We start from the raw sequence: 56586 nt of genomic DNA, 5'->3' as shown, positions 1-56586 counted from the left end.
GCCGGGCGCGCATGAAGACGATCTGCGCGTGCTGCGCGAGGAGATCGAGGCGAGTCTCGATGATCCGTTGTTCGTCGGCATCGGCGAAATCGGGCTCGACTATTTCGTTCCGACGCTCGACGATGCGCGCCAGCAATTCTTCTACAACGAACAGTTGAAGCTCGCGCGCGAGTTCGGCCTGCCGGTGATTTGCCATGTGCGCAAGTCGCAGGACAAGGTGCTGAAAGGCTTGCGCGTGCACGATATTCATCGGGGCATCGCGCACGCGTTCAACGGTAGTTTCCAGCAGGCCGAGGCGTTCATCGCGCACGGCATGCATCTCGGATTCGGCGGCAATCTCACGTTCGAACGCGCGCTGCAGATCCGGCGGCTCGCGGCCGAGCTTCCGCTTGAGGCGATCGTGCTCGAAACCGATGCGCCCGATATCGCGCCTTCGTGGCGCTACAAGCAACGCAACACGCCCGATCAGGTCGCGCGCATCGCAACGGTGCTCGCGCAGTTGCGCGGCATCGACGAAAACACGCTTGCCCTAGGCACAACGGCTAACGCTCACGCAGCGCTCCCACGGCTCGCGCCCGCCTCTTCATAATCGTTTCGATCGACGTCCGTCTCTGCGAGCGCGCGTCTGCGGCAACGAAAACGAAGAGGAAGAAGTGCGGGCGATTCTGCTGGGATTTGCGCTGGGCGTCTGGGGATTGCAACAGCAGGCTCGCTTGCCGGACGCAATCGTGTGGTTCGCGGGCTGCGCGGCGTTCATCGTGGCGATGACGCTCGGCGCGATGAAGCCGCGCGTGCGCATCGCGAGCTTCGCGCTCGGCGCCTGCGCGCTCGGCTTCGCCTATGCCGCGGTGCGCGCTGAAGTCCGGCTGCGCGAGCAGTTGCCCGCCGCGTACGAGCAACGCGACATCGAGCTGACGGGCTTCGTGCGCGGGCTTTCCGAGCAACGGGCGGACGGCGCGCGCCTGCTCTTCGAAGTCGAAGCGAACGGCGCGGGTCTGCGCGACTTTCCGCGCATCGTGCGATTGTTGTGGATGTCGCCGGATCGAACGCCACTCCGCGCTGGCGAACGATGGACGCTGAGCGCGCGTTTGAAGCGCGCGCATGCCGATGCGAACTTCGGCCTGCGCGATGGCGAAGCGAGCCTGCTCGAACGCGGCATTCGCGCGACGGGCACTGTGTCGGCTGCGCGCACGCCGCGGCGCGTGAGTCCCGATGCGACGGGCCCGCGTCTGATGATCGACCGTCTGCGTGCCCGCGCGCGCGATCGCATCGAATCGGTGCTGGGGCACGCGCCGCATCGCGGGATCATCGTCGCGCTCGCGGTGGGCGCGCAGGAGGCGGTCAGCGATGCCGACTGGGCCCTCATGCGCGCGACCGGCACGAGTCATCTCGTCGCGATATCGGGGTTGCACATCGGCTTCGTCGCGGGACTGGCGGCGTTGATCTTCGGCTTCGTGTGGAAGCGGCTCAGGTTGCGCGGCGTGCCCGCGCCATTGATCGTGGCCGCGCCGAAAGTGGCGGCGGCCGGTGCGGCCGTGTTCGCCGCCTGCTACGCCGCGCTCGCCGGATTCAACGTGCCGGCGCAACGCACGGTTTGGATGCTGCTGATCGTCGCCATCGCGTTTCTGTGCGGAAGGCGGCCCGCGTCGTCGCTCGTGCTCTTGTGGGCGCTCGTGCTCGTGCTGGTCGCCGATCCGTGGGCGGTGACATCGCCGGGATTCTGGCTGTCGTTCTGCGCGGTGGCGGCGATATTGCACGCGATCGCGGCGGCGGGGCGAGTCGAGTCACGCGCGCAGGCTCAAGAGCACGACGAAATCGAACAGTGGGATCGCGTCGATCCGAGTGAAGTCGGACAGCGGCCGGCGCACGCGACCGGGCCGAGACTGCTTCCTCTCATCACGCGGTTCGGCGGCCGTGCACGGCGTCACGCCACGTCGAGCGCGCGCGTGCAGTACGCGATAACCATCGCGCTCGCGCCGCTCACCGTGTATTGGTTCTCACAGATTCCGTTGCTCGGTCCGCTCGCGAACGCGTTCGCGATACCGTGGATCAGCGTGCTCGTGACACCCGCGACGCTCGCGGGCCTGATGCTTCCCGCGCCGCTCGATGCGCCGATGCTCCACGCCGCGCACGCCGCTCTCTCGGTGCTTTGCGACTTACTCGCGCGCCTCGCCGACGCCGTGCCATCGCCCCTCTGGTTTCTCCCGAAGCCTGATGCGTTTGCGCTCGCGGCATCGTGCATCGGTGTCGCGTGGGCGCTCGCGCCACGAGGCTGGCCGCTGCGCTTCGCCGCGCCGCTCACCTGGCTGCCGCTTCTCGCTCCCGCGACGCATCCCGCGCCCGAAGGCGCGTTTCGCGTCACCGCGCTCGATGTCGGGCAGGGCTCGGCACTCGTCGTCGAGACGGCGCGGCATGCGTTGCTCTTCGACGCCGGGCCCGGTCCCGAATCGACGCACGCGGGCGAGCGCATCGTCGCGCCGTATCTCCAGGCCGCGGGCGTTCGCATGCTCGATACGCTCGTCATCAGCCATTCCGATTCGGATCACGCAGGCGGCGCGCCCGCCGTATTGCAATCGATCGAAGTGCGCCAGTTGCTGGCGTCGCTGCCCGCGACGGACGCGTTGTGGCCGAACGCGCGCGCACGCGGCGCGCAAACGCTGCGCTGTACGGCGGGACAGCGCTGGACGTGGGACGGTGTGGAATTCCGCGTGCTGTGGCCCGAGCCGGGGCGGCTCTCGGGAAAGCCGAATCATCAGTCGTGCGTGCTGAAGGTGACGAGCGCGGCGGGGCGCGCGGCGCTGTTCGCGGCCGATATCGAAGCGGACGTCGAACGCGCGCTGATCGCTCGCGACCGCGCCGCCTTGCATGCCGACGTGCTGATCGCGCCGCATCACGGCAGCCGGACGTCGTCGACCGAGCCTTTCCTCGATTCTGTCGGGCCGTTGGCGGCGATATTTCAGGTAGGCTATCGCAACCGCTTTCACCATCCGCACCCGACCGTGTTCGCGCGCTACGGGTTGCGCGAGATCGCGCTTTCGCGCAGCGACGACGACGGCGCGGCGCGCATCGACATCGGCGGGCAGATCGTGCTCGAGCGCTACCGGCAGACGCACGCGCGCTACTGGATGGGGCGTTGAAACCAGAACAAGAACGGAGACGAATCCCGCTTGAAAGACATCATCCATTTCTCACACGCGAACGGCTTTCCGGCATCGGTCTATCGCACGATTTTTGCGGAGCTTTCCGACGATTACGACGTTCGCAGCATCGAGTGCATCGGGCATGATGCGCGCTTTCCGGTGACGCGCGACTGGCCGTATCTCGTCGATCAGCTCATCGACGACATGAGCCGCTATCGGCGGGAAGCGGACAGCGCGCATCCGAAGGTGTGGCTCGTCGGGCATTCGCTGGGCGGCTATCTGTCGCTGATGGCGGCGCTCAAGCGCCCGCAATGGGTGAAAGGCGTGGTGATGCTCGATTCCCCCGTGATTGCCGGCTGGAGAAGCAGCCTTCTGCGCGTTACGCAATGGACCGGACTGGATGAGCGGCTGTCGCCCGCCGCCGCGACCAGGAAGCGCCGCACGCAGTGGGCGAGCCGCGACGAGGCATGGCGGCATTTTCTGTCGAAGCCCGCGTTCGCGCGCTGGGACGAGCGCATGCTCTCCGACTACATCGACTTCGGCATTCCGCAGACTCATGCGAACGGCGCGCGCTCGCTCGCATTCGATCGTCACATCGAATATCTGATCTATCGCACGCTGCCGCATACGCTCGGCGCGCGACTCGCGCACGGCGTGCCGGTGCCGGTCGGGTTCATCGCGGGGACGCGTTCGCGCGAGGTGCGGCAAGTGGGACTCGGCATGACGCGGCGCATCGCCGGCGCGCGGATCGAATGGATGGAAGGCAGCCATCTCTTTCCGATGGAGCGCCCGATCGACACCGCGCGCGCAGTGCAGCGCCTGCTTAAAGCGATGCAGTCATCGCAATGACGAAGCGGCCAAAAGGGCACGAGCACGCACGCGGGACTTGACGAACGGCCCGTGCGATGTTCCGCAAAAATGACGCGGAAATGCGCAGATTCGTAGCCAATCCCGACGTCTGGCGCGCTTCGTGGGAATCTGCCTTTACGGTATAATCCGTTTTTCCCGCGAGCATCTAGCGATGACCAAATATGTATTCGTCACCGGCGGCGTAGTTTCGTCCCTTGGCAAGGGTATTGCCGCCGCCTCTCTCGCCGCGATCCTCGAATCGCGCGGTCTCAAAGTCACTCTCCTCAAGCTCGATCCCTACATCAACGTCGACCCCGGCACGATGAGCCCGTTTCAGCACGGCGAAGTGTTCGTGACGGAAGACGGCGCGGAGACCGACCTCGACCTCGGCCACTACGAGCGCTTCATCAGCACGAAGATGCGCAAGGCCAATAACTTCACCACCGGCCAGATTTACGAATCGGTGATCCGCAAGGAACGCCGCGGCGAATATCTGGGCAAGACGGTGCAGGTCATTCCGCACATCACCAACGAAATCCAGGCTTTCGTCGAGCGTGGCGCCGCAGCGGCGACGTGCGGTCAGCCGGATGTGGCGATCGTGGAAGTCGGCGGCACGGTGGGCGACATCGAGTCGCTGCCGTTCCTCGAAGCCGCGCGTCAGATGAGCCTGCGCATGGGCCGCAACAGCGCGTGCTTCGTGCACCTCACGCTAGTGCCGTTCATCGCGACCGCGGGCGAGCTGAAGACGAAGCCCACGCAGCACAGCGTGCAGAAGCTGCGCGAAATCGGTATCTATCCGAACGTGCTGCTGTGCCGCGCGGACCGTCCGATTCCCGATGACGAGCGCGCCAAGATCTCGATGTTTTCGAACGTGCCTGAAGACGCCGTGATCTCCGTGTGGGACGCGGACAGCATCTACAAGATTCCGCAGATGCTCAACGACCAGCACCTCGACGACATCATCTGCGAAGAGCTCAAGCTCTCGCCGCCGCCGGCCGATCTGAGGATGTGGTCGAACCTCGTCGAGAAGCTCGAGAACCCGAAGCATGAAGTGACCATCGGCATGGTCGGCAAGTATGTCGAGCTGACGGAGTCGTACAAGTCGCTGATCGAAGCGCTGCGTCATGCCGCCATCCATACGTCGACGAAGGTCAACATCGAGTACATCGATTCCGAGCAGATCGACGCCGAAGGCACCGATGCGCTCAAGCATCTCGACGCGGTGCTCGTTCCGGGCGGTTTCGGCCGTCGCGGCACGGAAGGCAAGATCAAGGCCATCCGTTATGCGCGCGAATCGAAGACGCCTTATCTCGGCATCTGCCTCGGCATGCAGCTCGCGGTGATCGAATTCGCGCGCGACGTCGCCGGTCTCGCCGATGCGAACAGCACCGAGTTCGATCAGGACACGCAGAACCCGGTCGTTGCGCTCATCACCGAGTGGTACGACCGCGCGGGCCGCATCGAGAAGCGCAGCGAGGAGTCGGATCTCGGCGGCACCATGCGTCTCGGATCGCAAAAGTGCCCGATCAAGCCTGGCACGATGGCCGAGCGCATCTACGGCAGCGATGTGAACGAGCGTCATCGTCACCGTTATGAAGTCAATAACCGTTTCGTGCCCCAGCTCGAAGCCGGCGGGCTTATCATCAGCGCCCGTACCCCGAGCGAGGACCTGCCCGAGATGATGGAGTTGCCGCAGTCGCTGCACCCGTGGTTCGTCGGCGTGCAGTTCCACCCCGAATTCACGTCGACGCCGCGCGACGGGCATCCGCTCTTCAAGGCGTTCGTCGATGCGGCGCGCGTTCATGCCGAATCCGCCGACGCGAAGGCGCCGGCCCGGGCTGCGGCGACCGCGGGAGCGCAAGCATGAAGCTGTGTCACTTCGAGGCCGGCCTCGACAAGCCGTTTTTTCTGATCGCGGGCACGTGTGTCGTCGAATCGGAGCAAATGACGATCGACGTCGCCGGGCGCCTCAAGGAGATGACCGAGAAGCTCGGCGTGCCGTTCATCTACAAGTCGTCCTACGACAAGGCGAACCGCAGCTCGGGCAAGTCGTTCCGTGGCCTCGGCATGGACGAAGGGCTGCGCATTCTCGGCGAAGTGAAGAAGCAGCTCGGCGTGCCGGTTCTCACGGACGTCCACGCCGAGCACGAGATCGAAGCGGTCGCATCGGTCGTGGACGTGCTGCAGACGCCCGCGTTTCTGTGCCGCCAGACCGATTTCATCCACGCATGCGCGCGTTCGGGCAAGCCGGTGAACATCAAGAAGGGTCAGTTTCTCGCGCCGCACGACATGAAGAACGTGATCGACAAGGCGCGCGATGCCGCGCGTGAAGCGGGTCTGTCGGAAGACCGCTTCATGGCGTGTGAGCGCGGTGTGTCGTTCGGCTATAACAACCTCGTGTCCGACATGCGCTCGCTTGCGATCATGCGTGAAACCAATGCGCCGGTCGTGTTCGACGCGACGCACTCGGTGCAGTTGCCGGGCGGGCAGGGCACGAGCTCGGGCGGTCAGCGCGAATTCGTTCCGGTGCTGGCGCGCGCGGCGGTCGCCGCGGGCGTCGCGGGCCTCTTCATGGAGACGCATCCGGACCCGGCCTGTGCGAAGTCGGACGGCCCGAACGCGGTGCCGCTGCAGCACATGGAGGCGCTGCTCTCCACGCTCATCACCATCGATCGCGCGGTGAAGAGCGGCTCGTTCCTCGAGAACGATTTCAACTGAGTATCTGCGGCAAAAGGAAGTGGGGCGCGGGCGTCATCATCGGCGGGCGTGTCACGAAAAAACAGGTCGCCTGGCGTGACCGGAGCAACGGAGGAGCGTGCAGCGCGTGAGGGCGGTACCCGCGTACCCGCGCCGATCAGCGGGGCCAACGCCCGCTCCCACGAAAGCGATGCGGATCGAGTCGCTATCCCGAAACGACCGCTCTTTGCGCCGGCGCTGAACCGGTGGTCATCGAAAGGGTCTGAGCGAAGCAGTGAAGCGCGTGCCGCCGCGTGTATCGAAGTGTAAAAACAGGCGGCGCGCTTCGTTGCGACTGACAGAATTCATCGTCATTTCTTGAGGAAACCATGAGTGCTATCGTAGATATCATCGGCCGCGAGATTCTCGATTCGCGAGGCAATCCGACCGTCGAATGCGACGTGTTGCTCGAATCGGGCACGATGGGCCGCGCGGCGGTTCCGTCGGGTGCGTCCACCGGTTCGCGCGAAGCCATCGAACTGCGCGACGACGAAGCCGGCCGCTACAACGGCAAGGGCGTGCTGAAGGCCGTCGAACACATCAACACCGAGATTTCCGAAGCCATCATGGGCCTCGACGCCTCGGAACAGGCTTTCCTCGACAAGACCCTGCTCGAGCTCGACGGCACCGACAACAAGTCGCGCCTCGGCGCGAACGCGATGCTCGCCGTCTCCATGGCGGTCGCGAAGGCCGCGGCCGAGGAAGCCGGCCTGCCGCTGTACCGCTACTTCGGCGGCTCGGGTGCGATGCAACTGCCGGTGCCGATGATGAACATCGTCAACGGCGGCGCGCACGCGAACAACAGCCTGGACATTCAGGAATTCATGATCGTCCCGGTCAGCCAGCCGACTTTCCGCGAAGCGCTTCGCTGCGGCGCGGAAGTGTTCCACGCGCTCAAGAAGATCCTGGCCGAGCGCGGCATGAGCACCGCCGTGGGCGACGAAGGCGGCTTCGCACCGAACTTCGGTAGCAACGACGAGTGCCTGTCGACGATTCTGCAGGCTATCGAGAAGGCCGGTTATCGCGCCGGTGAAGACGTGCTGCTCGCGCTCGACTGCGCGGCGAGCGAGTTTTACCACGACGGCAAGTACCAGCTCGCGGGCGAAGGCCTGCAATTGTCGTCGAACGAATTCGCCGATTACCTCGCGACGCTCGCAGACAAATTTCCGATCGTCTCGATCGAAGACGGCATGCACGAGTCCGACTGGGAAGGCTGGAAGATCCTGACCGACAAGCTTGGCAAGAAGATCCAGCTCGTCGGCGACGATCTGTTCGTGACGAACACGCGCATCCTGAAGGAAGGCATCGAGAAGGGCATCGCCAACTCGATCCTCATCAAGATCAACCAGATCGGCACGCTGACGGAAACCTTCGCGGCAATCGAAATGGCCAAGCGCGCAGGCTACACGGCCGTGATCTCGCACCGCTCGGGCGAAACGGAGGACTCGACGATCGCCGATATCGCCGTCGGCCTCAACGCCGGGCAGATCAAGACCGGCTCGCTGTCGCGTAGCGACCGCATCTCGAAGTACAACCAGCTGCTGCGCATCGAGGAAGACCTCGGCGATATCGCGAGCTACCCGGGCAAGTCGGCGTTCTACAACTTGCGCTAAAGCTTTTGCCGCTTTAGTCGATAAAGACGCTTAGTCGTCTTTAAAGCGTCATCTTTTGAAGCCCGCCGCCCACGGCATTCTTGCCGCCGGGCGGCGCTTATTTCGGCTACGTGAATGCGGCTCGTAACTGTCGTTCTGATTCTGCTGCTGGTGCTGATCCAATACCCGCTCTGGTGGGGCCACGGCGGCTGGCTGCGCGTGCATGAATTGCAGCAGCAGCTCGCGCAGCAGACGGAGAAGAACACGAACCTGAGGTTGCGCAACGAGCGCGTTCAGGGCGAAGTGCAGGATCTGCAAAACGGCACTGCCGCCGTGGAAGAGCGTGCGCGCTACGAAATGGGCATGGTGAAGGACAGCGAGGTATTCGTTCAGTTCGTCGCGCCGAATTCGAATGCGCCCGTCAACTCCGCCAACGTGCCGGGCATGAACGGTTCGACGCGCGGTCAGGTCTCGGCGGCGCCGCTGCGCGTGGTGCCGAATCCGGTGTCGCGTTCGAAGCAGGAATTGCGCGATCTGGACAAGAAGGCGCAGAAGGAAAAAGCAGCCGAAGCGAAGAAGAAACAGCCGGCAGGCACGGCGCAGTAGCGTGGCGGCTCCCCGGTCGGAACAAAAAAGCGCGGTCATCGACCGCGCTTTTTTTCTGCCGAGCCTGTTGCCGGATCGATTACCACCAGGTGCCGAATCCGACGCCAGTGCCCCAATACGGACCGCCCCAGCCGCCGCTCGAATAGCCTCCGTACACCGAGACCGGCATGGGTGCGTAGAACTGCGACATCGTCTTCGCCGCATTGCCCGCGGCGGCAGCTTGCTGCGATTCGTTTAGCGCCTGCTTGTCGATGGCGTTGTACCGTTCCATCTGCTGCTGTGGCGTCAGCGTCTCTTGGGGCGCCGACGGCGTATCGGGCAAGCGGCTATAGATCGGCGAAGGACCGGGCGGATCCATCATGCAGCCGGCGAAGAGTGCGACGCCGGCAAGGCATGGCAGCAGTTTCCAGTTGAAAGGTGTGGTTTTCATTTACGACCTCCAGCGGGCCGGACATCTGTACAGGAGCCCCAATCATAGCTTGCGGAGTCTGTCGTGAGTCTAGGCCGTAAGCGGGTGCGCCGAACGGTCACCGGGCCTCCGAAGCCCTTGGCGCATGCGGCGCAACCTCCCGCTGGACAAGGCTTTCGCGGTGTTTCAGTGGCGCCGGTCCGACGCCGGACTCACGCCTTGTGAGAGTTCTTTTGCGACAAAAAGTTGCGCAACGTCGACGGTGTCGAAGTCATAGCGCTGATTGCAGAACTCGCAATGCACTTCGACGTTACCGCGCTCTGCGATCACGCCGTCGACTTCCTCGCGGCCGAGCATCTTGAGCATGCCGCCGACTTTTTCACGCGAGCACGTGCACTGAAAACGCGCCGGCGCGGGATCGAAGTGCTGCACGTTCTCCTGCCAGAACAGGCGCTTGAAGACCGTGTCCGGTTCTTCTTTCAGCAATTCTTCCGTCGAAAGCGTGCTGCCGAGATGGCAGACGCGCTGCCAGGTGTCCGCGTCGTGTTCGCCCGGGTGCGGAACGATGCCGCCATCGCCCGGCAGCTTCTGCAAAAGCATGCCGACGGCGCGATCGGTGTCGGCGGCGAGCCATAGGCGCGTGTCGAGCTGTTCGGAGTGGTGCATGTAGTGCTCAAGCACCTCGGCCATCGACGAGAGCGGGCCGTGTTCGCCCGACAGCGGCACGATACCCTGATACGGTTGCTGTCCCGGCTTCTTGTCGGCCGGATCGAGCGTGATGACGCAGCGCCCGCGTCCGTGACGGTTCAATAGCTCGGCGAGCGACATTTCGTTCTCGAGCTCGCGCTCGGTCCCTTCGGCGAGCTTCGCAGTGGCGCGCAGCGCGAGGTTGGAATTGCATTGCACGACCAGCATCTTCACCGGTCCGTCGCCGTAGATTTGCATGACGAGCGTGCCGTCGAACTTGAGGTTCGCGGATAAAAGCGCACATGCGGCCATCATCTCGCCGAGCACGTTGCGCACTGCCGCAGGGTACGAGCGGCGCGCGAGCACTTCCTGCCACGTATGGCGCAATGAGACGATCTCGCCGCGCACGGGCGCCGCGTTGAACATGAATTTCTGCAACTGGTCGTTCACAACTCTTCCTTGGGTGTTGAGGCTCGCCCGGTCTTCCGGGTCTCAGCCGATGCGCACGAGCTGCGCCTTGTAATATTCGCGCCGGTCGGCGTAACTTGCCGTGGCCGCGCGCATGCGTGCGATATCCGCCTCGCCGATTTCCCGCACCGCCTTCGCGGGCGCGCCGAGAATCAGCGTGTTGTCCGGGAATACCTTGCCTTCGGTGACGACGGCGCCCGCGCCAACCAGACAGTTGCGGCCGATCACCGCACCATTCAAGACCACGGCCTGGATCCCGATCAGCGAGCCTTCCTTGATCGTGCAGCCGTGCAGCATCGCCTGATGACCGACGGTGACATCGTTTTCGATCGTCAGAGGAAAGCCGGGGTCGGCGTGCAGCACCGCGCCTTCCTGCACGTTGCTGCCACGCCCGACGACGATCGGCTCGTTGTCGCCGCGCAGCGAGGCGCCGGGCCACACGCTCGTGTTTTCCTCGAGCGTCACGCGCCCGATGATGGTCGCGGTGTCCGCGAGGAACACGCTTTCATGGATGGTCGGGGCGTCGTCGCCGAGTTTGTAGATGGCCACATTGTCTCCTGGGGCGTGGTGTCGTAAGGGCGGGGCGCTGGTGGCGCTAAAATGCGCGCCTGCCGGTGCGGCTTGGCGGTCACGGCCGTCCCGGTCGCACCGATCGTTGCGCGGATTGTTACGCGGATTGTTACGCGATGTGCGGCGTCCGCCGGGATTACCATTTTAGCTGTTTGCCATAAGCGTCCGCTGGACCGCGCGGTTCGAGGCCTGTTTTCGAGATCGTTCGATGCACCACCCTGTGATTCCCACCAAAGACGACGCCGACGCGTGCGCGCGCCGCGCGGCGCTCGCCATCCTGCGCGAGCGCGACCCCGCGACGAAAGCGGCGCGCGCCGGCGCGCTGTTCGAGGCGGCGCGCGCGCAGCCATCCCGAATCGATCGGCAAGCCACGTTCGATGAACCCGGTGATCTGCCCGGCCGGCCCGGACGTCCGGAACTCGTCGAGCCGTCGTCGCTGAAGCGTCGCAGCATGCAGTCGGAGGCGGGCCGCGCCGTATTGCTGCATGCGCTCGCGCACATCGAATTCAATGCCATCAATCTCGCGCTCGACGCCGTCTGGCGATTTCCGTCGATGCCGCAGGATTTTTATCTCGACTGGTTGAAAGTCGCGGCTGAGGAAGCGCATCACTTTTCGCTGCTGAGCGCGCGGCTGGCCGATTTCGGCCATGCCTACGGCGATTTCCCGGCGCACGACGGCCTGTGGGAGATTGCGCAGCGCACGCGCGGCGACGTGCTCGCCCGCATGGCCCTCGTGCCGCGCACGCTGGAGGCTCGCGGGCTCGACGCGTCGCCGCCGATCCGCAAGCGCCTCGCGCAGGCGGGCGATCACGCGTCCGCGGCGGTTCTCGATGTCATCCTGCGCGACGAAATCGGCCACGTGCTGATCGGCAATCGCTGGTTCCGTTTCCTGTGCGACGGCCTGGGTCTCGATCCGCACGCGACCTATGAACGCCTCGCCGAGCAGTACCACGCGCCGAAGCTGCGCGGCCCGTTCAACTTCGAGGCGCGCCGCGACGCGGGTTTTGACGAAGCCGAACTGCGCGCGCTCGCCGGCCTGGACGACGCGAAATAGGCTGCGGCCATCGCCGCTATAATCGAACGATCATCCTTTATTCGAGGCGGCACCATGAAAGAATCGCGCTCCGAATTCGTCGATGCGCGCGGTGTGCGTCTGCATGTGCGCCGCTGGGGTTCGCCCGACGCCCCGATGCTCTTCATGCTGCACGGCTGGATGGATATGAGCGCGTCGTTCCAGTTCGTCGTCGATGCGCTCGCCGGCGACTGGCAGGTCCTCGCGCCCGACGCGCGCGGCTTCGGCCTGTCGGACTGGCCGGTCGCTCAAAAGGGCGGCGGGCATTACTACTTTCCGGACTACCTCGCCGATCTCGACGTGCTGCTCGATCAGTTCGCGCGGGGCGTGCAGGTGAATCTCGTCGGTCACAGCATGGGCGCGAACGTCGCGCTGCTTTATGCAGGCGTGCGGCCCGAGCGCGTGCGCCGCGTGGTCGATCTGGAAGGCTTCGGTCTGCCGGCGGCGCGCGCATCGCAATCGCCCGGGCGCATCGCGCAATGGCTCGACGATCTGCGCGCGCCGCCGGCGCTGCGCAGCTATGCGGGCCTCGATGAAGTCGCCGATCGGCTGATCCGCACGAATCCGCGTCTGCCGCTCGCGCGTGCGCGCTATCTCGCGCAGCACTGGTCGCGCGAGCAAAGCGACGGACGCTTCCATCTGCTGGCCGACCCGGCGCACAAGTTGCGCGGACCGACGCTGTATCGGCTGGACGAGGTCACCGCCGCGTGGGCGCGGGTCACGGCGCCGGTCCTGCACGTCGAGGCGAAGGACTCGCTGACGCTCGCCGCCCTCGCGGGACAGACGCCCGTCGCCGAGTTCAAGACGCGCTTCGCCGCTCTTGCCGACTGGCGCGAGGAAATCGTCGACGGCGCCGGGCACACGATCCATCACGACCAGCCGGCGCGCGTCGCGTCGCTGATTGACGCGTTCTGCGCATGAGCGGCGCGCCGGTAAGAAGGGGCCTGCATAACCGGCGTGTCATGCCATTGCAGTTAGAATGTCAGTGAAACCCCAGAGCCGAAAATGAACGCCGATCTGCATTGCCACTCCACCGTGTCCGACGGCCAGTTCGCGCCCGCCGAAGTTGCGCAGCGCGCGCATGCGAACGGCGTGACGCTGTGGTCGCTCACGGATCACGATCAGCTCGGCGGGCAGGAGGAAGCGCGCAAGGCCGCCGAGGCGCTCGGGATGGGCTACCTGCCCGGCGTCGAGATCTCGGTGACGTGGGCGTCGCGCACGGTGCACATCGTCGGCATGAACGTCGATCCGGACAACGAGGCGCTGCTTGCCGGACTCGAATGCACGCGCAACGGGCGCGCGGCGCGCGGTGTGGCGATCGGCGAGGCGCTCGCGGCGATCGGCATTCCGGATTGCTACAAGGGCGCGCTGCGCTTCACCGACGATCCCGACATGATTTCGCGCACGCACTTCGCGCGGTATCTGGTGGAGGCGGGTTACGCGCAGTCCACCGCGGACGTGTTCACGCGCTATCTCGGCGACGGCAAGCCGGGCTTCGTCGGGCATCGCTGGGCGAAGCTCGCGGATGCCGTCAAATGGATCAGGGATGCGGGCGGTGAGCCGATCATCGCGCATCCGGGGCGTTACGATTACACGCCGGTCGAATTCGCGGCGCTCTTCGACGAATTCATCCAGCTCGGCGGCCATGCGATCGAGGTGGTGACGGGCAGCCACACGCCCGACCAGTACCGCGAATACGCCGACGTTGCGCGCCGCTACGGCTTTGAGGCGTCGCGCGGCTCGGACTTTCACGGCGCGGGCGAAGGGCGCGTCGATCTCGGCCGCCTTCCGCCGCTGCCTGACGATCTCACGCCCGTCTGGGAACGCTGGCTCTAGCGTTTCCCTGGCGCGCGTCGTTCCGGCCCTGCGCGCACGGTCTTTGCATCAACGGTAATTTTCCGCACGCACATCGCGTCAGGCGCGCTCGCGCGTGATCCGCGCCGCGCCTGGGCATTCGCGATAACGATCGAAACAATAAGGCGTCGCCATGTCTCAATTCTTTCGCATTCATCCGGACAACCCGCAGCCGCGGCTCATCAATCAGGCCGTGCAGATCATCAAGGACGGCGGCGTCGTCGCGTTGCCAACGGATTCGAGCTACGCGCTCGGATGCCATCTCGACGACAAGGACGCCGTCGAGCGATTGCGACGCATTCGCGGCATCGACGACAAGCAGTTGCTGTCGCTGCTCGTGCGCGATCTTTCCGAGCTCTCGAACTTCGCGATGGTCGACAACCAGCAGTACCGCCTCATCAAGTCGGTGACGCCAGGGCCTTACGTGTTCGTACTGCAGGCGACCAAGGAAGTGCCGCGCCGGCTGTCGCACCCGTCACGCAAGACGATCGGGCTGCGCGTGCCGGACCACGCGATCACGCTCGCGCTGCTGGAGGCGCTCGGCGAGCCGCTTCTCGCCTCGACGCTGATCCTGCCGCCCGACACCGAGCCGCTCAACGACGCGGAGGAAATTCGCGAGCGCCTGGAAAAGCAGGTCGAGCTCGTGATCGATGCCGGTGCGTGTCCAGCGGAGCCGTCGACGGTGATCGACCTTTCATCGGGGGAGCCAGTGCTCGTGCGCGCGGGGAGAGGCAGTCTCGAACCGTTCGGGCTCACGGCGTAAGCGCCGCGCAGTAGCGCACACGGGCCTACGACCCGATCAAGCGTTTTCGCACATCATGGGCGAAATAGTGCGCGCCCGGCGCCGTCGTGCGCGTCGGATCGGACCTGCCCGCTTGATACAATAGCGCCCCATGGACCCTTCCCTGATACAGACCATCGCGGTTTACGCGCTCCCCGTGATCTTCGCAATCACGCTGCACGAGGCCGCGCATGGCTATGCCGCGCGCTTGCTCGGCGACAACACGGCCTACGTTCTGGGCCGCGTTTCCATGAACCCGATGCGCCATATCGATCCGATCGGCACGATCCTGATTCCGATCGTCCTGTACTTCGTGACGAGCGGCGCGTTCATGTTCGGCTACGCGAAGCCTGTGCCGGTCGCGTTCGGCAACCTGCGCAATCCGCGCTGGGGCAGCCTGTGGGTCGCCGCGGCCGGCCCGGGCAGCAACTTCGTGCAGGCGCTCATTTGGGGCGTGATCGCGGTAATGCTCGCGGCTTTTCACGTCGACGAACTGTTCTTCACGCGCATGGCGGCCGCGGGCGTCGGCGTGAATCTCGTGCTCGGCGTCCTGAATCTTTTCCCGTTGCCGCCGCTCGACGGCGGCCGCGTCGTCATGGCGCTCCTGCCGGTGCGCGCGTCGATCGCGTTCTCGAAGCTCGAGCCGTACGGCTTCTTCATCGTGATGGCGCTTGTCGTGACCGGCGTGCTGACGCGCTACTGGCTCGGGCCGCTCGTGAACGTCGGTTACACGGCGGTGTCGGCTATTCTGAATCCCCTTGCTTCACTATTCCCATAACATCATGTTCCCAGACCGTATCTTCTCCGGCATGCGGCCCACCGGGTCGCTGCACCTCGGCCACTATCACGGCGTGCTGAAAAACTGGGTGCGGCTGCAGTCCGAGTACCCGTGCTTCTTCGCGGTGGTCGACTGGCACGCGCTCACGACGCACTACGAGACGCCCGAGGTCATCGAGAAAAACGTGTGGGAGGTGCTCATCGACTGGCTGGCATCAGGCATCGATCCGGCGCAGGCGACGCTTTTCATCCAGAGCCGTGTGCCCGAGCATGCCGAACTGTCGCTGCTGCTCGGCATGGGCACGCCGCTCGGCTGGCTCGAACGCGTGCCGACCTATAAGGAGCAGATCGAGAAGCTGCGCGAGAAGGATCTGTCGACCTACGGCTTCCTCGGCTATCCGGTGCTGATGGCGGCGGACATCCTCCTGTATCGCGCGTCGCTCGTCCCGGTCGGTGAGGATCAGGTGCCGCACGTCGAGATGACGCGCGAGATCGCGCGCCGCTTCAACTACCTGTACGGCCGCGAGCCGGGCTTCGAGGAAAAGGCGATGGAAGCCGCGAAGAAGCTCGGCGGCAAGCGCGCGAAGCTCTATCACGAGTTGCGCGTCGCGTATCAGCAGGAAGGCGACGACGAAGCGCTCGAGCAAGCGCGCGCGATGCTGCAGGAATCGCAGAGTCTGTCGATGAGCGACCGCGAGCGGCTGTTCGGTTATCTGGAAGGTTCGCGCAAGATCATTCTCGTCGAGCCGCAGGTGCTGCTGACCGAAGCGTCCCGCATGCCGGGGCTCGACGGGCAGAAGATGTCGAAATCCTATGGCAATACCATCGGTTTGCGCGAGGATGCCGCGACCATCGAGCAGAAGGTCCGCAGGATGCCGACCGACCCGGCGCGCGTGCGGCGCACCGATCCGGGCGATCCCGACAAGTGCCCGGTGTGGCAGCTGCATCAGGTCTATACGGACGAAAAGACGCACGAATGGGTGCAGAAGGGCTGCCGTAGCGCAGGCATTGGCTGCCTGGAATGCAAGCAGCCGGTGATCGAAGGCATTCTGCGCGAGCAGCAGCCGATGCTCGAGCGCGCGCAAAAGTACATGGACGACCCGTCGCTGTTGCGCGCGATCGTCGCGGACGGCTGCGACAAGGCGCGCAAGTTCGCCACGGAGACGATGCGCGACGTGCGCGAGGCGATGGGCCTGTCCTACAGCTGATGGAAGGCGTGCCGAGTCCGTGGGTCGTGCGCTGGGCGCATCTCGTCGCGCCCGCCGGCGCGGTGCTCGACGTCGCTGCGGGCAGCGGCCGACACACGCGCTGGTTCGCGGCGCGCGGCTTTTCGGTTCTGGCCATCGACCGCGATGCCGACGCGCTCGTTTCGATGTCCGCCATACCGCGCATCGAGACGCTTACGGCCGACATCGAAAATGCGCGCTGGCCGCTGCCGGACGACCGAACGTTTGACGCAATCGTGGTCACGAATTACCTGCATCGCCCGCTGTTCGGGCACTTCATCGATGCGCTCGCACCCGGCGGCGTGCTGATCTACGAGACCTTCGCGGCCGGCAATGGCAGTATCGGCAAGCCGTCGAATCCCGCGTTTCTGCTCGAACCCGGCGAATTGCTCGAAGTAGTGAGAGGGCGTCTGCGCGTGATCGCCTACGAGGACGGATTCACCGACGTCCCGCGTCCTGCCTATGTGCAGCGAATTTGCGCGGTTCGTGAAGCGCAGTCAGCGAAAGGGTGGGCGGAAAACGCGCTCACGATTGGTAACACACCCTCGGGTCCGCCGCGTTACGCGCTCGGCGGCTAATCCGCTACAATCGCGTAATATCGCTTTTTGCGATTAAATTCACGATTAAATTCATAGAGTTTCATGACAAACGGAACACACGGCGGCATCCAGATCCGCGGCAGCATCCCTGCCATCGTCACACCGATGCACGAGGACGGTAGTCTTGATCTGCCGGCGTTTCGAAAACTGATCGACTGGCACGTCGAGCAAGGCTCGAACGGTCTCGTCGTGGTCGGCACCAGCGGCGAATCGGCCACCTTGTCGGTCGAAGAGCACATTCTGATGATCCAGACGGCCGTCGAGCACACGGCGAAGCGTTTCCCGATCATCGCGGGCGCGGGCGGCAATTCGACGGCCGAGGCCATCGAACTCTCGAAGCACGCGAAGAAAGTCGGCGCCGACGCCACGCTGCAAGTCGTGCCGTATTACAACAAGCCGACGCAGGAAGGCATGTACCGCCATTTCCGCACCATCGCGGAAGCGGTCGATCTGCCGGTGCTCCTCTACAACGTGCCGGGCCGCACCGTTGCCGACATGAGCAACGAGACGATCCTGCGCCTCGCCGAAGTGCCAGGCATCATCGGCGTGAAGGAAGCGACGGGCAATATCGATCGCGCGGCGCATCTGATCAAGCACGCGCCGGCGAACTTCTCGATTTTCAGCGGCGACGATCCCACGGCCATCGCGCTGATGCTTCTGGGCGGCCACGGCAATATCTCGGTGACGGCCAATGTCGCGCCGAAGGAAATGAGCCAGCTCTGCCGCGCCGCGATCGAAGGCGATGCGATCACCGCGCGCCGCATCCATCTGAAGCTGCTGTCGCTGCACAAGCAACTCTTCTGCGAATCGAATCCGATTCCGGCCAAGTGGGCGCTGCAAGCGCTCGGCCGCATGGAAGGCGGCATCCGTCTGCCGCTCACGCCGCTCGACGCGCGTTATCACGACGTGGTGCGTGACGCGTTGCGCGACGCCGGGCTTCTTGCCTGATCACACGTGGCGGCGCGCCAAGTCACAAAGAATCGAAAGGCCGCGCCGCCGCAGGTGATCGAAATGAACCACACCTTCAGTCATCAACCGCCGCTCATTGGCCTCGACATTGGCTTCGCTGAGCCGCTCGGCTAGACCGGGTTCGGCGCGAGGCAATGCGTCATCAGCAGCAAAGAAGGACCTCATGAAATTTTCCGCTCTTCTTACTCATGCCAAACGTGTGAGCGTGCTGTCGCTCGGCGCCGGCGCGCTCTTCTCGCTTGCGGGTTGCGACACGCTCAACGACTGGCTCGCGCCGGATCGCGTCAACTACAAGGCTGCCGAAACCGCGCCGTCGCTCACGGTTCCGTCCGACCTGACCACGGCCGACATCAGCCAGCGCTATGCCGCGCCGCCGAAGATCAACTCGCTCGGCGGCGCCGCCGAGCGTTCGGTCACGCCGGCCGGCAACCCGACGCTCGGCGTGCCGAACGCGCAGGATCCGTTCGGCATGCACATCGAGAGCGACGGCGATCGCCGCTGGCTCATCGTCGATGGCCGCTCGCCCGATCAGATCTGGGGACCGCTGAAGGAGTTCTGGGAAGAGAACGGCTTCACGCTCAAGACCGATGCGCCGCAGACCGGCATCATGGCGACCGATTGGGCGGAGAACCGCGCGAACATTCCGAACGACTGGTTCAGAAACAGCGTGGGCAAGCTGCTCGATTTCGCGTACTCGTCCGGGACGCGCGACATGTTCCGCACACAAGTCGACCGCGCGTCCGACGGCTCGACGGATATCTCCATCACGCACAGCGCGATGGAAGAAGTGCTGACGGGCCAGGACAAGACCTCATCGCGCTGGGAGGCGCGTCCGCGCAATCCGGCGCTCGAAGCCGCGGTGCTCACGAAGCTGATGCAGAAATTCGGCCTGACCGAAGCGCAGTCGCAAAAGCTGATGGCACAGGCGCGTCCGTCGGGGGCGAAGGTGGCCGTGGATCAAAGCGCGGGCGGTTCCACGCTCGACCTCGCCGAGCCGTTCGATCGCGCATGGCTGCGCGTGGGCCTCGCGCTCGATCGCACGAACTTCACGGTCGACAATCGCGATCGCGACAAGGGCATCTACTACGTCCATTTTTCGGACTCCATGGCGGAGCTGAAGAAGGACGGTCTCTTCGGCAAGTTCTTTTCGGGCAACACGCCAAAGCCGACGCGACAGTTCCTCGTCAACGTGAGGCCGAAGGCAGAGTCGGTCACGCAAGTCGGCGTCGTCGATGCGAATGGCCAGCCGGACACGTCGTCCGATGCGCAGCGTATCGTGTCGTTGCTGCATGCTCAGTTGAACTAGACGAACGCGTTAGTCAGTCGATGATGAGTTCATTGTGAGATTCGCCAGTCTCGGCAGCGGCAGCGAGGGCAATGCATTGCTCGTCGAGGCGTCGAGCGGCGCGACCACGACGCGCGTGCTGCTCGATTGCGGATTCTCCGGCAAGGAAGTCGAGCGCCGCCTCGCGCGCCTGAACTGCCGCGCCGAGGATCTGGACGCCATCGTCATCACGCACGAGCACACGGATCATATCGGCAGCGCGTTGACGCTCGCGCGCCGGTGGTCCATTCCGCTGCACATGAGCTGGGGCACGGCGCGCGCGATCGGCGCCGACGAAGCCAACGTCGAATTGAACGTGCTCTGGGGCGATGAAAGCGTCGCGATCGGCGATCTGAACGTGATGCCGTACACCGTGCCTCACGATGCCCGCGAGCCGCTGCAATATGTCTTCTCCGACGGCGCTTGCCGTCTCGGCGTGCTGACGGATGTCGGCGTCTCCACGCCGCATATCACGAACGTGCTGAGCGGCTGTGACGCGCTCGTGCTCGAATCGAATCACGATGTCGAGATGCTCGCCGCGAGCCGCTATCCGCCTTCGCTGAAGGCGCGCATCGGCGGGACGCACGGGCACCTGAACAATGAAGCGGCGGCGGCCATTCTCGCATCGCTCGACCGTTCAAGGCTGCGTCATCTCGTGGCCGCTCACCTTAGCCAGCAAAATAATCTGCCGCATCTTGCGCAAGCTGCGCTTGCGGCCGTGCTGGGCGCGTCTGCGGTCGATATCGTCGTCGCGACCCAGGCGGAAGGTTTCGACTGGCTCACGCTCTAGATAAATAACGCGACGCGCTGCGCGCGCATCGGCGCAGAATGCAGATACAAAAAAACCGGCCCAAGAGCCGGTTTTTTTGTTTGCAGGACCGCATCGAGCGGCCTGCGGCGTGCGCCAACCGCCTTACTGGCTTGCGCCCGATGCCGGAGCGGCAGCCGAAGCGGCAGCGTCCGAAGCTGCGCCAGCAGCCGAAGCTGCGTCGCTTGCAGCGGCCGAAGCGCTCGATGCAGCAGCGTTTGCGTCCGAAGCAGCAGCAGCCGGAGCCGAAGCAGCCGACGTATCGCTTGCAGCGCTCGGAGCAGCCGTTTCGCTAGACTTGTTGCATGCAGCCAGAGCAACAGCAGCCAACAGGGATGCTACGAGGAGGGATTTCTTCATGATCACGTCCTTTTATGGTTAAAGGTAAGCAACAGCGCAAAGTACCGGTAATGTGTGCTCCAACACCGACCTGGGCCGCTGTGGAGACTCACAATTCTTTTTTGTGTGAGACTTCCTACGGCTTGGCCGGAAATTATAGGCACTTTCGTAACGACCGTCGATAAATCAGGGGACGATACGTTGTCTTTCTCATACAAACTTTCATATTGCGGAACAGCAAAATTCTAGCATCCGCAGCGTATCAGGAAGTCTCGTGAAGGCAAGCCTGTCAAGGCAAAGCACCCATCCGGAGCCAGCCCGCACAATACCATTCGTGCAGCAGCGCTGTCATTGACGATTCGTCTGTAAGTGTTACAAAGCGTTTCGCTTCCAGACAGCGAGCATCGGCCAATTCGGGGAGCCACTTTTTAAGCCTGGACGACAACATTGCGGCTTCACCATTTACGAAAAATGACCGCGCGTCATAGAGCAAAATAGTCTTTCTATCTAGCCTGACGCCCGTCTTTTTGGCTCTTTCCACAAATTTTTGCTCATTCAACGCGCGCTCGGGCGGGTCGAATACGACATTCGCTTTCGGCTCGCTCAAATACGTGCCTAAAAACGCCGCGATGTCCTTTTCGTTCCAGTTGACGTTCGCAAGGATCGCGCCAACACGGTCGACGAGCAGGGCGGGCAGCGCCGCCGGACTCGACACGGGCTCCTGCGCCGGATCGCGATAGCGCGCGTTCCCTTTAGGGCCATCCGAGGCGTCGCCCATGCGCTCGGCGAGGTGATAGAGAAACTGCGCCGTGAGTTCGTGCGTGGAGGGCGCGCGAAAGCCGATCGACGCGGTCATGCATTCGCCTTCCGCGATGCCGTCGTGCGCGATATGCGGCGGCAGATAGAGCATGTCGCCGGGCTCCAGCACCCATTCCTCCTCGGGCTCGAAGTGCTGTAAAACTTTCAACGGCAGTCCGGGTTTTAGCGAAAGGTCGCGCTGCGCCCCGATGCGCCAGCGCCGCTTGCCATGCACCTGGAGCAGAAAGACATCATAGGAGTCGAAGTGCGGTCCGACACCGCCGCCATCGGTCGCATACGAGATCATCATGTCGTCGAGACGCGCGTCCGGAATGAAACGGAACCGGTTCATCAACGCGTGCGCGCGATCGTCGTGCAGATTCACGCCCTGCACGAGCAGCGTCCACTCGCGTTTCTTCACCGGGGGCAATTCGTCAGGCGCGAACGGGCCGTGCTCCAGATTCCAGGTGTTGCGAAAATGTGTGATGAGACGCGACTCGACGTCGTCGAGATCGGCGAGCTCGAACAGCTCGTCGCGTGCGAGCGGCGCCGTAATATCGGGAATGGCCTGCCGGATCAGAAGGGGCTTTTTCTGCCAGTAACGTCGCATGAACTGTCGCGGCGTACGGTTGCCCAACAGGGGTGTGAGTTCGTCTGGCAAAGGCGCGCGAGCATGCGCGGGAAGGCCGGAAACCGGGGATGGTGTTGCGTCTTGGGGCCGCTTGGGCATCGTATAATCGAGGCTTGTATCTTGGAGGATCCAATGAAAATTGCGAAAGACACTGTCGTTTCGGTCGCTTACAAGCTATCGGATGCGCAAGGCAATCTGATCGAGGAGAGCGACGAGCCGATGGTCTATCTGCACGGCGGCTATGATGGCACGTTCCCCAAGATCGAGGAAGCGCTCGACGGTCACGAGGCGGGCTATGAAACGCTCATTCAGCTCGAACCGCAGGATGCGTTCGGCGAGTACGATCCGGAACTCGTGAAGGTCGAAGAGCGCAGCCGTTTTCCCGAGCCGCTGGAAGTGGGCATGCAGTTCGAGGGCACGCCCGAAGACGGCGATGACGACGTCGACTCGCTGATCTATACCGTGACCGACGTCGCCGAAGACAAAGTCGTGCTCGACGGCAATCATCCGCTCGCGGGCATGGCGCTGCGTTTCTCGTTGTCGGTGCAGGAAGTACGCACGGCGACGGATGACGAGATTCAGCATCAGCACGCGCATGGCGCGGACGGCCTGCACGTCATCGACGAAGATGAAGACGACGATGACGGCGAGCCGCGCAAGGATGCAGGTCCGACGCTGCATTGAGCGCGTCGACCGCTCAGGAAAGCGCAGCTTCGGCTGCGCTTTTTTATTGTCCGCTCGCGCCGTTTTGCACGCCCGATGCAGGTACCGGATAGATCGGCGGCAAGGACTGCGGCGGCGTGAGGATCGGCGGCAGACCAGACGCAGGTAGCGGCATCGAAGGCGGCGGGGGCAGCGACTCCGGCAGATCGTTGCGCGGCAGCACAGGCGGCGCCGATTCCGGCAACGCGGGTTGCGGTGCGGGATAGGGCGCCGGATAAGGTGCATAAGGCTCGCTCGGCTGCGCGGGCGCTCCGGGCGGCGGCGCGTTCGATTCTCGCGTACGGGTCTCCTTCACATCGCGCACGCGCAGTCGAAACGGCGGATGCCATTGCGCATCGCTTTGCACTTCGAGCCATTGCGATTGCGGCTTTCTGAACGCGAGCGCGACGCGCGTGAGATTCGTGACGATCAAGCCCTTGTCGTTGCGCAATGGCTGGTCGATATGAAAGCCGTTCGGCTCCGGCGCATCGGTGCCGTGGATCACGATGACCGGTCCGCGAAAACTTTCGGCCGCCTTCACGAGACTGCGCTTCAGTTCGAGGAAGCCATCGCGCGGCTGGTTCGAGCGCGAGAAGTGCAGCCATGCAAAGCGTTCGCGCCGCTCGTAGCGAGAGAAGTCAGGATCGGCCTGAAGCACGATCACGAGCGCGCGCATCTCGGAGCGTCGCGCCGATTCCGCCGCATGTTCCAGCCAGAAGCTCGTCGCGACGGCGCGGTCTTCGAACTCGCCGTTGCGTCCCCCCGCGGTCAGATAGTGATTGTTCGGGCTCGGCACATTCAGCCCGATGAACGCGATGCCTTGCGCCTGCCAGCGCACGATTTCGCGGAACGTGCGAAAGCGCGCGAGGTCGCTCTCGCGCGACAGTGTGAGCGGACTTTGTCCAAGCGAACTGGCATCCGTGAAGAAGAGCTGACGCACGAAATCGAGCCGTTCGACCGGGTCGTAAGCGCCCGCATGCGCGAGGCCGCAATCGGCCCAGTCGTGCTGGCCGAGCAACAGCACGACTGGCGTGCGCGACGCGTCCAGCAGGTCGTGCCGCGACTGATAGATGCTGTCGCGACACGGCTCGGTGCTGCCCTTGAAGTTGCCGTCGTAGACGATGAACGCGATGCTGCCGTCGCGCCCGATCGCATCGAGCATGCGGCGCACGGGTGCTTCGTCGGCGGGGCGGGTGAGGGCGTCGGAAATCACGGCGAAGCCGAGCGGCGCGTTCCCCTCGGCGTGCGCATGCGCGATCGCGCCGCATGCGAGCGCGACCGCGATCGTCACGGCGCTTGTCAGGCGCGCCGCGGCGTTGCGCTCGACGCGCGGAGCGCCACGCTCAACGCGATGCATCCGGCGGACGATTCGCCAGTTCATGCAGTTCGTAGAGCAGATCGAGCGCTTCGCGCGGGCGCAGATCGTTCGGATCGAGCGCGCGCAGCTTGTCCATCACCGGATGTTCCGGCGCTTCGGTCTTCTCCAGCTCTTCGTGGGGCGGATCGTCGTCTCCATACGGCGTATACGGCTGGCTCGCGAACAGATCGAACTGTGCAGCGGGCTGGCTGGCCGATTGCTGTTCCAGATGCACGAGATGCTTGCGCGCCGCGCGAATCACCGCTGCCGGCACGCCCGCGAGTTGCGCGACCTGCAGACCGTAGCTCTGATTGGCCGGACCTTCGCTCACCGCGTGCAGGAACACGATGCCATGATCGTGCTCGACCGCCGACAGATGCACGTTCGCCGCCTGGGCGAACTCCGCGGGCAGTTGCGTAAGCTCGAAGTAGTGCGTCGCGAAGAGCGTGTAACAGCCGTTGTGCGTGAGCAGATGCCGCGCGATCGCCCACGCGAGCGCGAGGCCGTCGAAGGTCGAGGTGCCGCGCCCGATCTCGTCCATCAGCACGAGGCTCGATGCGCTCGAGTCGTTGAGGATCGCCGCCGCTTCGGTCATCTCGACCATGAAAGTCGAGCGGCCGCCCGCGAGATCGTCGGCCGCGCCGATGCGGGTGAAGATGCGGTCGAGGGCGCCGAAACGCGCGCGTTTCGCGGGCACGTAACTGCCGACGTAAGCCATCAGCGCGATCAGCGCGGTCTGACGCATGAAGGTCGATTTGCCGCCCATGTTCGGGCCTGTGATGAGCAGGAGCTTCCGGTCCTGACTCAGGCAACAATCGTTGGCGATGAACTGCTCGACCTGCGCCTCGACGACCGGATGCCGGCCCTGTTCGATATCGATGCCCGCATCGGCGGTGAATTCCGGCGCGACCCAGTCGAGCGCGCGGGCGCGTTCGGCAAACGCGCACAGGAGATCGAGTTCCGCGAGCGCGCTTGCGACGCGCTGGCAATCCCCGATGAATGGCAGCAGAGTCTGCAGCAGCGCGTCGTACAGCGCGCGTTCTCGGGCGAGGGCGCGCTCTTGAGCGGACAGCGCTTTGTCCTCGAAAGCCTTCAATTCTGGCGTGATGTAGCGCTCGGCGTTCTTGAGCGTCTGACGGCGGCGGTAGTCGTCGGGAACCTTGTCGGTCTGCCCGCGCGTGACTTCGATGTAGAAGCCATGCACCTTGTTGTATTCGACGCGCAGATTCGCAATGCCCGTGCGCGTGCGCTCGCGCGCTTCGAGGTCGATCAGGAACTGATCGCAGTTCTCCGAAATATCGCGCAGTTCATCGAGATCCGGATCGTAACCGCGCGCGATCACGCCGCCGTCGCGAATCAATGCGGCGGGCTCGGTCGCGATGGCGTTGGTCAGAAGATCGAGACACTCGTGCGGCGGCTCCAGCTCGGCGGCGATGCGCTCCAGCGCCGGCGTGTGCGCGGCGAGGCTCGCGACGAGCGCGCGCAGGTCTGGCAGCGCGGCGAAGGTATCGCGCAGGCTCGACAGATCGCGTGGCCGCGCCGACAGCAACGCGAGACGGCCCGTGATGCGCTCGATGTCCGAGATCTTGCGCAGCGCGCCGCGCAGGGTGTCGAGACCGCCGGTCGTGGGCGCGTCGAGCAATGCGCCGATCGCTTGCTGGCGCGCCTGCGCGATCGATGCATCGCGCGGCGGATGATGCAGCCAGTGGCGCAGCAGACGGCTGCCCATCGTCGTGCAGCAGGTGTCGAGCAGCGAGAAGAGGGTGGGCGACTCGGTGCCCCGCAGCGTCTCCGTGAGTTCCAGATTGCGCCGCGTGGCGGGATCGAGCCCGATGTATTCCGATTCGTATTCGACCTTCAGGCTGCGCACGTGACGCAACTGCTGACCTTGAGTCGCCGCAGCGTAGAGCAGCAGCGCGCCAGCCGCGCCGCACGCGCAGGTGAGGGTTTGCGCGCCGAAGCCGTCGAGGCTCGCGACGTCGAGCTGCTCGCGCAAGCGCTGCGTGCCCGACCCGACATCGAAGTGCCATGCCGGAACGCGCGTGGTCGCACCGGGATTCGTCACGCCGAGCGATGCCGGGACGTCGGTGATCGAATCCGCGATGAGCGTTTCGGCCGGACGAATGCGCTCGAGCGCCGTGCTGACTTGTCCCGGCGCGACTTCCGCGAGGCGCAATGCGCCGCTCGCGAGATTGAGCCACGCGAGACCGACGCTCGTGACGACGCCGCGACGATTGTGCGCAGGGCAGAGCGCCAACAGATAGACGTCGCTCTTGTCCGAGAGCAGGGCCGCGTCGGTCAGCGTGCCCGGCGTGACGACGCGCACGACCTTGCGCTCGACCGGCCCCTTCGAGGTCGCCGGATCGCCGATCTGTTCGCAAATCGCAACCGACTCGCCGAGCTTCACGAGCTTCGCGAGATATTGCTCGCATGCGTGATGCGGAACGCCCGCCATTTTGATCGGATTGCCGCCCGACGCGCCGCGCTGCGTGAGCGTGAGATCGAGCAGGCGCGCGGCCTTTTCGGCGTCATCGAAGAAAAGCTCGTAGAAATCGCCCATCCGGTAGAAAACGAGCGTGCCGGGATGCTCCGCCTTGATGCGCAGATACTGCTGCATCATCGGCGTGTGCTGGGACAGATCCGCGAGCGGCGCGGTGTCGGTGGAGGTGTCGGGGGATGCCGTGTGATTGCCCATCTTGCGTGCTGTGAAAGCCGGAACGACCAAACGGCCGGACGCGACGTGCACCGGCCGCCAATCAGCCGATAGGGCAAGAGTTTAACCTGTCGCGGGAAGACGGCGATTCGGCCAGATGGCCAATGGACTGTTGCTGCGGGCAATTACATCGTGCCCTCACGCCTATCGCGAGAACAGCGCATGCCGCCGGAACAATCGCGAGACCGTTCCGGCGGCAGATTCAGACGAAGCCGCAGCGCTTCACGCGCGCCCGGCGAGATAACCGATGAGCAACGCGAGGCCGGCCACCGCGCCGAGCGTGTGCCACGGCTTGTCATGGACGAATTCGTCGGCGTAACCGGCGACATCGTTCAGCTTGCCGGTGATGGCGCCGCCCGCGCCGTTCATCTGCGAACGCGCGATTTTGAGCTTCGATTGCAACTCCTTGCGCAGCTTGTCCGCGTCGATGTCCTTGGCGTTCTGGATCGAGCTTTCCAGATCGTCGAGCAGACTGCGCAACTGGCCGCTGGCCGAATCGACCGCGTCACTCGCACCGCGCACCGCGCGCTGGCCGAGATCGGCTGCGCCATTGATCTTGCTGTCGAGCGTCGAACGTGTGAACAATCCCATTTTCATGCTCCTTTATTGACGTTGCCGAATGAATGTCGCCGGGTCCGCCTTCCTGTCGTCACTGTCGTTACGTCTTGTGCGGAAATCCCTGCGCGCCTACAGCTTTACGACTTCGCCCCGGGCGTGCGCGTTCCCTCCCTTCTTCCTCCTCCGCGGCGCCGGGGTATGAACCCAGAATATACGATGCAGCAAGGTTCATTCCTCGACCAGCGCGATGAGATCCGTATTACGCTCGTTCTGCGTGTGACGGCGCATTGCGAGCGCCATCATCAGACACACGAACAGACCGAATACGACGATGATCCATTGCACCGGCACATTGATCGTCAAGAGCAGCGCGTAGGTGCCGAGCATCGCGAGCACGGCGATATTCTGATTGAAGTTCTGCACCGCGATGGAATGTCCGGCGGACAGCAACGTCGCGCCGCGATGCTGCAGGATCGCGTTCATGGGCACGATGAAAAAGCCGGACAGGCTGCCGAGCGCGATCATCAGCGGATACGCCATCAGGATGTACGCCGGCGCGAACCACGGGCCGATATGCACGCCCGAGTCTGCCGGGAACAGGTCCTTGTTATAGAACGCCATCGCGACCGCCACCGCGCCGATGAGCACGCCCACGGGCAACACTTTGAGCGACTGGCGCAGCATGATCCACGCGGACGCCGCTGCCGCCCCCAGCGCGATGCCCAGGCCTGTCACGCCCTGCAGGATGGCGGCTTTCGAGAGCGACAGGCCCAGATTCGCGTCGGCCCATTTGAGCACGAGCAACTGAAGTGTGACGGCCGAGCCCCAGAGCAGCGTCGTGACCCACAGCGCGATCTGCCCGAGCTTGTCTTTCCACAGCACCTTGAAGCAATGCGAAAAATCGTGGACGAGCCTCGTCGGCTCCGTCAAAAGGTTTGGATAACGCGCGCCGGTGTCGGGAATGAACACGTTGATGACGGCCGCCGACGCATAGATCACCATCACGGCGAAAAGCGCGGCGTGCGCGGCGGTATTCACGAGCGGCAAATGCGCATGCGTAACCCAGCGCGCGACGACCTGACTCACGAGCGCGCCGCCGATCACGGTGCCGAGGATCGTCGAGCCGACCGTCGCGGATTCGAGCCACGCGTTCGCCGCGATCAGCTTCTGCGGCGGCAGCAGCTCGGTGAGAATGCCGTACTTCGCAGGCGAATAAGCGGCCGCGCCGAGACCGACGACGCCATATGCGAGCATCGGATGGACGCCTGCGATCATCATCGCGCAGCCGGCCGCCTTGAGCGCGTTCGAGACGAACATGACGTGGCGCTTCTGGATGGCATCGGCGAATGCGCCCACGAACGGTGCGAGCACCACATACGAAATCGTGAAGAAGATTTGCAGAAGCGGTGTGACCCACGGCGCCGAATGCACGACGGCGAGCATCGCGATCGCGGCGATCAGGAGCGCATTGTCGGCGAGCGAGGAGACGAACTGCGCGGCGATGATCGTGTAGAAGCCTTTCTTCATGAGCTGGCGTGACGTGTGGCGCGGCGCGCGGCGCAAGAGCGGGGCAGACGGGGAAAAAGCGCGCATCGCCCGTGCGGACACGAGGGCAAAGTTTGCACTTTAACGGAGCCCTGCATTCGTTGCAGAGCAGGCGGCGCGCCCGGGGCGCGAGAGGAGGGAAACGACGGGGCGCAAGGCGCGCCCCGCCGATGCGCTTATTCGCCGGTCAGACGCGTGCGCGAATACATGTCGAGAATCTTGACCATCTGAGCGTACACCTTCGGATTGGCGGCGACGATCTCGTTCTTGAACAGGAAATCCGATTCGCCGGTGTAGTTGCCGACGAGCCCGCCCGCTTCGGTCACGATCAGGCTGCCCGCGGCCACGTCCCACGGATGGATGCCTTGCTCGAAGAAGCCGTCGAGACGCCCGGCCGCGACGTTCGCGAGGTCGAGCGCGGCGGCGCCCGGACGGCGCAGGCCCGCGCACGACAGCGTCATTTCGCTGAAGAGGCGCATATAGCCGTTGAGGCCCTGGCCGTCGCGGAACGGAAAGCCCGTGCCGATGAGCGCGTCCGACAGACGATCCAGCTTGCCGACGCGAATGCGCCGTTCGTTCAGATATGCGCCGCGGCCGCGCGATGCGGTGAAGAGGTCGTTGCGCGTCGGATCGTAGATGACCGCCTGCTGCACGACGCCCTTGTGCGCGAGCGCGATCGACACGCAATAGTACGGAAAGCCGTGGATGAAGTTGGTCGTGCCGTCGAGCGGATCGATGATCCACTGGAACTCCGACTCGCGATCCGTTTCGCCGGATTCTTCGGCGAGGATGGAGTGATCGGGATAGGCAGTGTGCAGTGTCTCGATGATGGCGGCTTCGGACGCCTTGTCGACTTCCGTCACGAAGTCGTTGTGCTGTTTCTTGCTGACCTGGATGCGATCCAGATCGAGCGACGCGCGATTGATGATCTGTCCGGCGCGGCGTGCGGCCTTGACAGCGATGTTGAGCATCGGATGCATGAGCGAAATCCTCTGACCGCCGCGCGCTCATGTGAACGGATGCGCGCGGGCGGAAAAGTTGGCGACAACGACTATGTCGACGAAAGACGAATTGAATAAGAGCGGTGCGTTCGCGCGAAGGTTCGACTCGATGAAAAAACCGTTCGCGGCGCGCGAAGGGGCCATTTTACCCGAAAGTGGCCGCGCGATTTCGCCGGTTCTGCAAAGCGCGTTAACATAGCGGGTTCGCACATCAGCAGACATCGCGCCTTGGAACCCAACGAACTTTCCGCGCCCGCAGGCGGCTTCACCTCCACGCGCTTCATCCTCGTCGAGCCGAGTCATCCGGGCAATGTCGGCGCCGCCGCGCGCGCGTTGAAGACGATGGGCTTCGCGCGCCTCGTGCTCGTCGCGCCGCGCATCGCCGGCGTCAAGAACGAGCCCGAAGCCATCGCGATGGCCTCCGGCGCCGATGACGTCCTCGCGTCCGCCCACGTCGTCGATACGCTCGCCGACGCGCTCGTGGGCGTGCACTGGTCCGTCGCGCTCACGGCACGCATGCGCGAATACGGTCCGCCGCAGATGCCCCCGCGCGCGCTTGCCGGGCGCGCGCATGAGTTCGTGCGCCAGGGCGACATCGCGCTCGTGTTCGGCAACGAGCGCACGGGCCTGTCGAACGCGGATGTCGAGCGCTGCAGCGCGCTTGCGCATATTCCTGCCAACCCCGCCTACAGTTCGCTCAATCTCGCGCAGGCCGTCCAGGTGCTCGCTTACGAGCTGCGGCTCGCGTTTCAGGCGCCGGCGCGTGCGCTCGCCGTCGCCGAATCGTCGGGGCAGAGTGCGTCGAGCGATGAAATCGAAGGCATGTACGCGCATCTCGAAGAGGCGCTCGTCGCGCTCGAGTTCCTCGATCCGGACAATCCGAAGAAGCTGATGTCGCGCGTGCGGCGGCTCTTCGCGCGCGCGGGGCTGGAGCGCGAAGAGGTGAATATCCTGCGCGGAATGGCAAAGCACATCCTCCTGCACGCGAACAAAGACTAGAACGCGCGTGCTCTGATCTGACCGATAGCAGCGACCGCGATGCCATCGGGGGCATCGAGCGAACTCTTCGCGCTCGCCCTACAATCGGCAAAAAACCGCGACAGCCGATATAAGCTTTGCGTGTTCCGTGCTTAAGGCCTTGCACTGCACGAACGTCCGCGCGCCCCCTTCCCACAATCGAGATATCGCCATGTTCGACCGACTTCGCGAAGACATTGCCGCCATCCGCGAGCGCGATCCCGCCGCCCGCAGCGCGTGGGAGGTCGTCACCTGTTATCCCGGGCTGCACGCGATCGTCCTGCATCGTGTAGCAAACGCGTGCTGGCGGGCGCAATGGCGCTGGCTCGCGCGCTTCGTGTCGCAGCTTGCGCGCTTTCTTACGGGCATCGAGATTCATCCGGGCGCGACGCTCGGGCGGCGCGTGTTCATCGATCACGGCATGGGCGTGGTGATCGGCGAGACCGCTGAAATTGGCGACGACTGCACGATCTATCAGGGCGTGACGCTCGGCGGCACCTCACTCACGCGCGGCGCGAAGCGCCATCCGACGCTCGAGCGCGGCGTGATCGTCGGCGCGGGCGCAAAAGTGCTCGGCGGCTTCACTATCGGCGCGGATGCGAAGATCGGCTCGAACGCGGTGGTCGTGAAGCCGGTGCCGGCGGGCGGCACGGCGGTGGGCAATCCGGCGCGCATCGTGATGCCGGCGGTTTCCAGGCCGAAGGAAACGAGGCACGAAGGTTTCTGCGCTTACGGCATCACGCCGAACGCGGACGATCCGGTCTCGCTCGCCATCCACGGCCTGATCGATCACGCGTCGACGCAGACGCAGCGCATCGACGACATCGTCGCGGCGCTCGAGCGGCTCGGCGCGCGCGTGGAAGCGCTCAATGCCGTCGATGGCGCCGCGCTCGTCGATCTCAAGCGTCTGTGTACGTCGATGGACGGCAAGACGGCGGAAGAGCGCGCCGCTTCGCTGGAGCGATAGGGCGCTACTAGAGCGGCAGCGCGCGCACGCCTTCGTCGTCGAGACGCAGATAGCCGCCGCGCGGCGTGTTGGCGTCCAGCTCCCAGTCGGGCAAGACCCAGCGCACGCCCTCGACTTCGCGATGCATCGCCGGACGATGTGTGTGGCCGTGAATCAGCGTATTCGTGCGGCTCTTGATGAAGAGTTCGGACACTGCCTTCCTGGTCACGTCGTATTTGGCCTTGATGCCGGTCATGCGCGAGCCTTCGCTCTTCGTGCGCATGCGCTGGCCTATTCCCAGGCGCGTGTCGAGCGGCAACGCCAGAAAAAGGCGCTGCGCGAACCGGTTGCGCGCGAACGCGCGAAAGCCCTGATACGCGCGATCCGCCGTGCACAGACCGTCGCCGTGCGCGAGCACGATGCGCTTGCCGAACGCGGTGATCACGAAGGGGTCGGGCAGGGGCAATGCGCCCGCATCTTTCATGAAGCGCTTGCCCAGCAGGAAATCGCGATTGCCGTGCATCACATAGAGACCGATGCCGCGTTCGGACAGCGTGTGCATGAGGCGCGTCATGCGGCGCGCGAAGTCGGCGCGCGCGTCGGTCGCGGGACCGTCGAGAATGTCGTCGCCGATCCAGAACTCGAACAGGTCGCCGAGAATGAAAACGGAGTCCGCGTCGTTCGCCGTGACCTCGATGAAATGCTCGAAGGCGGCGACCGTTTTCGGAATCGCTTCCGAGAGATGCAGGTCGGCAATGAAAAACAGCGGGCGCGCTTTGTTCGCTGCGCCCGCTGCTTCGCGATCGAATGAAGTCTTCGTATCGATCATGCAATGACCGGGATCAGACCACGACGGCCTTCTCGATCACCACGTCGTCGACCGGCACGTCCTGGTGGAAGCCCTTTGAACCCGTCTTGACCTTTTTGATCTTCTCGACCACGTCCATGCCTTCGACGACACGGCCGAACACGGTATAGCCCCAGCCTTGCGGCGTCGGCGACGAGTGGTTCAGGAAGTCGTTGTCCTTCACGTTGATGAAGAACTGCGCGGTTGCCGAATGCGGATCGTTCGTGCGCGCCATCGCGATCGTGCCGGTGTCGTTCTTGAGACCGTTGTTGGCTTCGTTGTTGACCGGCGCATCGGTCGGCTTCTGGTTCATGCCCGGCTCGAAGCCGCCGCCCTGGATCATGAAGCCGTCGATCACGCGGTGGAACACGGTGTTGTCGTAATGACCCTTCTTCACGTAGTTGAGGAAGTTCTCGACGGTCTTCGGCGCCTTCTCGGCGTCCAGTTCCAGCTTGATGACGCCGTGGTTCGTATGTAGTTCGACCATGATGGTGTTTTCTCCAATGTGTTTGATTGAGCCCCGACGCGGCCTGCGCGCGAGGTCAGCGACATGCGCTTCGGATTACTGCGAGACCACGGTGGCCGACTCGATCACGGTCGGCTTTTGCGGCACGTCCTGCATCGGGCCGCGCGTGGTGGTCGGGCTGCCCTCGATCTTCTTCACGACGTCCATGCCCGCGACGACCTTGCCGAACACGGCATAGCCGTTGCCGTCAGGGCTCGGATAGTCGAGACCCGCATTATCGACCGTATTGATGAAGAACTGGGCGGTGGCCGAGTTCGGGTCGCTCGTGCGCGCCATCGCGATCGTGCCCGTGGCGTTCTTCAGACCGTTCTTGCTTTCGAGCGGAATCGGCGCGCGCGTCGGCTTCTCGGCGAAGCTCGTGCTGAATCCGCCGCCCTGGATCATGAAGCCCGGAATCACGCGGTGAAAGATCGTGCCGCTGTACTGACCGGACTTCACATAGTCGAGAAAGTTCGCGACTGTCTTCGGCGCCTTCTCGGGATACAGCTCGACCTTGATGTCGCCTTGCGTGGTCTTGAAGAGCACGGTGGGGTGCGCAGCCTGCGCAGTCGGCTGGGCGAACGCCGGCGCGCTCGCAATCAGGGCAGCGCTCGAAAGCGCCAACATCAGGAATTTCATGAAGGATGGATCCTCGTGTGGTGAATGCAGACAGTCGAGTGCGAAGGGCGCTTACGGTTGCGCCTTCGGCGCGACATAGGGCGTGGTCGGCAGCGGGCCGGTCGGGCCGCCGAACGGCGAATACTCGTCGGGCGCTGGCATGGCCGGCGAGCCGGTGTCGGACGCAGGCGCCCATTCGTCGGCGGCCGTGCGCGGCGCGATTGCCGCACCCGCGCCGGATGCGCCTTCCGCCGCGCCCGCGCGCTTCTTCGGAGGCGTGTAGATGTTCTGGATCGCCGTGATGCGCTGGCTCGTGATCGGGCTCTTCGAGCCGAGCGATTGCGCGCGCTTGTACGACTCGCTCGCGAGACGAAGATAAAGATCGCCCAGATTGTCGTATGCGAGCGCATAGCCGGGGTTCGCCTTGACCGCCGTTTCGAGCGCGGCGCGCGCGTCTTCGTAGCGGCCCTTCTTCGCGTAGAGAGCGGCGAGATTGTTGTATGGCTCGGGCAGTTCTGGATAGGCCTGCGTGAGCTCGGTGAAGGCGGTGATGGCTTCGTCGTCGCGGTTCAGGCGCGCGAGCACGGTTGCGCGCTTGAACTTCGCCTGCACGTCGCGCGGATTGGCCGCGATGCGCGCATCGAGTTGCGTGAGTGCGGCGCTCCAGTCCTTGTTCGCGATGGCCGAATCGACTTGCGGCGTGTCGTCGCGCGTGGCGGTCGAGGTCTGCGCGAGCGCGGCCCCGGACATGCCGACGCATGCGGCGAAGCCGAGCGTCGCGATGGCGAGCGTCCGGGCGGCGAATGTGCCGAGCGTCCGGGAAGCGAACCGGCAAGAGAGTTGCAGAGACGTGCGCGCTTTGCGATGAGTCACTTGGAATCGAGTCAATGAAGGTTGCAGCGAAAGAAGCCACGAAAGCGGCGAAAGAGACCGCGAGCGCGTGAGGGCGTGAACGATCGCGAGGACCGGAGAGCGAGCAGATTTGCCCGATGCGGCGCACTGTCCGGCAAGGCTTTCGGCCTGGCCCGGAGCGCGGCTTGCAAAGCCCGCCGCGCGGCCGCTTCGACATTTCATAGGCTCAAGTCCCGGTGTTATACTCCGACCCATTCTAACAAAAGGTCTGCACGTCCCGCGCACGTGTCTTGCGCCTGGTTCTCCGGGCACGCATGCCGCGCCGACGCCAGACTATCTTTCGCCACTCGTGGCCGCCTCCGTCCTGGTCGCATGACCGTCGTGTTCGTGCTCGCGTGTGGGTCTCGTTTGCTCCCGCGCGCTTCGAACACGCCGCCTGCTGCCCGGCATACGGTCGACTCCGGTCCATGCTTCGCCTTCTATGAACTCGCTGCGCATCTACAACACGCTCGCCCGTGACAAGCAACCCTTCACGCCGCTCAAAGCCGGCGAGGTACGCATGTATGTCTGCGGAATGACGGTGTATGACTATTGTCACATCGGCCATGCGCGCGTGATGGTGGTCTTCGATATCGTGCAACGATGGCTGCGCACGCTCGGCTACAAGGTCACGTATGTGCAGAACATCACGGACATCGACGACAAGATCATCCGCCGCGCAGTCGAGAACAACGAGCCGATCAGGTCGCTCACGCATCGCTTCATCACGGCGATGCATGAAGACGCGGCCGCGCTCGGCGTCGCGCGCCCGGACATCGAGCCGCGCGCGACCGACTTCATCCCGCAGATGCTCGGCATGATCGATGCATTGGAGGCGAACGGCTACGCGTATCAGGCGAAGGACGGCGACGTGAACTACGCGGTGCGCAAGTTCGCCGACTACGGCAAGCTGTCGGGCAAGTCGATCGAAGACCTGCGCGCGGGCGAGCGCGTCGCCGCGAACGATGCGAAGGAAGATCCGCTCGACTTCGTGCTGTGGAAGCAGGCGAAGGCCGGCGAGCCCGCCGACTCCGGCTGGGATTCGAAGTGGGGCCGCGGGCGTCCGGGCTGGCACATCGAATGTTCCGCGATGGGCTGCACGCTGCTCGGCGATCACTTCGACATTCACGGCGGCGGGCAGGACCTGCAGTTCCCGCATCACGAGAACGAAATCGCGCAGAGCGAAGGCGCGACCGGCAAGACGTTCGTGAACTACTGGATGCACAACGGCTACGTGCAGATCGACAACGAGAAGATGTCGAAGTCGCTCGCCAACTTCTTCACGATCCGCGAAGTCCTTGAAAAATTTGATGCCGAAGTGGTGCGCTTCTTTATTGCGCGGGCACACTACCGGTCGCCGCTGAATTACAGCGACGTGCATATCGACGATGCGAAGAACGCGTTGACGCGCCTATATACGGCGTTGAAGGATGTCGAGCCGGACAATCAGCAACTTGACTGGAACGAGGCGAACGCGCAGCGTTTCCAGTCTGCGATGAACGACGACTTCAATACGCCGGTGGCCGTATCAGTGTTGTTCGATCTCGCGAGCGAAGTGAATCGTACGCGCGAGCCCGCGCTCGCTCGTCAGCTCAAGGGTCTCGCGGGCGTGCTCGGTCTACTCGGGCGCGAGCCGCGTGTGTTCCTGCAGCAGGCGAGCGGCACGGGTTCGGAGCCGCGACTTTCGCCGCAGGAGATCGAAGCGAAGATCGCCGGACGCATTGCCGCGAAGCAGGCGAAGAACTACGCCGAAGCAGACCGGATTCGTGCCGAATTGCTCGAAGCCGGTATTGCGCTTGAAGACAAACCGGGTGGGTCGACCGAATGGCGCCGCGTGTGAGCGCGACCATTCGAACCCTCTGATCGACTCACCAGGCAGGAGGCAAGATGGCAACGGCCAGGAAGACGCCGGTCAAACGACCCGCGTCTGTCAGCGATGCGTCGGGCGCGGCAAAGCGCACGCGCGGCGCGCAAACGAAAGCGGACACGCAGCAGATTGATGGCGCAGGTGCGACGGGCGGCCGCAAGACGGCGCTCAAGCGCGGCCCCGCCGGCGCGAAGCCGGCGAGAAGCGCCGCGCTCAAGGCGGCGAAGCCCGAGACGGCGGCGCGCCTGAACGGGGCCGCACGCCCATCCAACGCAGGCACGGAAGAAGCCGAAGCGTCGCCCGCGAAGGGCAACGGCCGCGCGGTTGCCGGCGATGGCGCGAGCGCGCAGGCGCTCGTCGCGGAGCGGGGCGAAGTCGTGCGCAAGTCGCGCGTCGTCACGGCTGACGCGGCGGTGCCGGTGCAGATCGGCGGGCTCACGCGCGAAATCGTTCGTCCCGACTACTGGGATCGTGCGTGCGCCGATCTCATGAAGCGCGACCGCATCCTCAAGAAGCTGATCCCGAAGTTCGGCGAGATCCATCTCGTCAATCTCGGCGATCCATTCTCGACGCTCGCGCGCTCGGTGGCCGGTCAGCAGATTTCAGTGAAGGCGGCGCAAGCGATCTGGGAGCGCGTGAAAGGCGCATGCCCGGAGGTCCATCCCGCGCATTTCATCCGTCTCGGCCACGAGAAGCTGCAGGCGTGCGGTTTGTCCAGACGCAAGGCCGAATACATTCTCGATCTCGCGCAGCATTTCGAATCCGGCGCGCTGCATGTCGATGCATGGACATCGATGGACGACGAAGCCGTGATCGCCGAGCTCACGCAGATTCGCGGCATCGGCCGATGGACGGCTGAGATGTTCCTCATCTTCAATCTGTCGCGCCCGGACGTTTTGCCGCTCGACGATCTCGGCCTGATTCAGGCAATCAGCGTCAACTACTTCAGCGGGGAGCCGGTGACGCGCAGCGAGGCGCGCGAAGTGGCGGCGAACTGGGAACCATGGCGCACGGTCGCGACCTGGTACATGTGGCGCAGTCTCAATCCGATTCCGGCGGATCACTAAAATACACACGCGCGGGGCGCGCGAATTTCGCGACCTATCGTTGATTTATAATCGATAGTTCCCGCGCGAATTTTTGAGGGACGGACGCGGTTAGAATACGCGCTGCCCGATGTTCTAGGACTCGAACATATGAAGACCACGTTTCTGGATTTCGAGCAGCCGATCGCTGAACTCGAAGCGAAGATCGAAGAACTCCGCTTCGTTCAGGACGATTCCGCTGTCGATATTTCGGAAGAAATCGAGCGGCTGTCGAAAAAGAGCCAGCAGCTCACGAAGGATCTCTACGCGAACCTGTCGCCCTGGCAAGTTTCGCAGATTGCGCGTCACCCGCAGCGTCCGTACACGCTCGACTATGTGAGCGAGCTTTTCACCGATTTCCACGAATTGCATGGCGACCGCGCCTTCGCGGACGACCTCGCGATCGTCGGCGGTTTCGCGCGTTTCAACGGTCAGCCGTGCATGGTGATCGGCCATCAGAAGGGCCGCGATACGAAGGAACGCGCGCTGCGCAACTTCGGCATGCCGCGTCCGGAAGGTTATCGCAAGGCCGAGCGTCTGATGCGCACGGCCGAGAAGTTCAGCCTGCCGATCTTCACGTTCGTCGATACGCCGGGCGCCTATCCGGGCATCGGCGCGGAAGAGCGCGGACAGTCCGAAGCCATCGGACGCAATCTGTATGTGATGGCCGAGCTCAAAACGCCGATCATCACGACGATCATCGGCGAGGGCGGCTCGGGCGGCGCGCTCGCGATCGCGGTCGCCGATACCGTGATGATGCTGCAGTTTTCAACCTATTCGGTGATCTCGCCCGAAGGCTGCGCGTCGATTCTGTGGAAGAGCGCGGCGAAGGCGCCCGAGGCGGCCGAGGCACTCGGCCTCACGGCGCATCGCCTGAAGGCGCTCGGTCTGATCGACAAGATCGTGAACGAGCCGCTCGGCGGCGCGCACCGCGATGCGAAGGGTATGGCCGCGCTCCTGCGCCGCGCGCTCGCCGATTCGCTTCGTCAGTTCCAGGGCATGAGCGTCAACGATTTGCGCGAGCGCCGCTTCGAGAAGCTGATGGCGTACGGCAAGTACAAGGAATCGCTGCCGGGCGCGTAATCCCGCCATCGTTCGTCATCTCATCTTTCACGAACTCTCGTGACATCCGATAACGAAACCCCAGCCGGCCGCCTCGTCTTCGAGGCGGTGCGCGCGTCGGTTTCGGACGCGGACCTTTCCTCCGATGCGCTTCTCGCGGTCGCCTTGAGCGGCGGGCTTGACTCCACCGTGCTGCTCGATGCCGCCGTGCGCTGCTTCGGCGCGCGGCGCATCGTCGCGCTGCATATTCATCATGGCCTAAGTCCCAACGCGAACGCGTGGGCCGCGCATTGCGAGCGCTTCGCGGCGTCGCTCGACGTGCGTTACGCCGCGCGTCATGTCGATGTCGCGCGCGCGGGCGGCGAGAGCCTCGAAGCGGCGGCGCGCGACGCGCGTTACCGCGCGCTCGACGACCTCTGCGACGAGCACGGCGCGAACGCGCTCCTGATCGCGCATCACGCCGACGATCAGGCCGAAACCGTGCTGCTGCAATTACTGCGCGGCGCGGGCGTCGCGGGTCTGGCGGCGATGGCGCCGCAGCGGGCGGACGGCGCGGTGCCGCGTCTGCGTCCGCTTCTGCGATTGCTGCGCGCGCAACTCGAGCAATACGCGCACGAGCGCGATCTGAGCTGGATCGACGACGAATCCAACGGCGACACGCGCTACTCGCGCAACGCGCTTCGGCATGACGTGCTCCCCGTGCTCGCGGTGCATTTCCCCGGTTTTCGCGACGCGCTCGCGCGCACGGCATCGCATGCGGCGTCGGCGCAGCGGCTTCTGGATCAGCTCGCGCGCATCGATCTCGTGCATGTGCGAAGCACGAGCGAAGAGGGCGCGCTCATGCTCGACGCGTTCCTCGCACTCGACGACGATCGCGCGATCAACCTCATGCGTTTCTGGATTCGCTCGCGCGGCCTCCTGGCGGCATCGACGGCGCGTATCGCCGACATGCTGCGCCAGTTGCGCGATGCGGCTGCCGCGCGCGATGGCCATGCGCTGCGCGTCGATCATGCGGGGCATAGCCTGCGCGTCTATCGCAATGTGCTGTTCTGGGAACCGGGCGACAGCGCTGACGCGCCCGATCTCGACGAAGGCGCGGCCCCGTTCAAAGCCGTTGTGGAACTGCAATGGCGGGACGAGGAGGTGTGGCGCCTGCCGCAATGGCGCGGCTCGTTCGTGTTCGAACCTGTCGATGCGCCCGGCGACGACGTCGTCGGGGAAGGCGTGTTGCGCGCCGCGCCGCTCGCCGCGCGCTCGCGGGCCGGCGGGGAACGCATGCGCGTGGCGTCCGAAGCGCCGAGCCGCACGCTCAAGAACCTGTTTCAGGAGCGCGGCGTGCCGGCGTGGAAGCGCGATGTGCCGATGCTTTTCGTCGGCGAGGCGTTGCTCTTCGTGCCGCATGTGGGCGTGAATCGCGACGCGGCGCCGAGTGCGGCGCACGGCCCGCTGCGCCGCATTTCATGGCGGCCGGATTTACTGCTGGCGTAGGGCGCTTGAGGCAGGCGTTGAGCCGAAGTCGGTAAAATCGCCGCCACGGTCGCTCCATCTTGTAATTTCAGCCTCGATCGGGTACGGTAACTCGTTTTCGCCCAAGCGCGTGTTTGCGCGGCATCTCCGTTCAAAAGACTCGATTTCGCCCGCAACGACGCATCCGTGCGCCGCGTACAACATTCGTGCGAGCGCGCGACGGGCGTGCGGCAGCGCCCGCTGCTCGTAGGCTTCGACATCCCCTGAAGCAAATCGAGCGCGAGTCTCAAGCGCTCTCACGCCAACGCGCGTGAAGCGCGGTTTTCCCTCCAGTTCAAAACGACAATGGCACTCATCGTACACAAATACGGCGGCACTTCGATGGGCTCGGTCGAGCGCATCAAGAACGTCGCCAAGCGCGTCGCCAAATGGCACAAGGCCGGCCACAAGATGGTCGTCGTGCCCTCGGCGATGTCTGGCGAAACCAATCGCCTGCTCGGTCTCGCAAGAGACATCAAGGCCGACCCGGACCCGCGCGAACTCGACATGATTGCCTCGACCGGCGAGCAGGTGAGCGTGGGGCTTCTCGCCATCGCGCTGCACGCCGAAGGCCTCGACGCCGTGAGCTACGCCGGCTGGCAAGTGCCGATCAAGACGGACAGCGCGTTCACGAAGGCGCGCATCAGCGAGATCGACGGCGAGCGCGTGCTGAAGGATCTCGACGCGGGCAAGGTCGTGGTCATCACCGGCTTCCAGGGCGTCGATCCCGAAGGCCATATCGCGACGCTCGGCCGCGGCGGCTCGGACACGTCGGCGGTGGCGATCGCGGCGGCCATGAAGGCGGACGAGTGCCTGATCTACACCGACGTCGACGGCGTCTACACGACCGACCCTCGCGTCGTTGAAGAAGCCCGCCGTCTGGACCGCGTGACCTTCGAGGAAATGCTGGAAATGGCGAGCCTCGGCTCGAAGGTGCTGCAGATCCGCTCGGTGGAATTCGCCGGCAAGTATCAGGTGAAGACGCGCGTGCTCTCCAGCCTGACCGATCCGCTGATGCCGCTCGCCGATGAGATGCACTCCGGCACCCTGATTACTTTTGAAGAAGACGAGAACATGGAAAAAGCAGTGATTTCTGGCATCGCGTTCCAGCGCGACGAAGCGCGCATCGCGGTCATGGGCGTGCCCGACAAGCCGGGCGTCGCGTATCAGATTCTCGGACCGGTCGCCGATGCGAATATCGACATCGACATGATCATTCAGAACCAGAGCGTGAACGGAAAGACCGACTTCACGTTCACGGTTGGCCGCGGCGATTACCACCGCGCGCTCGAAATCCTGAACAACCAGGTGAAGGGCCACGTTCAGGCGGAAACCGTTCTGGGCGACCCGAAGGTGTCGAAGGTGTCGGTGGTGGGCGTCGGCATGCGCTCGCACGTTGGCATCGCGAGCACGATGTTCCGCACGCTGTCGGAAGAGGGCATCAACATCCAGATGATCTCCACTTCGGAAATCAAGATTTCGGTGCTGATCGACGAGAAGTACACCGAACTCGCCGTGCGCGCGCTGCACAAGGCATTCGAGCTCGACCGTGCGTAATTGCGTGTGACACGCGTGTGAAGGCTCGCAGGCGTTTCGAGTCATTCACGCCGTTGCGGTTTGCGGACCCGGCGATTCGGTATTGACCGTTTTGAAAAAAATAATCATGCGAATTTGACCCGCGCCTGCGAACACGCTATTATCTCGATCTCGTTGCACTGCACTCCCGGTGCAACGAAAAGTTTGGGAGACGTGGCCGAGAGGTCGAAGGCACTCCCCTGCTAAGGGAGCATCTGGCTAAAAACTGGATCGAGGGTTCGAATCCCTCCGTCTCCGCCAGTTGTCGTAGAAAGGCCCCGCAAGCTTAAAACTTGCGGGGCTTTTTCTTTTTGCGCTGCGATCGGCCTTCGTGGCTCTCCATTATTTCGTCATCCTGCACGAATCGCATGCGACAAGAGACACTCTAGCTTTAGGAAATGTCCGCTTTCTATGGTGACCGTAGGTAACTAACCTCGCGGGTTGCTTGTCCTTGGGCAAGCAAAGTGCAACGTACGCAACGTACGCGTTCGTTGTCCCGATTGACGGTTGTTGCCCAATGCGCAGTCGGCATCAGGCAACACCATTTCAAGGTTGGCCAGTTCAGTCATGGTATCTATCAGGAAGCTCATTGCTCCAGCGCTCATGTCGCTGCTTTGCGCAGCACAGGCGCATTCGGAATCGCTCGATCCGACTCTTCTCAAACTGATGGGCGTACAGGGCCCGCATAGCCAGTTCGCCGGTCCTTATGTCGGCGCCAAGTTCGGTGCCAACTGGTCGGACATCAAGGGTCCGAATCAGAAGACCACGCATACGACGTTATTTCCGGGCCTCGTGGCTGGCGTCAATTACGACGTCGACCGTTTCGTGGTTGGTTTCGAGGGATTCATGGATTTCCACGGCGGCTCGACGACCAAGAAGGACGGTGGCATCGACGTGAGGTTCGGCATGCCGGTCAACGAGAACATCTTGCCGTACGCACGCATCGGCTTCACGGGTACGTGGCCCGATACGCGCCTGCATTACGGCGGCGGCGTCGAATACAAATTCGAAAAGAACTGGAGCGTGGCCGCCGAATACACCGGCGATACGTCGAGCTACCAGGGCGGTCATCGCCGCAACGATAGCCTGACCGTGGGCGTGCACTACTACTTCTTCTGATCGGTTCCTGCCGACACGCGCGTCACCGCGCGCGTTGCGCTCAACTACCCGTTACTTTCCCGACGCGATCCGATCCTGAATATGCTTCGCCCGCGCCGGCGACGACGGATGCGAGTCGAGCATGCTCGATTTGCCGCCATCGATCGATGCGAGCTTCTGGAACGCCGTCACGAGTCCCGCCGGGTTGTATCCCTTCTTCTTCTGCATGTCGAACGAGTAGTCGTCGGCGGCGGATTCCTGCGACTGCGAGAACTGCGCATTCACGAACTTCTCCGACAGGTCGCCGAGCTGCGACGCCGACAGGTTTCCGACGACGCCGCCTGCCGACGACGCCACCGAGCGTGCCGCCGACGTCGCATACGCGACCTGCATCGCCTTCTTGGTGTGGCCGAGCGCGACGTGACCCATTTCGTGGCCGACGACGCCGCGCACTTCGTCGTCGTTCATCAGGTCCATGAGGCCGCTGTAGACGCGCACGCAACCGTTGGCCATCGCCCACGCGTTGACGTCCTTCGTGATGTACACCTTGTAGTTGACGGGCACGCCGTTGATGTTGTCGCCGAGTTGCTTCGAGATCTTGTTCAGGCGCTGCGTGTATTGGCTCGACGCGGGCGCGACCTTGTTCTCGCTGTCGAGTTGCGCGCATGACTTGTCGGAGATCGTGCGCACGTCGGAATCGCTGAGCGACAGTGCCTGCGTCGCCAATTGCCCGGATTGCAACAATTGGTTCGGATCCATGCTGCTCATGCTGCTGCACGACGCAAGGGTGAACACGGCGGATGCCGCCAGCGCGATGCGGAAGATCGTCATAGTTTTACCTTTGGAATGTCATTGTGGTTGTCGTTGCGCGCGGATGCGCGGACGCCGGCGCAATGCTAATGACAGGAGACTTGTAAGCAACACGAAAATTCCGATTTTGCTGGCAGAACGGATGGAAAATCCAGCGCCAAGCGCGAATCAGTCGCGCATGCGAAGCGAATCAATCGTTCGCGCGGTTTCGTGCGATGCGCACGCGCGCGGCAATCGAGCCGATCGGCGATGCGTCGATGGCCTGGGCGGGCGCGCCGGGCAGGGCGTCGGCGAGCAGGGAGGTCAGCGTCTGTCCGGCGGCATCTCGACGAAAACATTCGCGCCGAGCTCGGGGAGCGCAATCGTCGAATCGTGCCAGCGCACCGGATAGCGGAGATTGGCGGCGAGGTATTCCCGGATGGCGTCGGCGCGGCGCAGCACGCGCGCACCGCGATTGCCGACATTACGCGATGCGCGGCGTGTCGATGCGCACCGTGCTCGCCGCTTCGATCAGACGTTCGGCGGCGCTTTCGAGCCGCACGCAATGCGACGGCACGCTCACGCAGAGCCGTTCGGCCTTGCGCGCGCCGCGCGACAGTGCGATCTCGCGGACCTGCGCGAGCGCGGCGTCGCTGCCCGATACGACGATCTGGCGCGGCACGTTCAGATTGCCGATGTAGGCATCGGCGCCGCCGGAGACCAAAGGGCAGGAGCTGCCGAACTGAGTGACGTAAAGCCCGTGCGCGGACTGCGGCCTTCGTGATTCGAAGACCGCTTTTCTATAGACGCGAGCTTACGTTTTCGTAAGTTTTTCTTCGGTAATAGCAGGTTACGAAGTCGAACACTTGAAGCCCCATCCGTCCGATATAGTCCCGTCAACACAACAAACAACCCATCGAGGTGGGGCATCACATGAACAAGGTATCGAAGGCTTCCGTGCTGGCGGGCGCCGTGATGATCGGCGGTCTGATGCTGTCCGGCGCTGCCAATGCAGGCGTATCCGTGGGCGTCAACATCGGGGTGCCCGCGCCCGTGTACGTCGCGCCTGCGCCGGTCTATGCGCCGCCTCCGCCGCCCGTCGTGTACGCGCCGCCTCCGCCGGTCTATGCGCAGCCCACAATCGTGGTCGGCTGGCATGGCGATCGTTACTGGGATGGCCGTCGCTATTGGGATCGAGACGACTACTATCGTCATTACGATCACGGTCATGATCACGGCCACGGTCATGGACACGACAACGGCCGCCACAACGGCTGGCATTGAGCGTCGCCCATTGCAGGCAAACGGCCCCGAAAGCCACCCGTTCTGGCGGGTGGCTTTTTTGTTGCGGCGCTACCTGACCAGGGCAGCTTCGCCGATAAAGCATCAGCCCTCAGGCAATATGCCGCCTCGACGCAATGTAACAAAAGGTAAGCTTTCTCCTGACATTTGGCCGGAGCGCAAAGGAACTTACAAAGCTGAAATATTGCGTTGAAAGCTTTCCGTTATATTTCGGCCAAGCGAACAAGCATAAAAGCGAGGTCGGATTGCAGATGAACAGGAAATTCTCGGGTCGATTCGTGGCGGGTGTGCTGGCGATTGCGGCGGTGAGCGCGACGAGCGCGGCACGCGCCGACGTGCACGTGGGCGTGAACATCGGCATTCCGGCACCGGTTTATGTCGCGCCTACGCCGGTCTATGCGCCGCCTCCGCCGCCGGTCGTCTATCAGCCCGCGCCGATGTATGCGCCGCCGGTTTTCATCGGCTGGCACGGCAATCGGTATTGGGACGGCCGGCGCTACTGGAGCCGCGGCGACTGGGATCGCTATCACGGGCATGGGCGCGGGCCGCATCATGGTCCGCCGCCGGGACACGGTCATGGAAACGGGCACGGTCACGGTCACGGTCACGGCGGTCCGCACGGGCATCGCTGAAGGCCGGGCGCGAATCGGCCGCAGCCAGCAAAAAGCGCCGCTCACGCAAGGTGAGCGGCGCTTTTTTTGATGCAGGGAACAAGCGGTTATTCCGCTTCGCCGCCCATTCCGCCGACGACCGCATGGAACCCGGCATCGACGTGAACGACTTCCGCGCTCACGCCGCCCGACAGATCCGACAGCAGGAACGCCGCGACATTGCCCACTTGCTCGATCGTCACGTTGCGCTTGAGCGGCGCGTTCTCTTCGACGAAGTTCAGGATCTTGCCGAAGCCCTTGATGCCGCTCGCCGCGAGCGTCTTGATCGGGCCGGCCGAAATGGCGTTGACGCGCACGCCCTTGCCGCCGAGCGACGGCGCTGCCGCCATATAACGCACGCTCGCCTCGAGCGATGCCTTCGCGAGACCCATCGTGTTGTAGTTCGGCAGCGCGCGCTCGGCGCCGAGATAGCTCAGCGTGAGCAGCGACGAGCCGTCCTTCAGCATCGGCAGGGCGGCCTTCGCAAGCGCGGGGAAGCTGTATGCGGAGATGTCGTGGGCAACGCGGAAGTTCTCGCGCGTCATGCCGTCGAGAAAGTCTCCCGCGATCGCCTCGCGCGGCGCGAAGCCGATGGAATGCACGAGGCCATCGAGCGTGTCCCAGCGTTCCATAAGCGATGCGAAGAGCCCTTCGATCTGCGCATCGTCGGCGACGTCGCAGGGATAGACCATGTCGCTGCCGAACTCGGTCGCGAATTCGGTGATGCGCTCCTTGAATCGCTCGCCGACATACGTGAACGCCAGTTCCGCGCCTTCGCGCTTGCAGGCCGCGGCAATGCCGTAAGCGATCGAGCGGTTCGACAGCAGGCCTGTCAGCAGAATTCGTTTTCCAGCGAGAAAGCCCATGAATGCTCCTTCTTTGATGTCAGTGTCGCGCGCGGGCGCCGGGGTGAACGAAAGCCGCGGATGCCGCGCGTAGCGTGCGTCGTGCGATCGGCCTGCATCGGGACGCCTGGATGCCGGGCCGAACGGTGCGTGATTTTGGGTAGAACGCCCGCTATCAATAAAATCAATGACTTAGCTACGCCCTCTGTATCGTGTGGACTATCCACATGGGGCGGAAGTGTAGCAGGCCGTTTATTGCTCTTGGGGGACCTTTGGTTCAGCCCGGGCGTAAACGGCATACCGGTCTGCGATTCTCAGAATATAAGTTCGGCCCTGCGCCTTGCCCCAGTAGTAAGTAGCTCGGCCTACCAAAGCCAAGGTGCATAGATACACGAAAGTGAGCGCAAGTAGTTCGCGCCTCACCGGAAGCGGCCACGGTGTCGGGTCCAGGGCCATGAGCGAGTTCAGAAGCCCCAGCGATCCGAGACTTATGGCGGCGGCAATGGCGTTGAAGATTGCCGCCTGTCGGTCCCGTTGTTCATCCCGCCAGATGCGCGCGTATAGCTCGCTGTCCTTTGACGCCCGCATGCCAGTACGCTCCGCAGCGGCGCGCGAACGCTTGGTTCGTTCCCGGACGCTACCGCTTACCTTACTAAGCCCAGCGTACAGCCCTTTCTTTATAAGGTCGCTTAGAACGGCCCAAACTATCAGCGCCGGGACTGCCACTAGCCACCAACGCAAGGAAACAAGATCGTAGATAGTCATTCTTTAGCCGCTCCGCCGAAGTACTCTCCACGGGCAAGTTTCTCTCCGGCCTCCCGCAGCGCGGCATCGTTCTCCGCTATGTATGCCTTGATAGCCCCTCTTACTACGTCCGCCGTGGGCTTGCCCGTGATCGTCTGGAGGAGGGCGAGCTTCTCTAGGTCCGCTACCTCTACCCGCACATTCAACGAGCGGGCGGGGTCTTTCTGTGGTCTACCTCTAGGCATTATTCGTAACCCTCTTTACGTGTAGGCCCGCAGTCTAGCACGAATATCCATAGTCATAACGACGAATATTCCCATAACTTTTCTGTCTAACGGTAACGAATAAACATAGTCGTCTTTACGTTTATCATGCTCCTCATGCGGTCACGGATGGCCGCTCCTACTGACCAAGGACGAGGACGACCAAATGACCACGCTTGTTATCAATACGCCTGACGCTACTCGTAACAACTTCAAAGCCGTGCAGCAAACCCTTAACCGCTACGGATTCGAACTTCACCGTTACCACTCGCAAATCACGGACGGCGGTATGACGCTTGTAGCAGACGTGTTCCGCCCGCAGGGAGAGGAGGAGTCCACGGCCCGCGCTGCACTGGCGGCCATGATCGAGGGGACCACGCTGTACGTGCTGCACTAACTGGACGTCCGCTACGGGAGTAAGCGGGGCGGGTCGAGAGGTCCGCCCCGCTTGCTTCTGCGGACACGTATCTATCAGAGACCTTTTCTAACGGGATATGTCTCTGTCAGAGACGGTCTACGGTCTCCCTGTGAGACTTAAAAGGATGCTACAAAGTTACCACTGCGACAAGGAAGAACGGGGAGCGAGACGGGTATCCAAAGTACTACGATAACTCTTACAAGTTGGGGCCGAGACTAGGAGAGAAGCAAACCTCTTTAAACGCCCCGGTTGGTGCAAGGCCGATAATTAACTGATGCGAAACAGGCCCGGAGCAAGACCGCACGAGGGTTCCGGGTTTGTAAGTGTGCGCTTACAAGTTGGTCAGCAGACTAGGAGAGAAGCACCCCGGCAGTTTCCTTTTGCGTCATACATTCGATCACGATAGACAGGAGTACAAACCATGCAGCACACGAAACACGGCGGCGTAAATGCCGACCGAGTAGTAACTATTCGCCTTTCCTCGGAAACACACCGCGCCCTCCGCATGGTGGCCGCGAGGCAGGATAAAACCGTCTCCAGTCTGCTCCGCGAGCAGGCCCAAGAGATTACGGGCCGTAATGGCCGTCCCACGTACCGCGAGGATTATTAATGGCCGAGAATAGAACAACAGTAAAAGTAACCGCAGACACCAGTGGTTACACCGCCGAATTAGATAGGGCGAGGCGTTCCGCCCAAGCATTCCAGCAAACGCAAGAGCAAGCGGCTAACCGTATTAAGATTGCGCAGCAAGCTATTGCAGAGGCGGCTGCGGCGGGGTCTAACGCATCGGCCCGAGCTATTAACTCGTTCGTTAGCCAGATGGACCGCATGGCGCAGACGGCGGGTAAATCGCAGGCGGAAATCCTGCAAATGAAAGCGGCGCAGTTGGGCGTTACCGACTCGGTATCCAGCTATATCTCCGCGATTCAGCAGGCAAGCGAGAAAACCCACGAGTTTAACCTTAATACCACGGCCTCCCGGCGCGAGCTTATGGTGCTGGCGCACGAGGCCTCCCAAGGCAGTTGGACGCGGTTCGGCGGGTCTATGATGGTCCTTGCGGAAACGATGGACCTAACGCGGCTTATTATGTCCCCGTTGGGCGTAGCGTTTCTGGCGGCGGGCGGGGCGGCTTATGAGTTTCTCAAGACTGTGCATGACGGTTACGTACAAGTTGAGGCATTCAATAAGGCCATTACCGCCACCGGCGGATACGTAGGATTATCCGCTGCACAAATGGCGGAAATGTCTAACGGCCTGCAAACGGGGGCGACTAATCTTAAATCTGTGCGCGAGGCTATGGCGCAGGTCGCGGCCACGGGTGCATTTACCGCCGATAGTATCCAGCTAGCGACGCAAGCCGCTATTGCTATGTCCTCGGATATTGGCATTGGTACGGATAAGGCCGCCGAGAGCTTGGCTAAGATTCAGGATGACGTGCTTAAGTGGGTTGCCGAGTATCAAAAGGCGCACCACGCTTTTAGCGCGGGCCAAATCGAGGAGATTGATAATTTTGTCAAGCTCGGAGATAACGCTAGTGCAGTCAAGGCCATTATGTCGGACTTGGCTAAATCGCACGCTGCGGTAGAGGCAGATGCCAATAAGCACATGGGCGTAGTCGTAGATTGGTGGAACCAGCTTACTTACTCGGTAACTCGGGCCAAGAATGCCATTATGAACGTTGGCGTTCCCGATAGCATCGATAAGCAGGTTGGAGACCAATACGCCAAAGTTGAGGCGGCAGAGCGCAATCTCGCTCAAGCTAAGGCAATGGGTGCAGTGGGTAATCTCTCGTCCGCACAAGAGTTACTCGATAAGGAAAAGGCCCGCTTAGACGTATTGCGCGCGCAGCAAGGCGTTATCAATACGCAGCAGCGAATGAGAGAGGCGGCGGCTAAAAGCGGGGACGCTAAGGTTGCTGTAGATAGTTATCTCCGCTCCGATAAGTACGCCTCCCCGGGCCAGAAACATAGCCTTGAGCTTGACGAGGAGAGGAAGGCGTTTGCTAAGGCTACGGCGGGTCTGGATAAGGGGAGTAGGGATTATCAAGACGCCCTCAAACGCCATTACGATAACGTAGCCAAGATTGACGAGGACTACGCTAAATCCACTCGCAAGCACGGCGGTAATTCGGAGGCGTTCCACGGCGCGCTAACGGCCATGATCGCGGCTAATCAACTTATCGAGGCCGAGGAGAAACGCGCGCAGACTGCACTTAAGGCGCAACGCTCGGCGGGTTTGATTGACGCGGAGGGGTATTTCCAGAGCCTCCACGACTTGCAAGCTAAGGCGGTCGAACAGGAGATTGCGAACGCTCAGAAGCGGGTTGACCTCGCCAAGGCTAAACCGGAATCCAGCGCGTACCAGGAGGCTATCAAGACGCTCAAGGAACTCACCGCGCAGCGCAAGCAGATTGACCAAACGCTTACGGATAACCTCCGGGGCCTCGCGGCGCAGCGATCTAGCGACATTACCAAGTTTGCCGAGCAGCAATCGGCCACTCTGCGGAGGACTCAAGCGGCGCAGCAACAGACGTACGCCACGATGTTCTTAGCGCCGGATGCCAAGGCGCAGGCGGATGCCGCGTATCAACTTCTGGCTAATTTCGAGGCGGAAAAGGATGCCCTGCGGAAACAGTACGACTCTCCCACGGCGGACCAAACGGAGTACCAAGCCAAGCTCGCTATCGCACAGACTTACTACGATGCGTCTTTGACACAACTCCAGGCGGACCAAGCGCGGCAGATGGCTGTACGTCAGAGCTACGCCGATCAAATCCGGCTCTCAATGGTTGGTATTGCGGGCGTTACGCAGACCAATGCGGAGGTAGCGGCGAGTGCGTTCTCTACGGCGTTCTCGGACATGAATACGGCCTTAGAGGAGTTCGTGACTACCGGGAAATTCTCGTTTAGCTCGTTCGCGTCCAGCGTAATGGCAGACCTTGCCAAGATCGCACTCAAGGCGGCGGAGTCGCGCCTCTTTAGTTCCGTACTGGATAGTCCGTTCTTTAGCTCGGGCGGTGCAGTGGGCCATTACGCTACGGGCGGCCATATTACCGGCGCAGGCTCGGGCACGAGCGACTCCATTCCGGCCATGTTGAGTAACGGCGAGTTCGTGGTTAATGCGGCCAGTACGAAGAAATACCGCTCGTTGCTGGAGAGCATTAATGCGGGGCAGGCGCACCATTTCGCTACGGGCGGTGCGGTCGGTTCCGCTCCTGCGGCCTCGGTGGGCGGCGGGTCTCCAGTATCCGTAACCGTGAATAACAACGGCGCAGGCAATATGACCGAGCAGGACGCTAAGGAACTCCACAACGTGGTCATGGCGTGGGTAGACAAGCGGACTGTCCAGAATTTCAGAGGCCAAGGCGGGCTTGCTTGGCAAATGAAATATAACCAGATTTGAGAGGGAGATAACCATTAGCTCAGGGCTTCAGGTCTGGGATGCGTCCGGTAATTTGGTGCTGGACGCCTCCCATCGCGTTATGCGTTTTATTGGGTCCGCCATATTGGACGGGTCTAACGGCAGCAGGTCCGACCCGGACATGGTGGGCGGGGGTTTTGTTAGCTTTCAACCTGATCGAATTATTGGGTACCTTTCAGGCGGAACAATCCACCCGCAGTTCTCTTTCAATAACGGTACCCTGTCGTGGACCTATGCGGCCAAGAACTCGGCGCAATATGACGAGTACGTAACCGGCATTTTGTTCTACGGGGCCTATTAATGATCCTTATAGACTTCACAACTCCTAATACCGGAGCTACGGCTAATGCGCACGTTATCCAGCGCGTAACGCTTGATTATTCCGGAACCACGTGGACTGCGGCCCTTATCGCCTCATACCTCTCCAAAGAGGCATTTAGCGAGGGGCTTTACCCGCTCTATATGCAAGAGATAAAGCTAGACGGCCTCCCGCCTACCGACCAAGACCCGCGTGATTATGTGGAGAGCCTCTTGGTACAGGCGGCCCCGGACGACACGGCTAACGCGGGCAACCGCTGGACCTTTGCAGGCGGCACCCTCGTAGACGCAGAAACCACGGCCTAACAGCCTTATACGTAGGCGGGCCGCCACCTGATCCATTGGCCCTAGCCGGTACTTTCCCGGATCGTTACCCTTAAATCTAGTTAGGAATACAAATGAACATGTTTAAGAAACGCGAAACCGCCACGGTGCAATTCGACATTAACGCGATTGTGGCCGAGGCCCAAGCCCTGCCTAAAGTTGTGCATCGGCCCACCTTTAGGGACGGTGCCGTGTACTCGGACGCCCTTGTTCGTTCGGTAGGTATGTGGGCGTACCAGAACGCCGCCGCGTTGAAGTATCAAGGGGACTCGGTGGAGACGCTCCAGGCCAAGATTGCCGAGATTAGCGCGCAGCGCGGCGAACAGAACCGCATTGCCGCCGAGGCGCGCCTAGCGATTCATAAGGAGGTTGGCGGGTTTGAGGGATTGCACATGGTCCGCCTTGCTGGACTCAGTCCTACGGTTGACCCGGATACGTTCGCGCGCCAGCGGGCAGCGGAGGCGGAGGCGAACCGCTTGGGTACGGAACTTACCGCCATGCAACCGCAACTCCACGCGGCAAACCAGCACGAGGCCGTAAAGCGAGAAGCGGCGGCTATCGTGGCGGCCCTCCTGTCGGTGCTGTAATGCGGGTCCTGAAAGGCTACGCCACGACGTCCGATGTGGACGTGGTGGGCGACATTGTGAAGCCCGGGGGCGTTATGTTTGCCAAGATGCCCCTCCCGCTCCTCGGCGGCCACGATCACAAGCTCCCGATTGGGACTGTGGTATCGGCCAAGGCGGACAGTAAGGGCGTGATGATTACGGCGCACCTGATTCCGCGCGGCGAGAGCCGCACGGCGGACGATTGGGCGGCGGCGGCTAAGTACGGCGCGGCGCAGGCTTTCAGCATCGGGTTCCGTAGCTCGGATACGACGCCCAATAAGCACGGCGGCAAGACCTACGATACGGCGCTCGTGCACGAGGTCTCGCTCGTGGTTGTCCCGGCCAACTCCGCCTGTGTCGCTAAGTATTCGGAGACCCCGGACGAGGCCCCCGCTACGCCTGCAAAGGTCAAGCCACAGGCCGCAAAGCCGAATCCCAAGGCCACGGAGACCGCCAAGGCCCACCGGATCGAGCTTATCAAGCCGCTACTAGGCGACTCGGCCAGCGTTCGCGCAGGGATCAACAGCCATAACAGCAAAGCCCTGTTGCACAACCTCCGCCACGGGTTCATTACGGCAGAGAAGTACGCCCTGCTCGACCCGGTATTTACCCGCTTCTAACCTACCAAACTAAGGATAACTCATGGAATTTATTATTGACGCCCGCATGTCGGAAGAATCCCTTAACACGTTCATTCGCGGCAAAGAGATCGCTAACACGATGCTCCGTAAGGACCTCGCCATTAACGACCGCTTGATTGCACAGGCAAAGATGCTCCTAATTAACAAGGACTTGGAAAATGCGGAGGTTGAATGATTAGCCCAAATAGCAGCGTCCGCTTCCGTTTCCACCCGGACCACTTCAAGGCCCTGCAAGCAGAGGCGGCGGCCAAGGGCATTACGCTGCGTGCTGTGATCCATCGGCGTATCCGGTCCCTTATCCGGGACTGGCCCAACGGGAGCTACGTGCGTACCGAGGCCCGGTCCAAGAAACGCCTTGAAATGGACGTGTCGGAGACGTTGCCCGCTTTGACCCGTATCGCGGAGCAGATTGGTTGCGGCTTGGGAGGCTTGGGGGACGTTATCGCCACGCACGAAACCGGGGGCGCGGCGTGAGCGCGTACGAGATTGGCCGGGGGCGCGTTGTCGCCCTCGCTCTCCGCGTTGGCGTCCCTACGCAGTGGCGAGACCACAAGACGAGCCGAAAGCGCACACGCCCGCTCAATGACCTGCGTGTGAGTATCTTTGAGACCTGCTACGGGCGGAACCTCGGGAATATGAAGGCCAGGACGATGACGGAGCTAGACGACTGGCTAGAGCGGGCCGTGGATTGCCGGGAGGGAAAGCTCGGAGACGCCCTCCGCCGTGCGCAATACGCGCTGTACAAGGGGAACGAGGCCCGGGCCGAGCACAAGCGGATTATTGCCCTCAAGCGGCGCAACCACAAACGGGAGGCCGCCCTTATCGCAGAGACGCGGGAGCAATTCGCCAAGGCCCGGGAGTATCAGCGCAAGCACGAGGCCGAACGTAGCGCCTAGACCTACCATGAGGCTTTCCACGGGAGGCACTCATGAAGCGGCGCAGCAATGACGGCAAGAGCGGCGAGGAGATAGCCCGGGCCTTGGTCCGGGACCTAGAGGAGACGGCGGCAAGAGCCAAGGCGGTAGCGGAGATAGGGCCGCCAAGGCCTATGGAAAGAGAGCGGGCCGAGGCCAAAGCACGGTGGGATAAGGAAATGTCCATGATAGTTGACCGTCTAGCAGATATGGCCACTCTCCAACGTATTCAAAACACCTATATGTCCGATGTTGAACGCCGATTAAGGAGATTAATAGAGTATGGGCAGAAAGAGTAGAGGCGACCGTATTAACGAGGTATTGCGGAATAACCCGGCCTTGCGCCGGGAGGACCCTCGGATTACCCAGTTGCTCGCATCCGAGGACCTCCTCCGTAGAGTGCAAAGGGAGGCCAAGAAAGCACCTGTTACGGTGTCCACGGCCAACGGAGGAAGTAAGCGCAGCGCGGAGTATGTGGCTCTAGATAAGGTTGAGACCACGGTTAGACGCCTTCGTAACGACCTCGGGATTGATCGAATTTCGGTTAAGCGTAATGAGCAGGCCGGGGTTACGGTTAAGCGGCATAAGAACGCGCACCTTATCGTAGCCGCGTGGAATAACGATCCGGCTAAGGTATTAGATAGCTTAGACCTTATGCCCGGATATGCTGCGGGCGTAGCCGCTCATGGTATTACCGTGGACGATGTACCCGAGCAGGCCCGCGAGGCTTTTACGGCCAAGCTAGAGGAGCAGCGTTATCTAGTGGAGAGCATTAGGGGTAACTTGCCGGTCTAGTGCATTAAAGTGCAGCATATTTACGGGCCACTAGTTGCTAACTTGCTGCATATTCGGCGATATAAAGCCTAAAGTTTGACATTTAGCCCTTTCGTCCCGCTTCAAAAAGTTTTATTTCGATATTTGCCGTTATGCTGCGACTGGCCAGTCGGTGTCACGCCGAAATTGCCTAATATTCGAGCACACCCCCGGGTATCTAGGCAGAAATCTATCATTCGAGTAATAGATTGTTGGTATATCACAACAATTCTAAATCATGTTCAATGAATGCAGGTAGGGGGTTGGTGAAAACTTGGCACATATGCCGGTTTTCGTGGGGGTAAATGAACGAGGAGGACCGAGCATCACAAACGAAGAGTTGATTTTCGCGGCCAAGACCATTGTCCTGCCTGCCGCAGAGAAAGCCGAGGCATTGATAGCAACAACTGGCGCAGTCTTGACTGTCAGGACCGATCTCTACATAGAGGACGGTTCTAAATGTTGGGCTACAACGTTGGCTACCCTACTCTGCGATAACCCAGACTTAGCTAACGGTAATCGTCACGCCATGGCCGAGCTTATTACTAAGCAAATGGAATTGGCCGCACCATTCGAACCTACCCGATTATCCAAGCCATTAACAGTAAAGGCCAAGGGCTATGTAGCTCAGACACTAAGCCAACACGGTTATGACTGTTCTACCCTTAAACACGGATTAAGCATACGAGATATAGTGAAAGGGAATTTAAGACTAGGTGCGCCTAGGCCTACCACTGTTGATACTAAGTTCTACGCGGATCATATCGACATTGACGGAGTATCGTTCCAATATCGGCCTAGAGAGCGTACGCCAATGGGCGAGGCCCACCATGATTTTAGTATCCGTGTGGCCGGGGTAGACGTTCCACTCATAGCAGTACTCAAGCTCCGCAACATCGGTTTAGCCGAGTTCCGACTCGCAGACGAGCGAGCCAAGATTGGTGCTACGGATACCGAGGCCTCGAACCGCGAGCAGCTAGACCGGGACTACAGACCACCTCCAGGCCTAAGCAGGTTCTACGATCGACTGCAAGCAGCGACACGCGATGCAGGCCAACAGCGGCAACGAGCACAGGCCAAATACGAGGCTATACTCTCTACATGGGAGCAACCATACAAGCAAGAGGGGAAAGATGGATGCGAACAAGGTGAGCGCACAGATTGACAACCTACGAGACGAGACCGGGCGGCTATTGCAGCGGCCCGCTTGGGTCCCACTCGTACAAGCTGTATTGTTCGTTGCGGTTTTCTTAGGTGTTACTCGGGTCTTAATCGCTATTCTGTAAGATCGCGAGTGCTCGTATTTAGTCAATATATCGGAATGCGTATTGACTCGGCGGCCTCAAATCTGAAGTGCAACACCTGTCTCATATAAGGTGTTGCGATGAACGAAAGAACCCAGTACAAGCAAC

At 62.7% G+C, this 56586-nt stretch carries 56 protein-coding genes and 1 tRNA gene (1 of these 57 only partly in view); 38 read left to right on the top strand and 19 right to left on the bottom strand.

Going from position 1 to position 56586, the window contains the following annotated elements:
- The 7 genes from NCR38_RS08675 to ftsB all read left to right on the top strand — a co-directional run.
- Window positions 1-589, top strand: the 3' portion of a protein-coding gene (locus tag NCR38_RS08675; RefSeq protein ID WP_061119671.1) for a TatD family hydrolase. 200 nt of this gene lie to the left of the window's left edge; 589 of the gene's 789 nt are visible here — the last part of the coding sequence; the start codon falls outside the window, past its left edge; the stop codon is at window positions 587-589.
- Window positions 590-653: 64 nt separating this feature from the next.
- On the top strand, window positions 654-3137 hold the full coding sequence (locus tag NCR38_RS08670; protein WP_250476823.1) for a ComEC/Rec2 family competence protein: 2484 nt from the start codon (window positions 654-656) through the stop codon (window positions 3135-3137).
- A 30-nt stretch (window positions 3138-3167) separates the two neighbouring features.
- Window positions 3168-3989, top strand: a complete 822-nt coding sequence (locus tag NCR38_RS08665) for an alpha/beta fold hydrolase (protein ID WP_061119669.1) — start codon at window positions 3168-3170, stop codon at window positions 3987-3989.
- 172 nt (window positions 3990-4161) lie between these two features.
- Window positions 4162-5856 (top strand): CTP synthase, encoded by a 1695-nt coding sequence (locus NCR38_RS08660; protein ID WP_250476822.1) that lies wholly within the window; start codon window positions 4162-4164, stop codon window positions 5854-5856.
- Window positions 5853-6707 (top strand): 3-deoxy-8-phosphooctulonate synthase, encoded by an 855-nt coding sequence (gene kdsA, locus NCR38_RS08655; RefSeq protein ID WP_250476821.1) that lies wholly within the window; start codon window positions 5853-5855, stop codon window positions 6705-6707. The genes NCR38_RS08660 and kdsA overlap by 4 nt, the downstream gene beginning before the upstream one ends.
- A 347-nt stretch (window positions 6708-7054) precedes the next feature.
- On the top strand, window positions 7055-8338 hold the full coding sequence (gene eno, locus NCR38_RS08650; RefSeq protein WP_061119666.1) for a phosphopyruvate hydratase: 1284 nt from the start codon (window positions 7055-7057) through the stop codon (window positions 8336-8338).
- 114 nt (window positions 8339-8452) lie between these two features.
- Window positions 8453-8923, top strand: coding sequence for a cell division protein FtsB (gene ftsB / locus NCR38_RS08645; RefSeq protein ID WP_061119665.1), 471 nt, complete (start codon window positions 8453-8455; stop codon window positions 8921-8923).
- A 79-nt stretch (window positions 8924-9002) separates the two neighbouring features.
- On the opposite strand, the gene NCR38_RS08640 is transcribed toward ftsB, so the two are convergent.
- The 3 genes from NCR38_RS08640 to NCR38_RS08630 form a co-directional block, all read right to left on the bottom strand.
- Complete coding sequence (locus NCR38_RS08640; RefSeq protein ID WP_061119664.1) at window positions 9003-9353, bottom strand: hypothetical protein; 351 nt, start codon at window positions 9351-9353, stop codon at window positions 9003-9005.
- Between the two features lie 165 nt (window positions 9354-9518).
- Window positions 9519-10469 carry an Hsp33 family molecular chaperone HslO gene (gene hslO, locus NCR38_RS08635; RefSeq protein ID WP_250476820.1) on the bottom strand — a complete coding sequence of 317 codons (951 nt, stop codon included), beginning with the start codon at window positions 10467-10469 and terminating at the stop codon, window positions 9519-9521.
- Window positions 10470-10511: 42 nt separating this feature from the next.
- Complete coding sequence (locus NCR38_RS08630; protein WP_061119662.1) at window positions 10512-11036, bottom strand: gamma carbonic anhydrase family protein; 525 nt, start codon at window positions 11034-11036, stop codon at window positions 10512-10514.
- 229 nt (window positions 11037-11265) lie between these two features.
- Between NCR38_RS08630 and NCR38_RS08625 the strand changes: the two genes are divergently transcribed.
- From NCR38_RS08625 to dapA, 8 genes are all read left to right on the top strand, one after another.
- Complete coding sequence (locus tag NCR38_RS08625; protein ID WP_250476819.1) at window positions 11266-12111, top strand: ferritin-like domain-containing protein; 846 nt, start codon at window positions 11266-11268, stop codon at window positions 12109-12111.
- Window positions 12112-12165: 54 nt separating this feature from the next.
- The gene (locus NCR38_RS08620; RefSeq protein ID WP_250476818.1) at window positions 12166-13050 is read left to right on the top strand and encodes an alpha/beta fold hydrolase; all 885 of its coding nucleotides are present in this window, start codon (window positions 12166-12168) and stop codon (window positions 13048-13050) included.
- Between the two features lie 84 nt (window positions 13051-13134).
- The gene (locus NCR38_RS08615) at window positions 13135-13965 is read left to right on the top strand and encodes a 3',5'-nucleoside bisphosphate phosphatase (protein WP_250476817.1); all 831 of its coding nucleotides are present in this window, start codon (window positions 13135-13137) and stop codon (window positions 13963-13965) included.
- Between the two features lie 151 nt (window positions 13966-14116).
- A complete protein-coding gene (locus NCR38_RS08610; RefSeq protein ID WP_061119658.1) occupies window positions 14117-14746 on the top strand; it encodes an L-threonylcarbamoyladenylate synthase in 630 nt (209 codons plus the stop codon).
- 130 nt (window positions 14747-14876) lie between these two features.
- Entirely contained in the window at window positions 14877-15542 is a 666-nt protein-coding gene (locus tag NCR38_RS08605) for a site-2 protease family protein (RefSeq protein ID WP_061119657.1), read from the top strand.
- 4 nt (window positions 15543-15546) lie between these two features.
- On the top strand, window positions 15547-16749 hold the full coding sequence (locus tag NCR38_RS08600; protein ID WP_061119656.1) for a tryptophan--tRNA ligase: 1203 nt from the start codon (window positions 15547-15549) through the stop codon (window positions 16747-16749).
- Entirely contained in the window at window positions 16749-17345 is a 597-nt protein-coding gene (locus NCR38_RS08595; protein ID WP_250476816.1) for a bifunctional 2-polyprenyl-6-hydroxyphenol methylase/3-demethylubiquinol 3-O-methyltransferase UbiG, read from the top strand. The genes NCR38_RS08600 and NCR38_RS08595 overlap by 1 nt, the downstream gene beginning before the upstream one ends.
- A 63-nt stretch (window positions 17346-17408) precedes the next feature.
- Window positions 17409-18314, top strand: a complete 906-nt coding sequence (gene dapA / locus NCR38_RS08590) for a 4-hydroxy-tetrahydrodipicolinate synthase (RefSeq protein ID WP_061119654.1) — start codon at window positions 17409-17411, stop codon at window positions 18312-18314.
- Here dapA and NCR38_RS08585 read toward each other — a convergent pair whose 3' ends face one another.
- A complete protein-coding gene (locus NCR38_RS08585) occupies window positions 18315-18500 on the bottom strand; it encodes a hypothetical protein (RefSeq protein WP_143756369.1) in 186 nt (61 codons plus the stop codon). It abuts the gene before it with no gap.
- Here NCR38_RS08585 and bamC point away from each other — a divergent pair.
- Both bamC and NCR38_RS08575 read left to right on the top strand, forming a co-directional pair.
- On the top strand, window positions 18499-19641 hold the full coding sequence (gene bamC / locus NCR38_RS08580; protein WP_250476815.1) for an outer membrane protein assembly factor BamC: 1143 nt from the start codon (window positions 18499-18501) through the stop codon (window positions 19639-19641). The two genes, NCR38_RS08585 and bamC, sit on opposite strands and share 2 nt — an antisense overlap.
- A gap of 34 nt (window positions 19642-19675) precedes the next feature.
- Window positions 19676-20449: an MBL fold metallo-hydrolase gene (locus NCR38_RS08575; RefSeq protein ID WP_061119652.1), complete on the top strand. Its 774-nt coding sequence runs from the start codon at window positions 19676-19678 to the stop codon at window positions 20447-20449.
- Window positions 20450-20572: 123 nt separating this feature from the next.
- Here NCR38_RS08575 and NCR38_RS08570 read toward each other — a convergent pair whose 3' ends face one another.
- Both NCR38_RS08570 and NCR38_RS08565 read right to left on the bottom strand, forming a co-directional pair.
- Window positions 20573-20827, bottom strand: coding sequence for a hypothetical protein (locus tag NCR38_RS08570; RefSeq protein WP_074168913.1), 255 nt, complete (start codon window positions 20825-20827; stop codon window positions 20573-20575).
- Window positions 20828-21095: 268 nt separating this feature from the next.
- Window positions 21096-22334, bottom strand: a complete 1239-nt coding sequence (locus NCR38_RS08565) for a cupin domain-containing protein (protein ID WP_250476814.1) — start codon at window positions 22332-22334, stop codon at window positions 21096-21098.
- A 33-nt stretch (window positions 22335-22367) separates the two neighbouring features.
- On the opposite strand from NCR38_RS08565, the gene NCR38_RS08560 reads away from it, so the two are divergent.
- Window positions 22368-22919, top strand: coding sequence for a peptidylprolyl isomerase (locus NCR38_RS08560; protein ID WP_061119649.1), 552 nt, complete (start codon window positions 22368-22370; stop codon window positions 22917-22919).
- Between the two features lie 43 nt (window positions 22920-22962).
- Here the strand turns inward: NCR38_RS08560 and NCR38_RS08555 are convergent, their stop codons facing one another.
- The 5 genes from NCR38_RS08555 to NCR38_RS08535 all read right to left on the bottom strand — a co-directional run bounded on the left by NCR38_RS08555 (window position 22963) and on the right by NCR38_RS08535 (window position 30090).
- A complete protein-coding gene (locus tag NCR38_RS08555; protein ID WP_250476813.1) occupies window positions 22963-24318 on the bottom strand; it encodes a hypothetical protein in 1356 nt (451 codons plus the stop codon).
- Window positions 24281-26989 carry a DNA mismatch repair protein MutS gene (gene mutS / locus NCR38_RS08550; RefSeq protein WP_250476812.1) on the bottom strand — a complete coding sequence of 903 codons (2709 nt, stop codon included), beginning with the start codon at window positions 26987-26989 and terminating at the stop codon, window positions 24281-24283. The genes NCR38_RS08555 and mutS overlap by 38 nt, the downstream gene beginning before the upstream one ends.
- 240 nt (window positions 26990-27229) lie before the next feature.
- The gene (locus tag NCR38_RS08545; protein WP_250476811.1) at window positions 27230-27598 is read right to left on the bottom strand and encodes a YqjD family protein; all 369 of its coding nucleotides are present in this window, start codon (window positions 27596-27598) and stop codon (window positions 27230-27232) included.
- Between the two features lie 195 nt (window positions 27599-27793).
- Window positions 27794-29092 (bottom strand): lysophospholipid transporter LplT, encoded by a 1299-nt coding sequence (gene lplT, locus NCR38_RS08540; protein WP_061119730.1) that lies wholly within the window; start codon window positions 29090-29092, stop codon window positions 27794-27796.
- Window positions 29093-29286: 194 nt separating this feature from the next.
- On the bottom strand, window positions 29287-30090 hold the full coding sequence (locus tag NCR38_RS08535) for an inositol monophosphatase family protein (RefSeq protein ID WP_061119646.1): 804 nt from the start codon (window positions 30088-30090) through the stop codon (window positions 29287-29289).
- A gap of 249 nt (window positions 30091-30339) precedes the next feature.
- Between NCR38_RS08535 and NCR38_RS08530 the strand changes: the two genes are divergently transcribed.
- Both NCR38_RS08530 and cysE read left to right on the top strand, forming a co-directional pair.
- A complete protein-coding gene (locus NCR38_RS08530; RefSeq protein WP_061119645.1) occupies window positions 30340-31110 on the top strand; it encodes an RNA methyltransferase in 771 nt (256 codons plus the stop codon).
- 190 nt (window positions 31111-31300) lie between these two features.
- The gene (gene cysE, locus NCR38_RS08525) at window positions 31301-32095 is read left to right on the top strand and encodes a serine O-acetyltransferase (protein WP_250476810.1); all 795 of its coding nucleotides are present in this window, start codon (window positions 31301-31303) and stop codon (window positions 32093-32095) included.
- A 7-nt stretch (window positions 32096-32102) separates the two neighbouring features.
- Here cysE and NCR38_RS08520 read toward each other — a convergent pair whose 3' ends face one another.
- From NCR38_RS08520 to NCR38_RS08505, 4 genes are all read right to left on the bottom strand, one after another.
- A complete protein-coding gene (locus NCR38_RS08520) occupies window positions 32103-32903 on the bottom strand; it encodes a UDP-2,3-diacylglucosamine diphosphatase (RefSeq protein ID WP_061119643.1) in 801 nt (266 codons plus the stop codon).
- Between the two features lie 13 nt (window positions 32904-32916).
- Window positions 32917-33408, bottom strand: a complete 492-nt coding sequence (locus NCR38_RS08515; protein ID WP_061119642.1) for a peptidylprolyl isomerase — start codon at window positions 33406-33408, stop codon at window positions 32917-32919.
- Between the two features lie 75 nt (window positions 33409-33483).
- Window positions 33484-34065, bottom strand: coding sequence for a peptidylprolyl isomerase (locus NCR38_RS08510; protein ID WP_061119641.1), 582 nt, complete (start codon window positions 34063-34065; stop codon window positions 33484-33486).
- 51 nt (window positions 34066-34116) lie between these two features.
- The gene (locus NCR38_RS08505) at window positions 34117-34917 is read right to left on the bottom strand and encodes a tetratricopeptide repeat protein (RefSeq protein WP_086961305.1); all 801 of its coding nucleotides are present in this window, start codon (window positions 34915-34917) and stop codon (window positions 34117-34119) included.
- Window positions 34918-35377: 460 nt separating this feature from the next.
- On the opposite strand from NCR38_RS08505, the gene cysS reads away from it, so the two are divergent.
- The 7 genes from cysS (at window position 35378) to NCR38_RS08470 (ending at window position 43149) form a co-directional block, all read left to right on the top strand.
- The gene (gene cysS / locus NCR38_RS08500; RefSeq protein ID WP_250476809.1) at window positions 35378-36775 is read left to right on the top strand and encodes a cysteine--tRNA ligase; all 1398 of its coding nucleotides are present in this window, start codon (window positions 35378-35380) and stop codon (window positions 36773-36775) included.
- Between the two features lie 47 nt (window positions 36776-36822).
- On the top strand, window positions 36823-37869 hold the full coding sequence (locus NCR38_RS08495; RefSeq protein WP_061119639.1) for an endonuclease III domain-containing protein: 1047 nt from the start codon (window positions 36823-36825) through the stop codon (window positions 37867-37869).
- Between the two features lie 129 nt (window positions 37870-37998).
- On the top strand, window positions 37999-38970 hold the full coding sequence (locus NCR38_RS08490) for an acetyl-CoA carboxylase carboxyltransferase subunit alpha (RefSeq protein WP_061119638.1): 972 nt from the start codon (window positions 37999-38001) through the stop codon (window positions 38968-38970).
- Between the two features lie 39 nt (window positions 38971-39009).
- Entirely contained in the window at window positions 39010-40437 is a 1428-nt protein-coding gene (gene tilS, locus NCR38_RS08485) for a tRNA lysidine(34) synthetase TilS (RefSeq protein WP_250476808.1), read from the top strand.
- A 324-nt stretch (window positions 40438-40761) separates the two neighbouring features.
- The gene (locus NCR38_RS08480) at window positions 40762-42012 is read left to right on the top strand and encodes an aspartate kinase (protein ID WP_061119636.1); all 1251 of its coding nucleotides are present in this window, start codon (window positions 40762-40764) and stop codon (window positions 42010-42012) included.
- Window positions 42013-42198: 186 nt separating this feature from the next.
- A tRNA-Ser gene (locus NCR38_RS08475) sits at window positions 42199-42291 on the top strand.
- A 342-nt stretch (window positions 42292-42633) separates the two neighbouring features.
- Window positions 42634-43149 (top strand): outer membrane protein, encoded by a 516-nt coding sequence (locus NCR38_RS08470; protein ID WP_250476807.1) that lies wholly within the window; start codon window positions 42634-42636, stop codon window positions 43147-43149.
- A 51-nt stretch (window positions 43150-43200) separates the two neighbouring features.
- Here NCR38_RS08470 and NCR38_RS08465 read toward each other — a convergent pair whose 3' ends face one another.
- The 3 genes from NCR38_RS08465 to NCR38_RS08455 form a co-directional block, all read right to left on the bottom strand.
- Window positions 43201-43959 (bottom strand): M48 family metallopeptidase, encoded by a 759-nt coding sequence (locus NCR38_RS08465; protein ID WP_284503678.1) that lies wholly within the window; start codon window positions 43957-43959, stop codon window positions 43201-43203.
- Window positions 43960-44241: 282 nt separating this feature from the next.
- A complete protein-coding gene (locus tag NCR38_RS08460) occupies window positions 44242-44379 on the bottom strand; it encodes a hypothetical protein (protein ID WP_250476806.1) in 138 nt (45 codons plus the stop codon).
- A 22-nt stretch (window positions 44380-44401) separates the two neighbouring features.
- A complete protein-coding gene (locus tag NCR38_RS08455) occupies window positions 44402-44641 on the bottom strand; it encodes a hypothetical protein (protein WP_250476805.1) in 240 nt (79 codons plus the stop codon).
- Window positions 44642-44850: 209 nt separating this feature from the next.
- Between NCR38_RS08455 and NCR38_RS08450 the strand changes: the two genes are divergently transcribed.
- From NCR38_RS08450 to NCR38_RS08440, 3 genes are read left to right on the top strand one after another with little or no spacing between them, the layout of a single operon-like run.
- Window positions 44851-45201, top strand: coding sequence for a hypothetical protein (locus NCR38_RS08450; RefSeq protein WP_061119633.1), 351 nt, complete (start codon window positions 44851-44853; stop codon window positions 45199-45201).
- A complete protein-coding gene (locus NCR38_RS08445; protein ID WP_250476849.1) occupies window positions 45146-45412 on the top strand; it encodes a hypothetical protein in 267 nt (88 codons plus the stop codon). Before NCR38_RS08450 ends, NCR38_RS08445 begins: the two co-directional genes overlap by 56 nt.
- A 58-nt stretch (window positions 45413-45470) precedes the next feature.
- Window positions 45471-45851 carry a hypothetical protein gene (locus tag NCR38_RS08440; protein ID WP_250476804.1) on the top strand — a complete coding sequence of 127 codons (381 nt, stop codon included), beginning with the start codon at window positions 45471-45473 and terminating at the stop codon, window positions 45849-45851.
- An 86-nt stretch (window positions 45852-45937) separates the two neighbouring features.
- Here the strand turns inward: NCR38_RS08440 and fabI are convergent, their stop codons facing one another.
- Window positions 45938-46735 (bottom strand): enoyl-ACP reductase FabI, encoded by a 798-nt coding sequence (fabI, locus tag NCR38_RS08435; protein ID WP_061119632.1) that lies wholly within the window; start codon window positions 46733-46735, stop codon window positions 45938-45940.
- A gap of 1152 nt (window positions 46736-47887) precedes the next feature.
- Between fabI and NCR38_RS08430 the strand changes: the two genes are divergently transcribed.
- The 8 genes from NCR38_RS08430 to NCR38_RS08395 all read left to right on the top strand — a co-directional run bounded on the left by NCR38_RS08430 (window position 47888) and on the right by NCR38_RS08395 (window position 54660).
- Window positions 47888-48118 carry a hypothetical protein gene (locus NCR38_RS08430; protein ID WP_250476803.1) on the top strand — a complete coding sequence of 77 codons (231 nt, stop codon included), beginning with the start codon at window positions 47888-47890 and terminating at the stop codon, window positions 48116-48118.
- Between the two features lie 630 nt (window positions 48119-48748).
- Window positions 48749-51541: a phage tail length tape measure family protein gene (locus NCR38_RS08425; protein ID WP_250476802.1), complete on the top strand. Its 2793-nt coding sequence runs from the start codon at window positions 48749-48751 to the stop codon at window positions 51539-51541.
- A gap of 734 nt (window positions 51542-52275) precedes the next feature.
- Window positions 52276-52788 (top strand): hypothetical protein, encoded by a 513-nt coding sequence (locus NCR38_RS08420; RefSeq protein ID WP_250476801.1) that lies wholly within the window; start codon window positions 52276-52278, stop codon window positions 52786-52788.
- Window positions 52788-53426, top strand: a complete 639-nt coding sequence (locus tag NCR38_RS08415) for an HK97 family phage prohead protease (RefSeq protein ID WP_250476800.1) — start codon at window positions 52788-52790, stop codon at window positions 53424-53426. Before NCR38_RS08420 ends, NCR38_RS08415 begins: the two co-directional genes overlap by 1 nt.
- Window positions 53427-53448: 22 nt before the next feature.
- The gene (locus NCR38_RS08410; protein ID WP_250476799.1) at window positions 53449-53622 is read left to right on the top strand and encodes a hypothetical protein; all 174 of its coding nucleotides are present in this window, start codon (window positions 53449-53451) and stop codon (window positions 53620-53622) included.
- Window positions 53619-53921 carry a hypothetical protein gene (locus NCR38_RS08405; RefSeq protein WP_250476798.1) on the top strand — a complete coding sequence of 101 codons (303 nt, stop codon included), beginning with the start codon at window positions 53619-53621 and terminating at the stop codon, window positions 53919-53921. The genes NCR38_RS08410 and NCR38_RS08405 overlap by 4 nt, the downstream gene beginning before the upstream one ends.
- A gap of 176 nt (window positions 53922-54097) precedes the next feature.
- Window positions 54098-54343: a hypothetical protein gene (locus tag NCR38_RS08400; RefSeq protein ID WP_250476797.1), complete on the top strand. Its 246-nt coding sequence runs from the start codon at window positions 54098-54100 to the stop codon at window positions 54341-54343.
- Window positions 54344-54375: 32 nt separating this feature from the next.
- The gene (locus tag NCR38_RS08395) at window positions 54376-54660 is read left to right on the top strand and encodes a hypothetical protein (RefSeq protein WP_250476796.1); all 285 of its coding nucleotides are present in this window, start codon (window positions 54376-54378) and stop codon (window positions 54658-54660) included.
- The last annotated feature ends 1926 nt before the right edge of the window (window positions 54661-56586 follow it).

The organism is Caballeronia sp. INML1 (genome assembly GCF_023631085.1).
Taxonomy (GTDB): Bacteria; Pseudomonadota; Gammaproteobacteria; order Burkholderiales; family Burkholderiaceae; genus Caballeronia; species Caballeronia turbans.
The sequence above is the reverse complement of the archived record's forward strand: the minus strand, read 5'-3'. Positions and strand labels throughout refer to the sequence as shown.

Coding starts and splice junctions, on each gene's coding strand:
- NCR38_RS08660 (WP_250476822.1), top strand. CDS start 4,162: ATGACCAAATATGTATTCGTCACCGGCGGCGTAGTTTCGTCCCTTGGC.
- kdsA (WP_250476821.1), top strand. CDS start 5,853: ATGAAGCTGTGTCACTTCGAGGCCGGCCTCGACAAGCCGTTTTTTCTG.
- eno (WP_061119666.1), top strand. CDS start 7,055: ATGAGTGCTATCGTAGATATCATCGGCCGCGAGATTCTCGATTCGCGA.
- ftsB (WP_061119665.1), top strand. CDS start 8,453: ATGCGGCTCGTAACTGTCGTTCTGATTCTGCTGCTGGTGCTGATCCAA.
- NCR38_RS08640 (WP_061119664.1), bottom strand. CDS start 9,353: ATGAAAACCACACCTTTCAACTGGAAACTGCTGCCATGCCTTGCCGGC.
- NCR38_RS08625 (WP_250476819.1), top strand. CDS start 11,266: ATGCACCACCCTGTGATTCCCACCAAAGACGACGCCGACGCGTGCGCG.
- NCR38_RS08620 (WP_250476818.1), top strand. CDS start 12,166: ATGAAAGAATCGCGCTCCGAATTCGTCGATGCGCGCGGTGTGCGTCTG.
- NCR38_RS08615 (WP_250476817.1), top strand. CDS start 13,135: ATGAACGCCGATCTGCATTGCCACTCCACCGTGTCCGACGGCCAGTTC.
- NCR38_RS08610 (WP_061119658.1), top strand. CDS start 14,117: ATGTCTCAATTCTTTCGCATTCATCCGGACAACCCGCAGCCGCGGCTC.
- NCR38_RS08605 (WP_061119657.1), top strand. CDS start 14,877: ATGGACCCTTCCCTGATACAGACCATCGCGGTTTACGCGCTCCCCGTG.
- NCR38_RS08600 (WP_061119656.1), top strand. CDS start 15,547: ATGTTCCCAGACCGTATCTTCTCCGGCATGCGGCCCACCGGGTCGCTG.
- NCR38_RS08595 (WP_250476816.1), top strand. CDS start 16,749: ATGGAAGGCGTGCCGAGTCCGTGGGTCGTGCGCTGGGCGCATCTCGTC.
- dapA (WP_061119654.1), top strand. CDS start 17,409: ATGACAAACGGAACACACGGCGGCATCCAGATCCGCGGCAGCATCCCT.
- bamC (WP_250476815.1), top strand. CDS start 18,499: ATGAAATTTTCCGCTCTTCTTACTCATGCCAAACGTGTGAGCGTGCTG.
- NCR38_RS08585 (WP_143756369.1), bottom strand. CDS start 18,500: ATGAGGTCCTTCTTTGCTGCTGATGACGCATTGCCTCGCGCCGAACCC.
- NCR38_RS08570 (WP_074168913.1), bottom strand. CDS start 20,827: ATGAAGAAATCCCTCCTCGTAGCATCCCTGTTGGCTGCTGTTGCTCTG.
- NCR38_RS08565 (WP_250476814.1), bottom strand. CDS start 22,334: ATGCCCAAGCGGCCCCAAGACGCAACACCATCCCCGGTTTCCGGCCTT.
- NCR38_RS08560 (WP_061119649.1), top strand. CDS start 22,368: ATGAAAATTGCGAAAGACACTGTCGTTTCGGTCGCTTACAAGCTATCG.
- NCR38_RS08555 (WP_250476813.1), bottom strand. CDS start 24,318: ATGAACTGGCGAATCGTCCGCCGGATGCATCGCGTTGAGCGTGGCGCT.
- mutS (WP_250476812.1), bottom strand. CDS start 26,989: ATGGGCAATCACACGGCATCCCCCGACACCTCCACCGACACCGCGCCG.
- NCR38_RS08545 (WP_250476811.1), bottom strand. CDS start 27,598: ATGGGATTGTTCACACGTTCGACGCTCGACAGCAAGATCAATGGCGCA.
- lplT (WP_061119730.1), bottom strand. CDS start 29,092: ATGAAGAAAGGCTTCTACACGATCATCGCCGCGCAGTTCGTCTCCTCG.
- NCR38_RS08535 (WP_061119646.1), bottom strand. CDS start 30,090: ATGCATCCGATGCTCAACATCGCTGTCAAGGCCGCACGCCGCGCCGGA.
- cysE (WP_250476810.1), top strand. CDS start 31,301: ATGTTCGACCGACTTCGCGAAGACATTGCCGCCATCCGCGAGCGCGAT.
- NCR38_RS08520 (WP_061119643.1), bottom strand. CDS start 32,903: ATGATCGATACGAAGACTTCATTCGATCGCGAAGCAGCGGGCGCAGCG.
- NCR38_RS08515 (WP_061119642.1), bottom strand. CDS start 33,408: ATGGTCGAACTACATACGAACCACGGCGTCATCAAGCTGGAACTGGAC.
- NCR38_RS08510 (WP_061119641.1), bottom strand. CDS start 34,065: ATGAAATTCCTGATGTTGGCGCTTTCGAGCGCTGCCCTGATTGCGAGC.
- cysS (WP_250476809.1), top strand. CDS start 35,378: ATGAACTCGCTGCGCATCTACAACACGCTCGCCCGTGACAAGCAACCC.
- NCR38_RS08495 (WP_061119639.1), top strand. CDS start 36,823: ATGGCAACGGCCAGGAAGACGCCGGTCAAACGACCCGCGTCTGTCAGC.
- NCR38_RS08490 (WP_061119638.1), top strand. CDS start 37,999: ATGAAGACCACGTTTCTGGATTTCGAGCAGCCGATCGCTGAACTCGAA.
- NCR38_RS08480 (WP_061119636.1), top strand. CDS start 40,762: ATGGCACTCATCGTACACAAATACGGCGGCACTTCGATGGGCTCGGTC.
- NCR38_RS08470 (WP_250476807.1), top strand. CDS start 42,634: ATGTCGCTGCTTTGCGCAGCACAGGCGCATTCGGAATCGCTCGATCCG.
- NCR38_RS08465 (WP_284503678.1), bottom strand. CDS start 43,959: ATGACGATCTTCCGCATCGCGCTGGCGGCATCCGCCGTGTTCACCCTT.
- NCR38_RS08450 (WP_061119633.1), top strand. CDS start 44,851: ATGAACAAGGTATCGAAGGCTTCCGTGCTGGCGGGCGCCGTGATGATC.
- NCR38_RS08445 (WP_250476849.1), top strand. CDS start 45,146: ATGATCACGGCCACGGTCATGGACACGACAACGGCCGCCACAACGGCT.
- NCR38_RS08440 (WP_250476804.1), top strand. CDS start 45,471: ATGAACAGGAAATTCTCGGGTCGATTCGTGGCGGGTGTGCTGGCGATT.
- fabI (WP_061119632.1), bottom strand. CDS start 46,735: ATGGGCTTTCTCGCTGGAAAACGAATTCTGCTGACAGGCCTGCTGTCG.
- NCR38_RS08430 (WP_250476803.1), top strand. CDS start 47,888: ATGACCACGCTTGTTATCAATACGCCTGACGCTACTCGTAACAACTTC.
- NCR38_RS08425 (WP_250476802.1), top strand. CDS start 48,749: ATGGCCGAGAATAGAACAACAGTAAAAGTAACCGCAGACACCAGTGGT.
- NCR38_RS08420 (WP_250476801.1), top strand. CDS start 52,276: ATGAACATGTTTAAGAAACGCGAAACCGCCACGGTGCAATTCGACATT.
- NCR38_RS08415 (WP_250476800.1), top strand. CDS start 52,788: ATGCGGGTCCTGAAAGGCTACGCCACGACGTCCGATGTGGACGTGGTG.
- NCR38_RS08410 (WP_250476799.1), top strand. CDS start 53,449: ATGGAATTTATTATTGACGCCCGCATGTCGGAAGAATCCCTTAACACG.
- NCR38_RS08405 (WP_250476798.1), top strand. CDS start 53,619: ATGATTAGCCCAAATAGCAGCGTCCGCTTCCGTTTCCACCCGGACCAC.
- NCR38_RS08400 (WP_250476797.1), top strand. CDS start 54,098: ATGACGGAGCTAGACGACTGGCTAGAGCGGGCCGTGGATTGCCGGGAG.
- NCR38_RS08395 (WP_250476796.1), top strand. CDS start 54,376: ATGAAGCGGCGCAGCAATGACGGCAAGAGCGGCGAGGAGATAGCCCGG.